Origin of the sequence: Pseudomonas sp. PDM30, from assembly GCF_019218985.1 — a bacterium.
Classification (GTDB): domain Bacteria; phylum Pseudomonadota; class Gammaproteobacteria; order Pseudomonadales; family Pseudomonadaceae; genus Aquipseudomonas; species Aquipseudomonas jessenii.
In genome coordinates this window covers 402,906-458,710 of the sequence record NZ_JAHUWM010000001.1, presented here as the reverse complement: position 1 = coordinate 458,710, position 55,805 = coordinate 402,906, and the positions used below count along the sequence as shown (strand labels likewise).

General features: G+C 58.5%; 55 protein-coding genes and 2 pseudogenes (1 of these 57 only partly in view). 26 read left to right on the top strand and 31 right to left on the bottom strand.

Annotation, left to right across the window (positions count from 1 at the left end; all coding sequences use genetic code 11):
- Positions 1–692: 692 nt before the first annotated feature.
- On the bottom strand, positions 693–2,648 hold the full coding sequence (gene acs, locus KW840_RS02105) for an acetate--CoA ligase (protein WP_090457340.1): 1,956 nt from the start codon (positions 2,646–2,648) through the stop codon (positions 693–695).
- Positions 2,649–3,102: 454 nt separating this feature from the next.
- Here acs and KW840_RS02100 point away from each other — a divergent pair, with 454 nt between their 5' ends.
- The 4 genes from KW840_RS02100 (at position 3,103) to KW840_RS02085 (ending at position 6,321) form a co-directional block, all read left to right on the top strand.
- A complete protein-coding gene (locus KW840_RS02100; RefSeq protein ID WP_218494335.1) occupies positions 3,103–3,366 on the top strand; it encodes a DUF2790 domain-containing protein in 264 nt (87 codons plus the stop codon).
- Positions 3,367–3,557: 191 nt separating this feature from the next.
- Positions 3,558–3,833, top strand: coding sequence for a hypothetical protein (locus KW840_RS02095; protein ID WP_218494334.1), 276 nt, complete (start codon positions 3,558–3,560; stop codon positions 3,831–3,833).
- A gap of 526 nt (positions 3,834–4,359) precedes the next feature.
- Positions 4,360–5,607, top strand: a complete 1,248-nt coding sequence (locus tag KW840_RS02090) for a ribonucleotide-diphosphate reductase subunit beta (RefSeq protein WP_057713602.1) — start codon at positions 4,360–4,362, stop codon at positions 5,605–5,607.
- 489 nt (positions 5,608–6,096) lie between these two features.
- On the top strand, positions 6,097–6,321 hold the full coding sequence (locus tag KW840_RS02085; RefSeq protein WP_218494333.1) for a DUF2188 domain-containing protein: 225 nt from the start codon (positions 6,097–6,099) through the stop codon (positions 6,319–6,321).
- A 94-nt stretch (positions 6,322–6,415) separates the two neighbouring features.
- Here the strand turns inward: KW840_RS02085 and KW840_RS02080 are convergent, their stop codons facing one another.
- The 3 genes from KW840_RS02080 to dcm form a co-directional block, all read right to left on the bottom strand.
- Positions 6,416–6,838: a very short patch repair endonuclease gene (locus tag KW840_RS02080; protein ID WP_218494332.1), complete on the bottom strand. Its 423-nt coding sequence runs from the start codon at positions 6,836–6,838 to the stop codon at positions 6,416–6,418.
- Positions 6,839–7,021: 183 nt separating this feature from the next.
- Positions 7,022–8,233, bottom strand: coding sequence for a type II restriction endonuclease (locus KW840_RS02075; RefSeq protein WP_256353166.1), 1,212 nt, complete (start codon positions 8,231–8,233; stop codon positions 7,022–7,024).
- 167 nt (positions 8,234–8,400) lie between these two features.
- Complete coding sequence (dcm, locus tag KW840_RS02070; protein WP_218494331.1) at positions 8,401–9,837, bottom strand: DNA (cytosine-5-)-methyltransferase; 1,437 nt, start codon at positions 9,835–9,837, stop codon at positions 8,401–8,403.
- 576 nt (positions 9,838–10,413) lie between these two features.
- Between dcm and KW840_RS02065 the strand changes: the two genes are divergently transcribed.
- On the top strand, positions 10,414–10,923 hold the full coding sequence (locus tag KW840_RS02065; RefSeq protein ID WP_218494330.1) for a Bro-N domain-containing protein: 510 nt from the start codon (positions 10,414–10,416) through the stop codon (positions 10,921–10,923).
- A gap of 135 nt (positions 10,924–11,058) precedes the next feature.
- On the opposite strand, the gene KW840_RS02060 is transcribed toward KW840_RS02065, so the two are convergent.
- Positions 11,059–12,849: a SulP family inorganic anion transporter gene (locus KW840_RS02060; protein WP_218494329.1), complete on the bottom strand. Its 1,791-nt coding sequence runs from the start codon at positions 12,847–12,849 to the stop codon at positions 11,059–11,061.
- Between the two features lie 118 nt (positions 12,850–12,967).
- Here KW840_RS02060 and KW840_RS02055 point away from each other — a divergent pair, with 118 nt between their 5' ends.
- Both KW840_RS02055 and KW840_RS02050 read left to right on the top strand, forming a co-directional pair.
- The gene (locus tag KW840_RS02055; protein WP_218494328.1) at positions 12,968–13,933 is read left to right on the top strand and encodes a hypothetical protein; all 966 of its coding nucleotides are present in this window, start codon (positions 12,968–12,970) and stop codon (positions 13,931–13,933) included.
- A gap of 120 nt (positions 13,934–14,053) precedes the next feature.
- Positions 14,054–14,371, top strand: coding sequence for a helix-turn-helix transcriptional regulator (locus KW840_RS02050; RefSeq protein WP_007998876.1), 318 nt, complete (start codon positions 14,054–14,056; stop codon positions 14,369–14,371).
- 144 nt (positions 14,372–14,515) lie between these two features.
- Here KW840_RS02050 and KW840_RS02045 read toward each other — a convergent pair whose 3' ends face one another.
- Positions 14,516–15,574: an MBL fold metallo-hydrolase gene (locus KW840_RS02045; protein WP_218494327.1), complete on the bottom strand. Its 1,059-nt coding sequence runs from the start codon at positions 15,572–15,574 to the stop codon at positions 14,516–14,518.
- 215 nt (positions 15,575–15,789) lie between these two features.
- Here KW840_RS02045 and KW840_RS02040 point away from each other — a divergent pair, with 215 nt between their 5' ends.
- On the top strand, positions 15,790–16,401 hold the full coding sequence (locus tag KW840_RS02040) for a TetR/AcrR family transcriptional regulator (RefSeq protein WP_218494326.1): 612 nt from the start codon (positions 15,790–15,792) through the stop codon (positions 16,399–16,401).
- Positions 16,402–16,520: 119 nt separating this feature from the next.
- On the opposite strand, the gene KW840_RS02035 is transcribed toward KW840_RS02040, so the two are convergent.
- Positions 16,521–17,462 (bottom strand): LysR family transcriptional regulator, encoded by a 942-nt coding sequence (locus KW840_RS02035; protein ID WP_150812103.1) that lies wholly within the window; start codon positions 17,460–17,462, stop codon positions 16,521–16,523.
- A gap of 15 nt (positions 17,463–17,477) precedes the next feature.
- On the opposite strand from KW840_RS02035, the gene KW840_RS02030 reads away from it, so the two are divergent.
- Both KW840_RS02030 and KW840_RS02025 read left to right on the top strand, forming a co-directional pair.
- Positions 17,478–18,185: a CTP synthase gene (locus KW840_RS02030; protein WP_218494325.1), complete on the top strand. Its 708-nt coding sequence runs from the start codon at positions 17,478–17,480 to the stop codon at positions 18,183–18,185.
- Complete coding sequence (locus KW840_RS02025; RefSeq protein WP_218494324.1) at positions 18,182–18,505, top strand: antibiotic biosynthesis monooxygenase; 324 nt, start codon at positions 18,182–18,184, stop codon at positions 18,503–18,505. Before KW840_RS02030 ends, KW840_RS02025 begins: the two co-directional genes overlap by 4 nt.
- A gap of 145 nt (positions 18,506–18,650) precedes the next feature.
- Here the strand turns inward: KW840_RS02025 and KW840_RS02020 are convergent, their stop codons facing one another.
- Entirely contained in the window at positions 18,651–18,977 is a 327-nt protein-coding gene (locus KW840_RS02020; protein WP_102670370.1) for a DUF2025 family protein, read from the bottom strand.
- A 211-nt stretch (positions 18,978–19,188) separates the two neighbouring features.
- Here KW840_RS02020 and KW840_RS02015 point away from each other — a divergent pair, with 211 nt between their 5' ends.
- Both KW840_RS02015 and KW840_RS02010 read left to right on the top strand, forming a co-directional pair.
- Positions 19,189–20,313 carry a glycerophosphodiester phosphodiesterase gene (locus tag KW840_RS02015; protein ID WP_218494323.1) on the top strand — a complete coding sequence of 375 codons (1,125 nt, stop codon included), beginning with the start codon at positions 19,189–19,191 and terminating at the stop codon, positions 20,311–20,313.
- A gap of 253 nt (positions 20,314–20,566) precedes the next feature.
- On the top strand, positions 20,567–20,872 hold the full coding sequence (locus KW840_RS02010; RefSeq protein ID WP_218494322.1) for a PepSY domain-containing protein: 306 nt from the start codon (positions 20,567–20,569) through the stop codon (positions 20,870–20,872).
- Between the two features lie 60 nt (positions 20,873–20,932).
- Here KW840_RS02010 and KW840_RS02005 read toward each other — a convergent pair whose 3' ends face one another.
- A complete protein-coding gene (locus KW840_RS02005) occupies positions 20,933–22,558 on the bottom strand; it encodes a methyl-accepting chemotaxis protein (protein ID WP_218494321.1) in 1,626 nt (541 codons plus the stop codon).
- A gap of 271 nt (positions 22,559–22,829) precedes the next feature.
- Between KW840_RS02005 and KW840_RS02000 the strand changes: the two genes are divergently transcribed.
- The 3 genes from KW840_RS02000 to KW840_RS01990 all read left to right on the top strand — a co-directional run bounded on the left by KW840_RS02000 (position 22,830) and on the right by KW840_RS01990 (position 25,789).
- Positions 22,830–23,852 carry a transporter gene (locus KW840_RS02000; RefSeq protein ID WP_090457368.1) on the top strand — a complete coding sequence of 341 codons (1,023 nt, stop codon included), beginning with the start codon at positions 22,830–22,832 and terminating at the stop codon, positions 23,850–23,852.
- 351 nt (positions 23,853–24,203) lie between these two features.
- The gene (locus KW840_RS01995; RefSeq protein ID WP_090457369.1) at positions 24,204–25,070 is read left to right on the top strand and encodes a hypothetical protein; all 867 of its coding nucleotides are present in this window, start codon (positions 24,204–24,206) and stop codon (positions 25,068–25,070) included.
- The gene (locus KW840_RS01990) at positions 25,067–25,789 is read left to right on the top strand and encodes a TylF/MycF/NovP-related O-methyltransferase (RefSeq protein WP_056725897.1); all 723 of its coding nucleotides are present in this window, start codon (positions 25,067–25,069) and stop codon (positions 25,787–25,789) included. The genes KW840_RS01995 and KW840_RS01990 overlap by 4 nt, the downstream gene beginning before the upstream one ends.
- A gap of 124 nt (positions 25,790–25,913) precedes the next feature.
- Here the strand turns inward: KW840_RS01990 and KW840_RS01985 are convergent, their stop codons facing one another.
- Complete coding sequence (locus KW840_RS01985; protein ID WP_218494320.1) at positions 25,914–26,348, bottom strand: multidrug/biocide efflux PACE transporter; 435 nt, start codon at positions 26,346–26,348, stop codon at positions 25,914–25,916.
- Between the two features lie 90 nt (positions 26,349–26,438).
- On the opposite strand from KW840_RS01985, the gene KW840_RS01980 reads away from it, so the two are divergent.
- Complete coding sequence (locus KW840_RS01980; RefSeq protein ID WP_218494319.1) at positions 26,439–27,293, top strand: LysR family transcriptional regulator; 855 nt, start codon at positions 26,439–26,441, stop codon at positions 27,291–27,293.
- A 204-nt stretch (positions 27,294–27,497) separates the two neighbouring features.
- Here KW840_RS01980 and KW840_RS01975 read toward each other — a convergent pair whose 3' ends face one another.
- From KW840_RS01975 to KW840_RS01965, 3 genes are all read right to left on the bottom strand, one after another.
- Entirely contained in the window at positions 27,498–28,733 is a 1,236-nt protein-coding gene (locus KW840_RS01975) for an RNA polymerase sigma factor (protein ID WP_218494318.1), read from the bottom strand.
- A 1-nt stretch (position 28,734) separates the two neighbouring features.
- Positions 28,735–29,079, bottom strand: coding sequence for a YciI family protein (locus KW840_RS01970; RefSeq protein WP_102670306.1), 345 nt, complete (start codon positions 29,077–29,079; stop codon positions 28,735–28,737).
- 66 nt (positions 29,080–29,145) lie between these two features.
- Entirely contained in the window at positions 29,146–29,571 is a 426-nt protein-coding gene (locus KW840_RS01965) for a nuclear transport factor 2 family protein (RefSeq protein ID WP_218494317.1), read from the bottom strand.
- 141 nt (positions 29,572–29,712) lie between these two features.
- Here KW840_RS01965 and KW840_RS01960 point away from each other — a divergent pair, with 141 nt between their 5' ends.
- Positions 29,713–30,198 carry a GNAT family N-acetyltransferase gene (locus tag KW840_RS01960; protein WP_218494316.1) on the top strand — a complete coding sequence of 162 codons (486 nt, stop codon included), beginning with the start codon at positions 29,713–29,715 and terminating at the stop codon, positions 30,196–30,198.
- 136 nt (positions 30,199–30,334) lie between these two features.
- On the opposite strand, the gene KW840_RS01955 is transcribed toward KW840_RS01960, so the two are convergent.
- The 3 genes from KW840_RS01955 to KW840_RS01945 form a co-directional block, all read right to left on the bottom strand.
- Positions 30,335–30,823, bottom strand: a complete 489-nt coding sequence (locus KW840_RS01955; protein ID WP_218494315.1) for a GNAT family N-acetyltransferase — start codon at positions 30,821–30,823, stop codon at positions 30,335–30,337.
- Positions 30,824–30,920: 97 nt separating this feature from the next.
- A complete protein-coding gene (locus tag KW840_RS01950; protein WP_090457378.1) occupies positions 30,921–31,406 on the bottom strand; it encodes a GyrI-like domain-containing protein in 486 nt (161 codons plus the stop codon).
- Positions 31,407–31,472: 66 nt separating this feature from the next.
- On the bottom strand, positions 31,473–32,135 hold the full coding sequence (locus tag KW840_RS01945; protein WP_057713576.1) for a LysE family translocator: 663 nt from the start codon (positions 32,133–32,135) through the stop codon (positions 31,473–31,475).
- A 139-nt stretch (positions 32,136–32,274) separates the two neighbouring features.
- Between KW840_RS01945 and alaC the strand changes: the two genes are divergently transcribed.
- On the top strand, positions 32,275–33,492 hold the full coding sequence (alaC, locus tag KW840_RS01940) for an alanine transaminase (protein ID WP_218494314.1): 1,218 nt from the start codon (positions 32,275–32,277) through the stop codon (positions 33,490–33,492).
- 179 nt (positions 33,493–33,671) lie between these two features.
- On the opposite strand, the gene KW840_RS01935 is transcribed toward alaC, so the two are convergent.
- The gene (locus KW840_RS01935) at positions 33,672–35,024 is read right to left on the bottom strand and encodes a GntP family permease (RefSeq protein WP_057713574.1); all 1,353 of its coding nucleotides are present in this window, start codon (positions 35,022–35,024) and stop codon (positions 33,672–33,674) included.
- An 81-nt stretch (positions 35,025–35,105) separates the two neighbouring features.
- The gene (locus KW840_RS01930; RefSeq protein WP_057713573.1) at positions 35,106–35,639 is read right to left on the bottom strand and encodes a gluconokinase; all 534 of its coding nucleotides are present in this window, start codon (positions 35,637–35,639) and stop codon (positions 35,106–35,108) included.
- A 215-nt stretch (positions 35,640–35,854) separates the two neighbouring features.
- Here KW840_RS01930 and KW840_RS01925 point away from each other — a divergent pair, with 215 nt between their 5' ends.
- Positions 35,855–36,886 carry a LacI family DNA-binding transcriptional regulator gene (locus KW840_RS01925; RefSeq protein ID WP_057713572.1) on the top strand — a complete coding sequence of 344 codons (1,032 nt, stop codon included), beginning with the start codon at positions 35,855–35,857 and terminating at the stop codon, positions 36,884–36,886.
- Between the two features lie 190 nt (positions 36,887–37,076).
- Here KW840_RS01925 and KW840_RS01920 read toward each other — a convergent pair whose 3' ends face one another.
- Positions 37,077–37,325, bottom strand: a complete 249-nt coding sequence (locus tag KW840_RS01920; protein WP_154909382.1) for a DUF6124 family protein — start codon at positions 37,323–37,325, stop codon at positions 37,077–37,079.
- 444 nt (positions 37,326–37,769) lie between these two features.
- Here KW840_RS01920 and KW840_RS01915 point away from each other — a divergent pair, with 444 nt between their 5' ends.
- Positions 37,770–38,408, top strand: coding sequence for a glutathione S-transferase family protein (locus tag KW840_RS01915; RefSeq protein ID WP_218494313.1), 639 nt, complete (start codon positions 37,770–37,772; stop codon positions 38,406–38,408).
- A 235-nt stretch (positions 38,409–38,643) separates the two neighbouring features.
- Here KW840_RS01915 and KW840_RS28895 read toward each other — a convergent pair.
- The 6 genes and pseudogenes from KW840_RS28895 to KW840_RS01890 all read right to left on the bottom strand — a co-directional run.
- Positions 38,644–39,051: pseudogene (locus KW840_RS28895) on the bottom strand (methyl-accepting chemotaxis protein); the annotation flags it as partial.
- A gap of 138 nt (positions 39,052–39,189) precedes the next feature.
- Positions 39,190–39,963 (bottom strand): annotated as a pseudogene (locus tag KW840_RS28890) (PAS domain-containing protein); the annotation flags it as partial.
- 628 nt (positions 39,964–40,591) lie between these two features.
- Positions 40,592–41,605, bottom strand: a complete 1,014-nt coding sequence (locus KW840_RS01905; RefSeq protein WP_057399024.1) for an ABC transporter substrate-binding protein — start codon at positions 41,603–41,605, stop codon at positions 40,592–40,594.
- Positions 41,602–42,150 (bottom strand): sigma-70 family RNA polymerase sigma factor, encoded by a 549-nt coding sequence (locus KW840_RS01900; protein WP_218494311.1) that lies wholly within the window; start codon positions 42,148–42,150, stop codon positions 41,602–41,604. The genes KW840_RS01905 and KW840_RS01900 overlap by 4 nt, the downstream gene beginning before the upstream one ends.
- 138 nt (positions 42,151–42,288) lie before the next feature.
- Entirely contained in the window at positions 42,289–43,080 is a 792-nt protein-coding gene (locus KW840_RS01895) for a phosphate/phosphite/phosphonate ABC transporter substrate-binding protein (protein WP_218494310.1), read from the bottom strand.
- A 144-nt stretch (positions 43,081–43,224) separates the two neighbouring features.
- A complete protein-coding gene (locus KW840_RS01890) occupies positions 43,225–44,166 on the bottom strand; it encodes a fatty acid desaturase (RefSeq protein WP_218494309.1) in 942 nt (313 codons plus the stop codon).
- Positions 44,167–44,494: 328 nt separating this feature from the next.
- On the opposite strand from KW840_RS01890, the gene KW840_RS01885 reads away from it, so the two are divergent.
- Positions 44,495–44,911, top strand: a complete 417-nt coding sequence (locus KW840_RS01885; RefSeq protein WP_057713565.1) for a GNAT family N-acetyltransferase — start codon at positions 44,495–44,497, stop codon at positions 44,909–44,911.
- 132 nt (positions 44,912–45,043) lie between these two features.
- Here the strand turns inward: KW840_RS01885 and def are convergent, their stop codons facing one another.
- Together def and KW840_RS01875 are read right to left on the bottom strand one after the other, a co-directional pair.
- The gene (gene def, locus KW840_RS01880; protein WP_150813272.1) at positions 45,044–45,583 is read right to left on the bottom strand and encodes a peptide deformylase; all 540 of its coding nucleotides are present in this window, start codon (positions 45,581–45,583) and stop codon (positions 45,044–45,046) included.
- Between the two features lie 2 nt (positions 45,584–45,585).
- Positions 45,586–46,545 carry a YihY/virulence factor BrkB family protein gene (locus KW840_RS01875; RefSeq protein WP_090457393.1) on the bottom strand — a complete coding sequence of 320 codons (960 nt, stop codon included), beginning with the start codon at positions 46,543–46,545 and terminating at the stop codon, positions 45,586–45,588.
- A gap of 354 nt (positions 46,546–46,899) precedes the next feature.
- On the opposite strand from KW840_RS01875, the gene KW840_RS01870 reads away from it, so the two are divergent.
- Complete coding sequence (locus KW840_RS01870; protein WP_057713562.1) at positions 46,900–47,277, top strand: hypothetical protein; 378 nt, start codon at positions 46,900–46,902, stop codon at positions 47,275–47,277.
- A 202-nt stretch (positions 47,278–47,479) separates the two neighbouring features.
- Here the strand turns inward: KW840_RS01870 and fadD1 are convergent, their stop codons facing one another.
- Both fadD1 and fadD2 read right to left on the bottom strand, forming a co-directional pair.
- Positions 47,480–49,180 (bottom strand): long-chain-fatty-acid--CoA ligase FadD1, encoded by a 1,701-nt coding sequence (fadD1, locus tag KW840_RS01865; protein ID WP_090457395.1) that lies wholly within the window; start codon positions 49,178–49,180, stop codon positions 47,480–47,482.
- A gap of 380 nt (positions 49,181–49,560) precedes the next feature.
- Positions 49,561–51,249 (bottom strand): long-chain-fatty-acid--CoA ligase FadD2, encoded by a 1,689-nt coding sequence (gene fadD2, locus KW840_RS01860; RefSeq protein ID WP_057713560.1) that lies wholly within the window; start codon positions 51,247–51,249, stop codon positions 49,561–49,563.
- A 246-nt stretch (positions 51,250–51,495) separates the two neighbouring features.
- On the opposite strand from fadD2, the gene KW840_RS01855 reads away from it, so the two are divergent.
- On the top strand, positions 51,496–52,440 hold the full coding sequence (locus tag KW840_RS01855) for an alpha/beta hydrolase (RefSeq protein ID WP_090457399.1): 945 nt from the start codon (positions 51,496–51,498) through the stop codon (positions 52,438–52,440).
- Positions 52,441–52,484: 44 nt separating this feature from the next.
- Positions 52,485–52,955, top strand: a complete 471-nt coding sequence (locus KW840_RS01850) for a MaoC family dehydratase (RefSeq protein WP_007974451.1) — start codon at positions 52,485–52,487, stop codon at positions 52,953–52,955.
- A 123-nt stretch (positions 52,956–53,078) separates the two neighbouring features.
- Here KW840_RS01850 and KW840_RS01845 read toward each other — a convergent pair whose 3' ends face one another.
- Positions 53,079–53,546: a PA2169 family four-helix-bundle protein gene (locus tag KW840_RS01845; protein ID WP_057713558.1), complete on the bottom strand. Its 468-nt coding sequence runs from the start codon at positions 53,544–53,546 to the stop codon at positions 53,079–53,081.
- Between the two features lie 203 nt (positions 53,547–53,749).
- Between KW840_RS01845 and KW840_RS01840 the strand changes: the two genes are divergently transcribed.
- Positions 53,750–53,986, top strand: a complete 237-nt coding sequence (locus KW840_RS01840; protein WP_003227425.1) for a DUF3820 family protein — start codon at positions 53,750–53,752, stop codon at positions 53,984–53,986.
- Positions 53,987–54,005: 19 nt separating this feature from the next.
- Entirely contained in the window at positions 54,006–55,187 is a 1,182-nt protein-coding gene (locus tag KW840_RS01835; RefSeq protein WP_218494308.1) for an aminotransferase class V-fold PLP-dependent enzyme, read from the top strand.
- Between the two features lie 2 nt (positions 55,188–55,189).
- On the opposite strand, the gene KW840_RS01830 is transcribed toward KW840_RS01835, so the two are convergent.
- Positions 55,190–55,805 carry the 3' portion of an intradiol ring-cleavage dioxygenase gene (locus KW840_RS01830; protein ID WP_218494307.1) on the bottom strand. 110 nt of this gene lie beyond the right edge of the window, so only the last 616 of its 726 coding nucleotides appear in the window; its start codon lies beyond the right edge, outside the window — the gene reads right to left on this strand; the stop codon is at positions 55,190–55,192.

Here is a 55,805-nt window from a genome sequence, read left to right as displayed (position 1 = left end):
ATCGGTAAAGGGCAAAAACGGCAGAGTGAGCGACAGCCCAATATGCGAATGAGTGGAACCAGAAAGCAGTGCTGCGTCCTGGGAAGCGGGTGTTGAAATTCAACACGAGCAACGACGAGCGAGTGATCGGCATTCTAACGACAGGCCCGAGGCCGATATTTCTTCAATGCGACAACTAATTACAGAAGCACCGAGAAAGCCGTTTTAGCACGTTGACAGCCCTGCAAAATCATGCAAGAGCAAAAGATAGTGAACCGATCTACGTTGCAAATTGCGGGCCTATTATTGGCAAACCCTTCTAATCCGGCAAGCGCAGTGTAGCGGCTTATTTTTTTGAGGCGCATTTCAGGCCCGAATTTAAGCACCGGCGTTTCCCAATGCCCCGTATTGGCGCGATGCGGTTACACATTCAGTAACCTGAAAGAACGCAGGTAACAGTAGGAAAATGCCGACAGATTATCCCGATAATTATTGGTAGATGTTGCTGTAGCGCCTGCTAAACCGCTATCGCGAGCAAGCCCGCTCCCACAATGGTTTTGTGTCGAACGCAAATATCGCATTCACCACAGATCCCCTGTGGGAGCGAGCTTGCTCGCGATGAGGCCAGCCCAACCAACACAAAAACCCAGGCACAAAAAAGCCCCGCCAGGCTCAACACCTGACAGGGCGTTTAAGTGACTCAGAACCGCCGCTTACGCGACATTCATGGTCTTGTGGGTATCAATCAAATGCTGCACCACACTCGGATCAGCCAGGGTGGAAATATCACCCAACCCATCATATTCAGCCGTGGCAATCTTGCGCAGAATCCGGCGCATGATCTTGCCCGAACGGGTCTTCGGCAGCCCCGGCGCCCACTGGATCACATCCGGTGAAGCAATCGGGCCGATCTCCTTGCGCACCCAGTTTTTCAGTTCCAGGCGCAACTGCTCGTTCGGCTCTTCACCGTTCTTAAGGGTGACGTAGACATAAATGCCCTGCCCCTTGATGTCATGCGGCACACCGACCACCGCCGCTTCGGCGACTTTCGGGTGCGCAACCATCGCGCTTTCGATCTCGGCGGTGCCCATGCGGTGGCCGGACACGTTGAGCACGTCGTCCACCCGACCGGTGATCCAGTAGTAACCATCGGCATCGCGACGGGCGCCGTCACCGGTGAAGTACATGCCACGGAAGGTCTTGAAGTAAGTGTCGACGAAGCGGTCATGGTCGCCAAACAGCGTACGCGCCTGGCCTGGCCACGAATCGAGAATCACCAGGTTGCCCTCGGCCTCGCCTTCGACGATGTTGCCCAGGTTGTCCACCAGGGCCGGCACCACGCCGAAGAACGGACGCGCCGCAGAGCCTGGCTTGAGCGCATGAGCGCCCGGCAGGGGGCTCATCATGTTGCCGCCGGTTTCGGTCTGCCACCAGGTGTCGACGATCGGGCAACGGGACTTGCCGACGTTCTTGTAGTACCAATCCCAGGCTTCCGGGTTGATCGGCTCGCCCACCGAACCCAACAGGCGCAGGCTGCTGCCATCGGCGCCTTCAACGGCGGCGGTGCCGGAGGCCATCATGGCGCGGATCGCGGTCGGTGCGGTGTAGAGGATATTGACCTTGTGCTTGTCGACGATCTTCGCCACCCGGGTGATGTCCGGGTAGTTCGGCACGCCTTCGAACAGCAGCGTGGTCGCGCCATTGGCCAGCGGGCCGTAGACGATGTAACTGTGGCCGGTGACCCAGCCGACGTCGGCGGTGCACCAGTAGATTTCACCCGGGCGGTAGTCGAACACGCGCTCGTGGGTCATGGCTGCGTACAACAGGTAGCCGCCGGTGGTGTGCTGCACGCCCTTCGGCTTGCCAGTGGAGCCGGAGGTGTAAAGGATGAACAGCGCTTCTTCGGCGCCCATTTCTTTCGGCGCACACACGGTGCCGGCCACTTTCATCAGGTCCTCGAACCAGATGTCGCGATGCTGGTTCCACTTGATGTCGCCACCGGTGCGCTTGCACACGATGACTTTCTGGATGCTGCTGGTTTCCGGGTTGGTCAGCGCGTCGTCGACGTTAGCCTTGAGCGGGATCTTCTTGCCGGCACGAATGCCTTCGTCGGCGGTGATAACCACTTTGGATTTGCAGTCGATGATGCGACCGGCCAGGGCCTCCGGGGAGAAGCCGCCGAACACCACCGAGTGAATCGCGCCGATCCGGGTACAAGCCAGCATGGCGACCACGGCTTCGGGGATCATCGGCATATAGATAGTCACCACGTCGCCGCGGTGCACGTCCTGACCACGCAGGGCGTTGGCGAACTTGCACACTTGCTCGTGCAGTTCGCGATAAGTGATGTTGCGGCTTTCGGCAGGGTCATCGCCCTCCCAGATGATCGCGACCTGATCGCCGCGCTCGGCCAGATGACGGTCCAGGCAGTTGTAGGAAACGTTCAGGGTACCGTCGGCGAACCATTTGATGTCGACATGGTGATCGTCGAAGGAAGTCTGCTTCACCGTGGTGAAAGGCTTGATCCAGTCAAGGCGCTTGGCTTGCTCGCGCCAGAAGCCGTCGGGGTTGACGACCGACTGCTGGTACATCGCCTTGTAGGTCGCCTCGTCGGTCAGCGTGTTAGCCAGAACCTCGGGACGAACGGGATACAGGGAAGCCGCACTCATCTTTCTTACCTCGGTGGAATAGTTGTTTTTGTATGACCCTGTTTTAGCCGGGCCGGGGCTATAGAACCATTCGACGATGGTAGTAACAAGTCCCTACAAAATGTCGTGAAAAACCGTCAACCCCACTACCGCCGCGGTACCTGTGGGAGCGAGCTTGCTCGCGATGGTCGTCAACGATAACGCACCCAATCTGACACCCCGCAGTGCAAATTCGCGCCTACAAAAGAAGAGGTTATTCAGGGATTGTTACAGGATCTGTCAAAAGTGTTTATCAAAACCACGCCTATATGGACGAAGCGTCGACGCCTAAAATCAGCCACGCCAACAAGGCAACCTGATTAACCAAGTTGCAGCCCCCACGAAGGCAGTTAATCAAACCCCTGATACCGAAGCTCCACACGCAATCCCAAAAAGATTGCGTGCCCCCTTTCGACCTCTAAAAGGTAAATTTCAAATGAAAGCTTTATTGGTTCTGGCCCTCAGCAGTCTGTGCGCAACCGCCATGGCAAACGAGGTCCCGACTGATGTCGCACAGCAACAACCAGCAATAGAGGAATACACCTACTCCACCCACCTGGACATCGCCAAAGTGATCTCCATGAGCGAAGCCCCGAACGTGTGTGAAGTTGTGCCGATGAAAATGGAATACGAAGACTCCCGCGGCCAACGACATATCCTGCGCTACAGCATGATGGGCAATGGCTGCTCCAACGGCTGATCCCCTGCTTCACCCCTCCCCCCCTAAAGGTTCGACCCACCCGCCGCGATCAGGCAGATGAAGCGCCAAACCTTAACGATCGATTAATTCGATTATTTTAAGCATTTATTTGCACTTTTTAATCGAAATAGCAGGCGTAGAATCAACTGCAACCCAAGACAAACAACACCCACGAATCTGGAGCAACAACCATGAAAACCCAACTGATCCTCGCCCTGACCCTCTCCGTCCTGGCAGCCAACACCTTCGCCGCCGATGGTTACGACCGCACCGGCTCTGCCGTTTACACCAGTGAAGCGGCTGTCGCTTCCGACGGTTCCGACCACACCGGCGCCGCTCGCCTCGCTGCCGATGGTGCCGATCACGTTGGCGCAGGCAAATTGGCTTCCGACGGCTCTGACCACACCGGCGCCGCCCGCCTCGCCGCCGATGGCGCCGATCACGTCGGTGCCGCTCGCCTGAGCTGATCCGCCTACGTGACTTCACAGCCCGACTTCGGTCGGGCTTAGTTGTGTCTGGAGCCTGAGAAAACCCCACCGAAACACAAGATGTAGTGAAAAAAGCCTTTTTTGGTCATTTCTTGAACAAAAATAATCCGAGGCAAAAAATTAAGAAAAAAAATCTTCCCCCGCCAACATCGTTCAAAGCCCTGTAAACCCTCACTCCGACCGAAAAACGGCCCCCGTCGACCGTTCCGTGAGCCATTTCGCCGCACCACAGCACGCAAAACTTCCCTATAATGCGGCCTTAAACGGGCCTGCAATATTCCCTTACAGGGACGAAAAGCCAGTCTGAAGCCCCGCACAAGCGATCAACGCTTGCTGCGCCCATCAGTGGCTCTCGGAACCCCGTACAAAATTCTGTTTGATGCCTGCGTATAGCTGCCGCAAAAAACGATTCCTTTAGATCCAACGCGGCCAGTAAGGCCGTGTGAAAACCGACCTATCCAATTTCACACGGGCACACTGGCCCTCACGCAGGAGACGACACGTCATGCTGAGCTGGGACGAATTCGACAAAGAAGACACGGAAGTAGCAGTCAAGAGCGCAAACGCTGGCCACGCCACCGAAGCCAACATGGACCGTCTCGACAGCGCCGGCGGTGCCGCCGCCCTGGAAGCCCGTGCCGTGACCGCCACTGACTCCGCCGCCGTTGCCCGCGCCAAAGCGGCCCTGGATTCCCTCGACGTCGCCGAAGGCCTCGCCGAACTCGAAGGCGCCTCCGCCCGTGTCGCCGTTGACGAAAAGCGCATGATCAACTGCCGCGCCGACCTCAACCAACTCGTACCCTTCAAGTACGACTGGGCCTGGCAGAAATACCTGGACGGCTGCGCAAACCACTGGATGCCGCAAGAAGTCAACATGACCGCCGACATCGCCCTCTGGAAAAACCCGGAAGGCCTGACCGACGACGAGCGCCGCATCGTGATGCGCAACCTCGGCTTCTTCTCCACCGCCGACTCCCTGGTTGCCAACAACCTGGTCCTGGCCGTGTACCGTTTGATCACCAACCCGGAATGCCGCCAGTACATCCTGCGCCAGGCTTTCGAAGAAGCGATCCACACCCACGCCTACCAGTACTGCATCGAATCGCTGGCCATGGATGAAGGCGAAATCTTCAACATGTACCACGAGATCCCATCGGTCGCGAAAAAAGCCACCTGGGGCCTGAAATACACCCGCTCGATCTCCGATCCGAAGTTCGAAACCGGCACCGTCGAAACCGACAAAGAACTGCTGCGCAACCTGATCGCCTACTACTGCGTTCTGGAAGGCATCTTCTTCTACTGCGGCTTCACCCAGATTCTCTCCATGGGCCGCCGCAACAAAATGACCGGCGTCGCCGAGCAGTTCCAGTACATCCTGCGCGACGAATCCATGCACCTGAACTTCGGCATCGACGTGATCAACCAGATCAAAATCGAAAACCCACATTTGTGGGATGCTGAAATGAAGGAAGAAGCTTCGCAGATGATTCTGCAAGGTACTCAGCTGGAGATCGAATACGCACGTGACACCATGCCTCGCGGTGTGTTGGGCATGAACGCGGCGATGATGGAGGACTACCTCAAGTTCATCGCTAACCGTCGTTTGAGCCAGATTGGCTTGAAGGAAGAGTACCCAGGGACCACTAACCCGTTCCCTTGGATGAGCGAGATCATGGACTTGAAGAAAGAGAAGAACTTCTTTGAGACTCGGGTTATTGAGTATCAGACTGGTGGGGCTTTGAGCTGGGATTGATTTCTGAGTGCACAGCCTGAAGTATCGAGGCGATTGTTGGCCCATCGTACTTTTCTGAACTTAAAGTAAGTCAGAACGAAGTCGCAGTCATTGAGATTAGCGGCTTCTGTTCGGTGTTTCTGGTGCATAACTGCCAACCACTGAGCATTTCCCACAGAAGTAGCTACGAATAGCCTAGGCGTCTGCTTTCGAGAGATTGCAAAAAGATGAGGAGGCAAAAACAAGAAACCCACAGCAACCGTTGGAGCGGGTGCTGTGGGTCTTGACCGTACTAGTGAACAAAGCCCACTCGTACGGGCCGCAATCGGGAAAACCCACAATCACGAAAGCATTTGGGAAATGCGGGGCGTGATTATGGACCACCTTTGAGCGGTGTCAACGGCTGATCGTCGGAGAATGGGTTTCTTACGAAATTTTGTTTCCATTGTAAATCAGCAAGCTAGGCAAATTTGCCAATGCTCAAACATCCATATTGAGAGGTTCTTGATCATGTCCAAGAAAAATCAGCATGTAGTTCCACATGGAGACGACTGGGCCGTCAAAGGCGCAGGCAACTCAAAGGCAACAAAGGTTGTGACCACGCAAGCAGAAGCTATTCAGCTCGCGCGCGAGATCGCAAAAAACCAAGGAAGCGAAATGTTCATTCACGGACAGAATGGGCAAATTAGAGAGCGCAATACCTACGGAGATGACCCGTTTCCTCCCAAGGGTTAATTGTATCGGCTCAAGGAAGAGCCAACTCCTTGCTACAGAGCAAGCAATGCTTCTAGAGCTTACCCAGCGACCTCTGCCTACGCCATCAGCATGCTCATTGGTCCAAGGCGATAACGCGCAATTCCTCCACCAGTCCCTCCAAAGTATCGGGATCGTTCTTAAGACGGCATTCCCAAACTATCAGAACATGCCAGCCGGCAGATTCAAGAGCGTCGATATTGGCTAAATCTCTGATGACATTCTTCTGAAATTTTTCCTTCCAGAATTCATGGCGTGTTTTTGGAGTAGTTGCGTAGACGCAACCCGGATGGCGATGCCAGAAGCAACCATGGACAAAAATGCAGACTTTCAGACGAGGAAGTACAAGGTCTGGCTTTCCAGGAAGATCTTTCCTATGGATTCGGAACCGATAACCACGAGCATGCAGGAACCTTCTGACCAGCATTTCCGGGGCAGTATTCTTTCCGCGAATGCCGGACATCATTCTGGATCGAGTTGCTGAGTCAACTACGTCCATATCAAATCCACCTAGAAAACCTCATTACCAAGTTACCAAGTTACCAAGTTACCAAGCAAGGTTGAGCTAACCGCCATATCGAACTAACTTGTGAAATAATGACCTCACCTCGGTCATGAATCGAGGTGAGGCTTGGGGCCAATATCCCTTGGCCCTCCCCGAAGACTTCAGAGCCTAGGTGTGTCAGCGTATATCTTTGGTTTCCACAATAAAATCATTCAGCGTCATAAGTTTGTCACGAACCTCATCTGGGTATTTCGTATGCAATGGCTTAGGAACCACTAGCTTGACGTTCGCATCCTTCATCTCTGCAAATTGATGAGGAGAAACACCCTCTTGAAGCGTAAAAAGATGAATTCTGTCCACTCTGTTGGCCTCATTCAAAACCTGCCGCCAGCGGTCCTTGCAGGTTGTCTTGACAGCCAGCATGCGCAAATTCTGCTCAGGGAACGCCGGGTCATGATAGTCAGCACATGAAGGGAAGATAAAGTCGGGCCGTTTGTTACCTTCAGTTCTGCACTGGGTACTAAATTCCCCAAGTCCGAATTGTCGAAAAAGATGCTCAAGATGTATCTCTAGAGATCTACCAGACCTTGATTTACGCCGGTTGCTTACCGAGTTCGCTACCTGCATGAATTCGTCAACGGAACCGAACCCCTTCTGAACTCGATGCAGAATATGAAATTCTTCAATTTGGCGGAACAGTTTGTATTCGTTGTCACGCCGCTCGATGATGAGTTCATCGGGCGTTGTCTTGCCGAAACGAAATACCGATGGGAGATAGGCAATAATTTCTTCGCCACTTGGGAACCTATCCTCCCAGTGTCGAGGAATTGCAACATGGCTAGGTTCTTTATCTGAGCCTGCTGCGAAACCAGCGAACAGTCTGTCCCCTCTCTCAAAAAGCGAGCTGCCGGGAATCACTTCGCCGATCTTGTTCTCGACAAACTCCTCCTCCTCCAAACCCTTGCATATCCAGATATCTAGAAACTCGGAATCTCGCCCCAAATGGGGCACATGAAATGCAAAGATCGCTAATGCTCCCGTGTTCTCGGGATCTTGGGCGGGGCTGTTTCTAAAATCTGTATTCCATCTCGTCAAACGGTGCTCGTTGCGCTTACCTGATCCTTCGAAATGGCGATTGTTGTAGTAAATGCCTCTCAGCGTCTGCACTGGAAAACCATGTGAGGTGATCTGTGCAGCCAGATTGCAGTCAGGATTCAGGCAGCAGGTGCTCGAAATGGACGGTAGCGCTGTTGCTACAACAGGTTTGGGCACATAAATACCTACCCCATTACCCCCCGTAAGTCCTGTGTCGTTGGCAGACAGCCGCTTGATGAATATCCACCACTCATCCTGGTTCTTGTCTTCAATCCATTGGGAAAGGCTTATCATGGGTAAGTTCGCTGAACAATTGAGGAGTCGAAAAGTAAGTATTTTCGACAGGTTCGCAGAATCGCCTTTCTGAGTGAAGCCCAAGCGTAGGAATAATGAGATTACATAAAGGCCTGCCTCTATCGTTCAGGCCTTTACTCATCAGTTTGTTGAACGGTACCGACTGATTACTCAGGAAGAGCGAATTCCAGCTGTGGGCGCTCCTTGTCAGCAGTTTTTTCCTTTGCTGCCAAAATGCGATCCTTCATCAACCGAGCCACCGCCTCGAAAACAGGAACTGCAACTGAGTTACCAAACTGGCGATACGCTTGGGTATCGGACACAGGAATCACAAATTTGCTTTCCCTCGGCTTGTCAAAACCCATCAGGCGTGAGCACTCATGCGGAGTCAATCGACGCGGGCGATTGAGTTGATTCAACTCACTGTTAAAGTCCAAGGTATCCACAAACCCGCGGTCGACCAGGATTTCCGAACCATCCTTGTGATATCTCGCCGAGAGCGTACGAGCAACATCGTTTGGACGAGTTAAGCCAAAGCCAAAACCATTGCCCTTCTCGCGATGCTTTTCGGCATACCGGTAGAGGTAGTCCCAAAGCTTTGGAGTAAGAATGTATTTCTCGTCCACGTCTTTATCGAGCAGATCACCGAAACTAGGTCGCTGCTTCGGTATGAGCTTACTGATGTCGCTCAGTGTGAACCCTTGGTGAACATTCAAGTCACGACGGAACCCGACCAGCACGATTCGCTCGCGATGTTGTGGCACGAAGTGCCTGGCATCGATGACCTTGGGATCTGACCCCTTCGGCGCATTCACATCTGCAACTTCGTAGCCCAGTTCATCCAGCGCTTCACAAATGATCCGGAACGTATTGCCCTTGTCATGGCTTTTCAGGTTTTTCACGTTTTCGAGCAAGAATGCGGCCGGTCGCTTCGCGGCGATAATTCGGGCAACGTCGAAAAACAGAGTGCCTTGGGTCTCACATTCGAAACCGTGTTTGCGCCCCAATGAATTTTTCTTGGAAACACCTGCAAGCGAGAATGGCTGACATGGGAAGCCTGCCAGCAGGACATCGTGATCAGGGATTTCGCAATCAATGTTCTTGTAGGCTTCCTCGTCGCTGATTTCGGGCTTGTCTGAAAGCGTGACCGAACGGATATCCAGATTGAAACGATGACGAGCCGGATCACAGAAGTGGTTTGCTTTGTAGGTTTTGACCGCGTATTTGTTCCATTCGGACGTGAATAGACACTCGCCGCCGATCGCTTCAAACCCTTTTCTGATACCGCCGATACCGGCAAAAAGATCGATAAAGGTAAAGGACGGTTTGTGGTTCAAGCGCTTGGGCAACAGATCCTTAAGACGAGTGAACTCAATGTGGGAGAGCTTCGGTGAGGCCTTTCCCTTGATCCAGCGATTGACGGTTTCACGACACCAGTGGCTCGGGCTTACATCGTTGAGAATTTCGGCCAACTGCCCTTGATCGTAGATCTCGAGCAGCTTATGCAGCAGAGCAAGGTCAGTAACAGGATGAGTATCAGGTTCATGGGAACCCGAGGTCGTTTCGCTCAAGGATTCAAAAGATGGTGTTTCAAAAAGATTCATGAGCTGGAATTCCCTCTGGGTCAAAGCTGTGACGAATGGTCACCATTCTATCCCCGTAAACTTCAAAGTAAATGAAATTTCCTGGATTCCGTGAGATGAGTGGTGGCTACACGGATTGGAGGAGTGGCGAAGATCAACGGCAAACACATACTGGATATAAATACAGCATAATTTACTCTGCGCCATTGTCCAGATTTCGTTTCGCCTCATAAGCTGTAGGAAAAGTCGCTGGTTGACGGCTATCCATGATCCCCCTACCCTCAGCTCCGAGCCTAAGAAACTCTACAACCCAGAGCGGTCCTCCGCACCCGACAGTCATGCGGCTTTTTTTCGTCTGCGGTTTCTCTACGCCTGCGAGAAAATCCCCGTTATGTCGGGAGTGGGCGAATACAAGACCCGAAAGGGGAATATGTCCGGCCCGTCTCTGGTGGGTTTCTTAGCTCCCGACACCCTTAACGAATGCCCTAAGAAAGCAGCCAGAGGTAAAGGAAATGCCTGACTATTCCACCTTCACGATGAAGGTGAATCGCCGTACCCACAGATCCGACCATGCGCTTCCGCTCCAGGAGGCTTGCCATGCCTGAATTACTCAAACCCACCGTTTTCACTCGTCACAACGTCCATCTGCACGCCCTTCTTTTGGAGAATCAGGCATGGTTCTGCGCACATGATCTCGGGCGACTTATGGGTAAACACCTTGACGAGCGCGTGACGCGCAAGCTCGATGCGGACCAGAGGCAAATGATGCTCGTTGACCTCTATGGCGTCGCTAAAGAGCGTTTGATGGTGAGTGAGTCAGGCGTGTATGCGTTGTTGATTTATCACTACTGCCCTGAGAATCGATTGCTGCGAGAGTGGCTGACGCACCAGGTGGTGCCTGCGCTGCGGGATGCGCGGCCGTCGCGAATGGTGGAGCGGCCAACGCTGAGTGTGCTGGACTGGCCTCAAATGTCGCTCGGTATGCTGCATTGGCAGAATGAACCCTGGATTCGGTTGCGGGATATGCCGTGTGTGTTGACGGATGATCCTTTCAATCGGCGTGAGTCCTGGTGGCGGAAGGCGTCACGAGTTATGCGCGGATTCTGATCTCTCGGCCGTCTCAAACAATCCGCTGCTTGAGTTTCAGGTAGCGGATTTTGTTTAAGTGGCGCATTCACTGACGCCATCGCGAGCTCGCTCCCACAGGGGATTGGCGGCGCACACCGCAAGCCATTCCCCCACTCAACGCCCCACCTCCCCTCCTTCATCCCCCTCCAGATAATCCACCCGATAATTCGCCACATAACTATCCACAGCCGTCCCAATCGTAGGAAAAAACGCCGTCTCCCCCAGCCTCGCAAACAACCCAAACCGCTTCAGCTTGTCCTTCACCGGATCCTTCATCTCGGCAATGCACAACTCAATACCCGCCGCATGCAAGGTGTCATCCAGCTCCGCCAACATGTCGGCAGACGTCACATCGACACTGGTGACCGGCTCTGCGGCGACCACCAGCCAGCGCACGGGCGTGGGCGATGCCGCTACGGCGTCCAGCACTCGGTCGCTGAACAGTTCGGCGTTGGCGAAAAACAAGGGGGCATCCCAGCGAAACAGGACCAGGCCGGGGATCAGGCGTGCGTCGGGGTAGCGTTTGATGTCGTGGTAGCCCTTGACCCCATCGGCGCGGCCCAATACCGCGGAGTACGGGCGCCAGCCGTCCCAGAGGAATTCAATGACGGCAATCACGATGGCCAGGCCTATGCCCTCGATCGCCCCGAACACGGCCACGCCGACGGTACAGACGATCGACAGCCAGCATTCCCAGCGCTGGATGCGATAGATCCGGCGCAGGTCGGTGATTTCGATCAGGCCGATGGCCGAGGCGATCACGACTGCCGCCAGTGCGCTGGACGGTAAATGTTGCAGCAGGTCCGGCGCCACCACCAACAGCAAGGCAACCGCCAATGCGCCGACGACGCCGGTCATTTGGGTTTTGGCGCCAGCGGCCTCGGCCACGGGCGTGCGGGACGAGCTGCTGCTGATCGGGAAGCCCTGGAAAAAACCGGCCGCCAGGTTGGCGATGCCGAGGCCCACCATTTCCTGGTTCGGGTTGACGTAGGTTCGGGTCCGCGCCGCATAGACGCGGGAGAGCACGCTGGTGTCGGCGAACGAGACGAGTGCGACGGCGCAACCGCCGATCAACACAGGGACGATGTCGGCGCTGGTGATCCAGGGGATGGCAAATCCGGGCAAGCCTTGGGGGAGCGAACCGAGGACCGACACACCGGCACGTGTCGCAAGGTCGAGTACGCCCACGGCGACTGTCGCGCCAACCACGGCGATCAGGATGCCCGGCAGTCGCGGCCACCTTTTTAGTAGCAGGATCACCGCCAGGGTGAGCCCGCCCACCGTGAAGGTGGTCCAGTTGACCTTTCCCTCCATCACCGCGGAGGCGATGGCCCCTATGTTGTTCAATGGGCCGTCGGATTCAATCGAAAAACCGAACAGCTTGGGCAACTGGCTGATCAATACGGTCAGTGCGATGCCGTTCATGTAGCCGTAGCGGATCGGTTTGGACAGCAGTTCGGTGATGAAACCCAGGCGCGCGATACCGGCCAGGATACACACCGCTCCCGAGACGATCGCCATCATCCCCGCCAGGGCGATGGCACGCTGCGGGTCGCCGCCGGAGAGTGGAATGATGACGGCAAGGATGACGGCCACCAGGGAGGAATCCGGCCCCATCACCAGAATTCGGCTAGGGCCGAACAAGGCATAGAACAGCAGCGGAACGATGGTCGCGTAGAGGCCATATATGCCGGGCACGCCCGAAGCCACCGCATAGGCGATACCGACGGGCACCAGCATCGTGGTCAGCACCAGGCCGGCCACGATGTCGTATCGCAACCATGCCGGCTGGTATTCGCGCAGCATGCTCAGCCCCGGTACCCAACGGCGCCAGCCGGTCTGTTCATCCCGGCGGGCTATCCGGCCTGGCTCCGGGAGAGGGGGCGAAGCATCTGAATGGCTCATGAACCGCCCTCTTTGATGGACTGTGCAGGCTCGGCGATATCGAAGTGATCTGAGTGTAGCTATTGCTTCGAATGCGCCATCACTGGAAGCTGTTCACCTAAAGGATTTGGAACCCGACATGAAATTCGACCTCGCCTATTGCCTCGGCCTCAACGACAAGTTGTCGATCTACGACGTTCGGGATCTGAATTTCGACGAGACGATGGATTTCGACTCCGCCAAGGAACACTTCCAGTGCCCCAACGATGCCTGTCGTTTGGCGTTCGATGCGACCAATGAGCTGGGCACGTTCAACGCCAAGAATGTGAATTACGTGCGCACGCCGCACTTCAAGAACCTGCCGAGTACGCGGCATGTCGAGGGCTGCCCTTATGTCAGCTTGAAGACGCCTGCGTCGGGTGGGGATGAGACGGAAACGGATGACAGCCGCGAGGAAAATTTCCCGTCGGAATTGTTACTGACTCGGCGTGAATATGTGCGTAAGCCGTCCAGCCCGAAGGTCGCGGCGGACGGGGTGCGGGATGAGTCGCTGACGCCTTCGGTGGCAAGCACTGTCGAGCAACCGGGCAGGGAATCGGCCCCGGACAAGACCAGCATCTTCGCCCACCCGGTGGAATGTTTCGTGTCTAACTTCGACGACAAGGATTTGCTCAAGCGCGTGCCGCTGAAGATTGGCGAGCACACCGCGCCCTACGGGTCGTTTTTCAAGAAAATCGAATACCTGCAGGACAACAAGGGGCTGATTTACTGGGGCAAGGTCAAGGAGATCAAGGACTACACCCAGAGCTTTCGCATCGATTTCGAGAAGAAGGTCTGGTTCGAGAAAAAGCCTTACTCGGTCAATGTCTACCTGAGCAAGAAGCTGATCGACAGCTACCGCAAGCGCAAGGCATTCCTGGAGGAGATCAAGCACGCCATCGAGAGCGGGCGGGAGTTGTATTGCTTCTTTTATGGCGTAACGCCCGAACTGAAGCAGGTGCCGAGCAAGAAAAACCCCGAGCAGACGTTCGGGGTGTTCAGCGCCAACATCGAGAATCTGGATCACTTTATCGTGCGGGAAGCGCCGGGGTTGGCGGACAAGTAAGCGCAGCACCGTTCGTCTGTCTGAAAAGACAAATCAAAAAATGCGTTTGATCCGGGCTCAAAACAACTGTACAAAAACACAGTATATTTTGAACCAACACTCTCGAGCCCGGAGAACACCATGGCCTCTCAAGCGATGAAAATCACCCTGGAACGTATCGCCCTCTTCCAATTCACCCCGGCCCACTGCGCCCAGGCCCGAGCGATGCTGGGCTGGAGTGTGGAAGAGCTGTCGCGGGAGTCCCGAGTCTCGGTGGATGCCATTCAACGCTTCGAGGCACGCCAGGAGGTGCTGGATGTCACGCGCCTGGCGCTGGCCTATCGGTTCGAATCGGAGGGGTTGGTGTTCTTCCCGGGGTTTGCGCCGGGTCGAGGGATGAACGTCAAAGGCTCTACGCCAAATCCGGTTGGGCGGGCGGATTTTGCGATGGTGGAGTGAGCCAACTCACTGACTGACGATAAATGGCCCCTTGTAGGAGCGAGCTTGCTCGCGAAAAACATCTGGACAACGCGATCATTCAGACAGCACGCGTTATCGTTAACGTCCATCGCGAGCAAGCTCGCTCCTACAGGGCCCATCACTCTACGCGTTATGAGCCACCACCCGATCACTCTCCCCTTCCACCGCCAACCACCACGCCCTACCGCGCTGCGGATGCATCAGGTTGAACGCCTCGCCCATCTGCGGCGTGGTGATCGATACGTTGCGTTCCCAGGCCAGGGCCAGGATACGGTCGAAGGGTTCGTACCAGGCGTGCATCGACAGGTCGAACGTACCGTTGTGGATTGGCAGTAGCCAGCGGCCCTTGAGGTCGAGGTGGGCTTGCAGGGTTTGTTCCGGTTGCATGTGCACGTGCGGCCAGTCGACGTTGTAGGCACCGGTTTCCATCAGGGTCAGGTCGAATGGGCCGTACTGTTCGCCGATGCGTTTGAAGCCGTCGAAGTAGCCGCTGTCGCCGCTGAAGAAGAGGCGCGTGTCGCCGTCGATCATCACCCACGAGGCCCAGAGGGTGCTGTTGCTGTCGAACAGGCCACGGCCGGAAAAGTGCTGCGACGGGGTAGCGATGAACTGGATGCCATCGACTTCCGTGCCTTGCCACCAATCCAGCTGGCGGACTTTGCTCGCGTCGATGCCCCACTTGATCAGGGTGTCGCCTACGCCCAGCGGGGTAAGGAAGTGTTTGGTCTTGTCCGCGAGCTTGAGCACGGCCTGATGATCCAGGTGATCGTAGTGGTCGTGGGACAGGATCACCGCTTCGATCGGTGGCAATTCTTCCAGGCTGATCGGTGGCTGGTGGAAACGCTTGGGGCCAGCCCATTGTACGGGCGAGGCACGCTCGGCGAAGACCGGGTCGGTGATCCAGAATTTATCGCGCAGCTTGAGCAACACCGTGGAGTGGCCCAGGCGATAGACGCTGTGGTTGGGCGCTGCGATCAGCGCGGCTTGAGTCAGGGCTTGTACCGGGATGGGCGCGCTCGGGCGGGTGTTTTGCGGTTTGTGGAACAGCACGTTCCAAAGGACGCCCATGGTTTTACCAAAGCTTAAACGTTGAACCGGCGTGAAGTTTTGGTACTGCCCTTGAGCCTGTCGGGACGCTTCAGGTGTGGAGGCGTTGTCCGCCGGGGAGTTTGAATTGGCCATGACTGAATGACTCCAGAAAAACCGCGCATCACGCGACTTTCCGTTTTGGGACGATAAATGGCCAAAGCACGCACGCATCAGCCGGACTTTCTATTTTTGCTGGGCAGGATTAACAAAACATTACACTGCACAGTGTAGTTTCTAGGTTGCATCAAAGTCGATGACAAGTAAACTGCTGAGTGTAATTCCTCCCTTCTTCCTGCCGAAGCGTACTTATGACAGCTCCAAAGCGCCTCACCGACCGAAAACGCCAAGCGATCATTCAAGCTGCGATCAACGAATTCCGTGCCAACGGTTTCGAGATCACCAGCATGGACAAGATTGCTGCCACTGCCGGTGTGTCGAAGCGCACGGTGTACAACCACTTTCCCAGCAAGGAAGAGTTGTTCGCCGAGATCCTCAATCAATTATGGACCCGGGTGACGGCCGAACAGGAAACGGCCTACCGTCCCGACCTGCCGCTGCGTGAGCAATTGCGTGGATTGCTGATGGCCAAGCTGCAAATGTTGGGCGATGACAATTTTCTCGACCTGGCACGGGTGGCGATAGCGGCGACGATTCATTCGCCGGAGCGGGCCCAGGATATGGTGGCGCGAATGGGCGAACGCGAAGAAGGGCTGACGGTCTGGATTCGTGCCGCTCAAGCGGATGGCCGATTAAAAGCCACAGCCCCTGATTTTGCCGCACAACAGGTGCAGGGGCTGCTCAAGTCGTTTGCCTTCTGGCCGCAGATTTCCATGGGCAAACCAGGCTTGTCACCCGAAGAACAACACCAGGTGGCAGACTCCGCGCTGGACATGTTTCTGGCCTGCTATCAGTTGCAATAAATGACAAGTTTGACGGCGGTGTCGAAGGATCGATGGCTCTGATTTGAACGGCACGATGTGTTTCAGAATGAAACTGGCGCTGAGGCTTTAGTGAGCCTCAGCCAGGAACCTGAACGGTTTCACGGCAGTTTCAGCGCTCGCCCCAACTCATCGAACAAGGTGACCACTGAGCGCAAGGCACGGCAGTCGGGACGGGTCAGCAGCCACAGCGCGGTGTCGTATCCGTGCAGGGGTTCGCTCAGCGGCTGTAATCCGTCGCCGATCAAAAAATCCGGCAACGCCGCTACACCCAGGCCGGCCCTGACCAGCTCGGTCACCGACAGCATGCTGTTGCAGCGATAGCCCGGCGTTACCCCCGGCAAGGCCTGGCGACGCCAGGTAACGGTCGGGTGATCAGGCAGGAAGTCATCCGGGGCTATCCAGGTCAATGAGGCCAGGTCAGTGGTATTGACCGATTGCAGGTATCGCTCGCTGGCACACACGCGATAGGAAATATCCGCCAGCCGCCGTCCCACCAGATGCTCCGGTGGCGTGCGGGTCAGGCGCAGGGCGATATCGGCATCCCGACGGCTGAGGTTGGCAAAATCATTGGATGTGCTGAGCTCGAGCGTCAGCGCCGGATAGTTCGGCATGAACTGCGCCAGCGCCGGCAACAGCAAACCTTGCAGGACCGAATCGGTACAGGTCAGGCGCACGATGCCGCTGATCACTTCTCCGCCCTGCTCCACACCGATGCGCGCCGCCTCCAGAGCCTGTTCAGCGCGCTCAGCCTGTTCAGCAAGGGACTGCGCCAGAGTGGTGGGCAGGTAACCGGCGCGGCTTTTTTCGAACAGTTGCTGACCCAGTGCACCCTCCAGCCGGCGCACCGCTCGAAACACCGTCGAAACATCCACCTTCAGCAGTTGCGCAGCGCGAGCCAGAGAGCCGCCACGTACCAGCGCGAGGATCAGGGCCAGGTCCGGGTAGTCCAATCGATAGTGCGTCGCTGCATTGATCACTTGGGAAAACGCCAATATTGAGTGCGTGAGCGCCAATCTATAGTGGGCACCAGCAATCAACAAGTGCAGAGGCCCCACATGGAAACCCGCCCGATTCGCATCGCCCTGATCGGCGACTACGACCCGCAAGTCACCGCCCACCAGGCCATTCCCGTCGCCCTCGAAATGGCCGCTGAACACAGTGGCCTGAACGTGCAATGGCAATGGCTGGCCACCGATGACATCCACGCCGAGACACCGCTGCACAGATTCGACGGGGTCTGGTGTGTGCCGGCCAGCCCTTACCGGAGCATGGACGGTGCATTGCTGGCGATTCGCTTTGCCCGCGAACAACGGCGACCATTCCTCGGCACCTGCGGTGGTTTTCAACACGCGGTGCTGGAATATGCGCGCAACGTGCTGGGCTGGTCAGATGCCGAACACGGCGAGACAAATCCCGATGCCGCGCGGGCGCTGCTGACGCCACTGTCGTGTGCGCTGGTGGAAGCGGTCGATACGATTGATTTGCTTGAGGGTTCGTTGCTCGCCAAGGCGTACGAAAACACCGAGATTCGTGAAGGCTATCGCTGTCGTTTTGGTGTGAATCCGCAGTTCGAAGGGGAGTTGCTCAAGCGCGAACTACATGCCGTCGGCCACGATTCGGAACACGGACTGCGGGCGGTCGAACTCAGCGGTCATCCGTTCTTTGTCGCGACCTTGTTCCAACCCGAGCGGGCGGCGCTCAAGGGCGTATTGCCGCCGTTGGTTGGCGCCTTTGTCGAAGCCTGTGCGAGGCGCTCGTCATGATCGCCGATACACCAGCTGCGCCTTATTACGCGGTGATCTTCACTTCACTGCGCACCGAGGGTGACCAGGGTTACGCCGAAGCGGCCGCACGGATGCTGGAACTGGCCCGCGAACAGCCGGGGTTTCTCGGCGTGGAGTCGGCGCGGGGCGAGGATGGGTTGGGAATAACCGTGTCGTACTGGGCCAGTGAAGCGGCCATTCTGGCGTGGAAGCATCATCCGGAGCACAGTGCGATTCGCGAGCGTGGGCGCTCGACCTGGTATGCGCGGTGTCATACGCGGGTGTGCAGGGTTGAGCGGGCTTACGGATTCAATCAGTGACTGATTTAGAGTTCTTCGGGCCGCCATCGCGAGCAAGCTCGCTCCCACATTTTGATCCCGGTCGGTCACAACATTTGTGCGCGACAAAGATCTACTGTGGGAGCGAGCTTGCTCGCGATGGGGTCCGTCAATTCACCGCAAAAACTCACCCCTGAACCAGACTGCGAACCGCCGAAATCTCCGGCACTTCCCGCCGGTTCATGTACACCCGCAACGGCTCGGTGATGTTGATCCGGTCATCGATGTTCTGGTCCAGCAGCAACTGGATCAACTCACGCTTGAGCGTCATGACCTGCCCAGGCCCCGCGACCCAGACGAATTCGCTGACAGGGATGATGCCGTCGTCCGCCACGTCCATGCCAAACGAGTCTTCGCTGAAGCGCACAATGTAGTGCCCGGTCTTGCGGTTGAGGCCGACGAAGCCTTTGAGTTGGTCGGCAGCCTGGCAGATGAGCTGGGAAGTGATGCGCATGGTAAACCCCGCAATGGTGATCGTTGGTTTGCACGCAGGGCCTGCGTTTCCCTCTGCCGGGGAAATTGCAGGGCCTCAGCGTACTGCAAACGGGCGCACAAAAGCGCTGACGAAAATCAGCTTTCGACAGGTTTGTGTCGGTCTGGTGATAGCGTCTGCAACGATGAGTTGTTAAAAGGGACCGCTCACTTATTGCGAAAGGATCTCGACCATGCCCGCAACCTTTACTAAAAGCGCCCTGTTACTGAGCCTGTTGCTCGCCCTCGGCCACGCACAGGCCGCCAGCGAACCCGGTCCCGCGGCACTGGCGACCCGCTTGGACATTCCGCGTCCAGCGGTGATCGCCCACCGTGGCGCATCGTTCGATGCCCCGGAATCCACCGCCGCCGCCTACAAGACTGCCCGCGACCTGGGCGCCGACTACCTGGAACTGGATCTGCAGCGCAGCAAGGATGGCGTGCTGTTTGCCCTGCACGACAACAATCTGCAACGCACCACCGACGTCGCCAGCAAATTCCCCGAGCGCAAGGACAGCCCCGCCAATGCGTTCACCATGGCCGAACTGAAAACCCTGGACGCGGGCAGCTGGTTCAATGCCGCGTACCCGGATCGCGCACGTCCCGCCTTCGCGGGCCTGAAAATTCTGACCCTTGATGAAATCATCGACATCGCCGAGGGCAACAGCCTGCACAAGCCCGGCCTGTACATCGAGACCAAGGAGCCCAAGCAGTTCCCCGGCATCGAACGCGACCTCAAGGAAAAACTTCAGGACCGGGGCTGGCTGAGCCCGACCGCTTCGAAACTGGCAAAAAACGAGCTGGCGGTCGGCCAAGGCAAAGGCAAGGTGGTCCTGCAGACTTTCGAGAAGAGCAGCCTCGAACTGCTGCAAAAAGAGATGCCGACGGTGCCGAAGATCCTGCTGTTGTGGGTCGGTGAAGGCAGTATCGAGCCCAAGTCCAAGGTGACATTTGCCGAGTCCGGCGAAAAGGACAAAGCCGCTTACTACGCCAAACAGCAACCGAAGGACAAAGCCGAATTCCAGCAATGGGTCGACTACGCCAAGGCCCAGGGCGCCATCGGCACCGGCCCGTCCGCCGCACTGACCCAGGGTGGCGACCAGAGCTACTCGGATCTGGTGCAACCCTGGATGAACCAGTACACCCACGATCAGGGCCTGCTGGTGCACGTCTACACCATCGACGATGCGGTGGACTACCGGAAAGTCATGGACGCCGGTGTCGACGGCATTTTCACCAATCGCGCCAGTGAGTTGTTGAAGTTCTATAAACGCCCGCCAGCGAGTGTTGCGCAGGTGCTACAGAACAACGGGTATTGATCCAGAATTGCGCAAAACCTGTGGGAGCGGGCTTGCCCGCGAAGGGGCCATCAGTTTCAACATCCACGTTGACTGACACTCCGCTTTCGCGGGCAAGCCCGCTCCCACAGGTTATGCGTGTGCCAGCAAAATTTGCGGCGAACACACATTCCCACAGGGATTGATGCAGGACATGTTGAGGGATTTAAGGGTGGATTAAGTTACACAGGCTAACCTGATCTCACTTAAACAGATCACCCAAGGAAAGAAGCCCATGAAGACCCTGACTGCTTTGTTTACCGCTGCAGCCCTGACCCTCACCGCCGGCCTGGCCCAGGCCGATGTGCGAGTCGATCAAATCCCGCAACTGGTCAAGGAAGGCAAGATCAAGCCACTGGAAGACTTGAACAAGATCGCGCTGGATCTGCATCCGGGTGCAACGATTACCAAGACCGAGCTGGACAACCACTTCAACGGTTACGAGTACGAAGTTGAACTGCGTGACGCCAAGAACGTCGAGTGGGATGTGGACATCGATGCCTCCAACGGCAAGGTCCTGGAAAACAAACAGGACACGTAATCCCCAAACAAACAAAAGCCGCACGATGGGAACATCGTGCGGCTTTTGCGTTTTCGGGATTCAAGCGCTCAGGCGCGCCGTCACCTCGTTCAACTGTCCCGACAAGCCGTGCAGATTGGTGCTGGCCGCTTCAGTGCGCTGCACGTTGTCCAGGTTGGTGCTGGCGATGCTGGTGATTTCGGTGAGGTTGCGCGAGATGTCTTCGGCCACCGAGGTCTGCTCTTCGGCGGCAGTGGCGATCTGGCGGTTCATGTCGCGGATGGCTTCCACGGCCAGGGTGATGCGTTCGAGCATGGCGCCGGCCTCGGTCACTTGCTGCACGCTCTGTTCGCTGCGCGACTGACCGCTTTCAATCGCCTGGGCCGCTTCGATTGCACCGGTCTGCACGGTCTGGATGATCTGGTTGATCTCGATGATCGACGCCGCCGTGCGCTGGGCCAGGCTTCGCACTTCGTCGGCCACCACAGCGAATCCGCGTCCGGCCTCACCGGCGCGGGCCGCTTCGATGGCCGCGTTGAGTGCCAGCAGGTTGGTCTGTTCGGCGATCCCGCGAATCACCTCCAGAACCTTGCCGATGCGTCCGCTGTCGGTTTCCAGTTGGCGGATGACCGTGGCGGTGTTGGCGATTTCGCCACGCATCTGGGTGATGGTGTGGATGGTGCCCTGCATGACTTTTTCGCCCTGCTGGGCGGACTGGTCGGCATCGTCGGCGGCCCGGGCGGCTTCGGCGGCATGGCGGGCCACTTCTTGTGCAGTGGCGGACATTTCGTTCATCGCCGTGGCCACCTGATCGGTGCGGTTGAACTGCTCGTTGGTGCCGCCGGCCATCACGGTGGCGATCGAGTTCAACTCACCGCTGGCGCTGTCCAGGTCCGACGCGCTGCGCTGCAAACGGCTGAAGGTTTCGGCGAGGAAATCGCGCAGGGTGTTGGCGGCCATCGCCAGTTTGCCCAACTCGTCCTGACGGGTGCTGGCCACGCGCTCGGCAATACGCCCCTGACTGAGTTGCGCCACGTATTCGATCAGTTTGCGGATCGGCTCGACCAGGTTGCGGTTGACCAGCCACAGGCTCAGCAGGCCGATCAGTACCCCCGAAACCAGCATCACGACCAGCCCCAGCAACACCGTGCGCTCGGCACTGGCGCTGATCAGTGTCGATTGCTCGGCGCCCTGCTTGCGCAACTCGCTGACCAGTTCACTCATCTGATCGCTGGTTGCGCGGTCCACACCCTTGACCGCCGCGTCGCCCGCCGCAGGGTCACCACCGGCGGCCACGAACGCGTCCCGGCCCTTCTGATAGGCCGCGCCCAACTGGCGATGTTCGTCACGCAAGCGCTCGATGCGCCTCTTGAGTTGCGGCTCGATGCCCTTCTGCGCGGCCAGTTCGCCAAGGATGTTTTGCACATCGCGCTGACGCTCCTCGAATTGCCCCCAGTACTTGCTCAGGTCCGCCGGTTGCTTGCCGCGCAGCAGAACGTTTTTCCACTCCTGCACCTGCACCTTGAATTGCAGGTTGGCTTCATCGATCAATTGCGAGGTGTGCAACGGGCCTTCGATCAGATTGGCGTAGTTCTGCACGCCGCTGGACAGGAAGTGAAAGCACGCCAGGGCGATCAACAGCATCGCCAGCAGGCTGCCGCTCAGCAGGGCGAGAATTTGTGCTCTCAGGGACTTTTGCAAAAGCATCGCAGAGTACTCATGACAGGAATGGGGCACGCCCGTTAAGGCGTGAAAAGTGTCCGGACATCCCTGTCTGCGGTCCCGGCCGAGGCCTGCGGCGCGCAACTTAACCCAAGCGTGATCGGCTAGCCAGAGCGGTTCTTGAGAAAATCCCGACCGCCGGTAGAACAATTTTTTGCGTTGTTTTCCTGTCACAGAAACGTCATTCCTGCTTGCGATGATGCCGCTCAAGTGAACCTGTAAAACACGTGACAGGCGCCTCCCCTTGCGAGTCCTCATGAACCACAGCATCGATCAAAGCCATCGCGACACGGATCTGTTCGGCCTGCTTTACGGTTTCAGTTTTCGCCCCGGTGAGGCCGGTCGGGAAATCAATTCCGCCGAGGCCTTGCAGTATCTGCAACAGCCGCAAAGCGATGAGCAATTTCTCTGGCTGCACCTGAACCTCGCCCACGCCGCGTGCGAGCGCTGGATGAAAAGCCATTTGGAGTTGCCCGAGGAGTTTTTCGAAGCGCTGCATGAAGGCTCGCGTTCGACGCGCATCGAGCATGTCGACTCCGCACTGCTGGCAGTGGTCAACGATGTGGTGTTCAACCTCAGCAACATGGTCTCGTCGGATGTCTCGACGCTGTGGGTGTGCGCCCGCAGTCAATTGATCATCAGCGCCCGCCTGCAACCGCTGCACTCGGTAGACAAATTGCGCTCGTCGGTGAAGGCCCGGGAGTGCTTTCGCTCCCCGCTGGAGCTGCTGGTGCATTTGCTGCGCGACCAGGGTGAGGTGCTGACCCAGATCGTGCGCAAAACCAGTCAGAGCGTGGACCAGATCGAAGACCAATTGCTGTCCTCGCGGCTGTCGACCAACCGCGCTGAACTGGGCGCCAATCGGCGGGTACTGGTGCGATTGCAACGGCTGCTGGCGCTGGAGCCAGGCTCATTGCTGCGCCTGCTCAACCGGCCGCCGCAATGGCTGCAAAAGGAAGACGTGAAGGAGCTGCGCAAATCCACCGAGGAGTTCGCACTGATCATCAACGACCTCACCGCGCTGGGTGAGCGGATCAAGCTGTTGCAGGAAGAAATCGCCGCCAACATCAACGAACAGACCAACCGCACGCTGTTCACCCTGACGGTAGTGACGGTGCTGGCGCTGCCGATCAACATCATCGCCGGTTTCTTCGGCATGAACGTCGGCGGCATTCCGCTGGCGGATGACCCGCAGGGTTTCTGGATCCTGGTGGCGCTGGTCGCGACCTTTACCGTGATCGCCGGGCGCTGGGCGTTTCGCAAGCAGCAGGATTATTGAGTCCCCGTCATCACCTGACACACTGATCAACTGTGGCGAGGGGGCTTGCCCCCGCTGGGTGGCGCAGCCGCCCCAGCACTCGGTCATTCAAACCGCACTAGCAGGATTGAGGACTGCTATGCAGCCGAACGGGGCGGTGTGGCGTTCCGACAGGCCCGCTCCCACAGGGTACAAGTTCGAAGCACATCATCCCGGCGGGTTTTCCCGTCGGGATTTTTTCGTCCAGCGGCACGGCATTTGCTCGCGAACTCAAGGGCTGCGCTTTATTGACGCACAACTCGTCCGGCAGCCCTTCAGTTTGCCAGCGTGGTGCCGACTCATAAGACACTCGATGTATTCAGGAGAGGAACCGTGAATCTGTACATCAATCAGCTGCAACAGAAAGCTGACTTTAAAGAAGCCATTTACGCGGGCGATATTTTCCTGAACACGCAGTTACGCGCCGCCAAAGAACTCTGTGCCTTTGCCCAGGAAAGCATCACGGCGGCCTTCGATGGCGAGACCAACCACCAGGCGCTGCACACACTGATGCCGGTGGAAGAGTTCGTGGTGCTGGTGACTCGGCTCAAGGGCCAGTTCACCAACAGCCTGCGTGCCAAGGAGCTGATCCGCAGCTTCACCGACGAAATCGGTGCCGCTCCCGAGGAGTTCATTTTCGACGTCCCGCGCATCCGTGTCGTACCCAACTACGACTACCTGCACGCTGGCGTCAGCTACGCCTACAAACCCCATCGCGATACCTGGTACGGCGGTGTCGACTGCCAGATCAATACCTGGATGCCGGTCTACACGATCCAGCCTGACCAGACCATGATGATCAACCCGGCCTACTTCGACGCCCCGGTGAAAAACACCTCGGCGCAGTGGAGCCTGTCCGACTGGATCGGCGTGCAACGCCAGCGCGCCAAGGACAACGTCAAGGAAGAGGCGCGCCAGCACCCGGTGCCCACCGAAGCGATCAACAGCGCCTCTGAGCTGCGCATCGCCGGCAACACCGCCGAGATGCTGGTGTTCTCGGGTTCGCACCTGCACGGCACCGTTCCCAATTACACACAACAAACCCGCTTCAGCGTGGACTTTCGCCTGATGCACCTCGACGACCTCAAGCACCAGCGCGGCGCGATTAACGTCGACAGCGCCTGCCCGGATGTCGGCGCCGGCTTCAAAGACTACTTCCACGTCCACGACTTTTCGAATTTCCGAGGAATCCCGCAATGACCAAGCGTCGCATCACGCCCGCCGAGGCACAGTACAACGAAACCCGTACCAACGTCCTGAAACGGGTCGATGCCGAATACGTGGCCGACGCGCCGTTCGTCTTCGCCAACCGCATTGGCGTGACTGCGGCGTTGTCGCGCATGGAGCTGTTCAAGAAGGTCGCGGAGGTACCGGGCGCCATCATTGAGTGCGGCGTGTACAAGGGCAACTCGTTGATGCTCTACATGCACTTGTCGATGATTCTCGAACCGTATGCGATCAACCGCTCGATCGTGGGTTTCGACACCTTCGAAGGCTTCCAGAGCATCGACAAGAAAGAAGACCCGGCCGACGTCAACGAAACCATGTTCGCCGACACCGACCAGTCGCTGATCCAGGACATGATCGACGCCAACGACCTGTTGCGCCCGGTCAACCGCATTCCGCGCTGCGAACTGGTCAAGGGCGACATCGTCAAGACCGTACCGGAGTGGGTCAAGACCCGTCCCGACCTGGTCGTGGCCATGCTGATCCTCGACACCGACCTGTACGAGTCGACCAAAGTCGCGCTGGAAACCTTCCTGCCGTACATGCCCAAAGGCGCGATCGTGGTGCTCGACGAAGTCGCCTACCGCAACTTCCCGGGCGAAACCAAAGCCCTGCGTGAAGTGCTCGACCTGAACAAGATCGAACTCAAGCGCCTGCCGTTCGATTCGTGCGTGGGTTACTTCCACGTCTGATCTGGTGCAAAACCCGTGGGAGCGAGCTTGCTCGCGATGGCGGTGTGTCAGTCAACTTCATTGCTGAATGTCAGACCGCTTTCGCGAGCAAGCTCGCTCCCACAAAAACCGGTTCAAACACGACTCAGCAAACCTCACGAGTCACCAGCATCCGCTCCCGAACCACGTCATACGCCCAGTGGTAGACGTAGGTGTACGGCAGGAAGAACAGCAACACACCGATATCCAGCAAGAACGCCTGCCACAGACTGACGTTCAGCCACCAGGCGATCAGCGGCACGCCGAGGGCGACCAGGCCGCCTTCGAACAACAGCGCATGCACCACGCGGACCCAGGCGTTGTGTGCGATGGCGAGGCGCTTGAGCAGCCGATCGAACATACCGTTGAAGACCACGTTCCAGGCCAGGGCCAGGCCGGCGATGAGGATGGTGACCATGCCCATTTCCAGCATCGGTTTCTTCATGATCCAGGCCAGCAATGGGGTACAGATCAGGATGGCCAGCAGTTCGAAGCCGATGGCTTGAAAAATACGTTCAGTAATGGATTTGTTGGCGCTCATGGCCGAACTCCCTTGGGTGACTGTGGTTGCCATGATCCATCAGCACACCGATACTTCATAACCAATAACCATCGATCAAGGCGATAGCTCATGGCCTCTCACGAAGTGTTGCTGGCGTTTGTCGAAGCCGCGACCCAAGGCTCGTTTTCCGCCGCGGCGCGCAAATTGGGCCGCAGTCAGTCGACCATCAGTGCGGCGGTGGCCAGCCTGGAAATCGACCTGAACCTGACGCTGTTCGACCGCAGCAGCCGCAAGCCCGGCTTGACCCCGGCCGGACACGTCATGCTGCAACGGGCCGAAGACATCCTGGCCGCCACCAGTCGCCTGGAAATAGCCGCCAGCCAACTGTCCCAAGGGGTGGAAGCGAAGCTGACCGTGGCGCTGTCCGATACCTATCAGTCGGACCGCTTCGAAGCCGCCCTCAGCGCCTTCGAGCAGCGTTACCCGGACCTGGAGCTCGAGTGTCTGATCGCCGAATGCGATGACCTGATGTCCCTGGTGCAAAGCGGCCGGGCGCAGATTGCCTTCGCCGAAATGCAGGACAGCTACCCGCCGGACCTGGTCAGTTCGACGGTGGACGAACGCACGGAAATCGCCTTGTTCGTGTCCTCGACGCATCCTTTGGCGACGTTGGACTACGTCGACCGGGACGTACTGCAACAGCACCGTGAGCTGCGTCTGGCCACCATCATCAATCCCTATGAAAGCCGGGCGAAGGGCCGCGTCTGGTCGGCGCCGAGTTATCTGATGCTGCTGGAAATGGCCCAGGGCGGATTCGGCTGGGCGCCGTTGCCCCGCTGGCTGGTCGAGCGGTTCGGGCCCGGTACGTTGCAGGAACTGGTGGTGCGCGGCTGGCCGAAAACGGTGTCGGTGGATGCGTTGTGGTCGCGACTGAATCCACCGGGGCCGGCGGGGAGCTGGTTGCTGGGCAAGATGCTGGAGTGAAGGTCCTTCGGCCCTTATCGCGAGCAAGCTCGCTCCCACAGTATCGAGTACACCATCAATCCCTGTGGGAGCTGGTTGCTGGGCAAAATGCTGGATTGAAGGTCCTTCGGCCCTTATCGCGAGCAAGCTCGCTCCCACAGTTTCGAGTACACCATCAATCCCTGTGGGAGCGAGCTTGCTCGCGATTAGGCCAGACCGGTCGCATCACTCCAACGCCTTGAGCCGCTCTTCGATAAACCGCCGCTCCGGCTCCTGTCGGGTCAACGCCAGCGCCCGTTCCCACGCCGCCCGCGCCTCCTGCTTGCGACCCAGTTGCCAACAGAATTGCGCCCGCGCCGAATGCGCCAGGTGGTAGTCGAGCAGTTCTCCCCGCTCCAGAATGGCGTCGACCAGCGTCAGCCCCGCCAGTGGACCATCGCGTTGCGAAATCGCCGCCGCGCGATTCAACTCGATCACCGGTGACGGCACCGCCCGCAGCAGGACGTCATACAGACCGACAATCTGCGGCCAATCGGTTTCCCCCGCCGTCGGGGCTTCGGCGTGCACCGCTGCGATCGCCGCTTGCAGGCAATAGGGTCCGAATCGTCCCATGGTCAGCGCCCGCTCGACCAGCGTGCAGCCTTCACTGATCAACCCGGCGTCCCACAGCGAACGGTCCTGTTCGTCCAGCACAATCAGCTCGCCGCTCGCCGAGGTCCTGGCCGGGCGGCGCGACTCGTGCAGCAGCATCAACGCCAGCAAGCCCATCACCTCCGGTTCCGGCAGCAGTTCCACCAGCAACCGCCCGAGTCGGATCGCTTCACGGGTCAAATCCTCGCGGATCAGTTCTGCCCCGATGGACGCCGAGTAGCCCTCGTTGAACACCAGGTAAATCACCCGCAATACACTGTCCAGGCGCTCGGGTAGCTCAGCGAGTGTCGGCACTTGATAAGGGATTTTCGCATCGCGGATCTTCGCCTTGGCGCGCACGATGCGCTGGGCGATGGTGGCCGGGGCCGAGAGAAAGGCCCGGGCGATTTCTTCCGTGGTCAGGTCGCAGACTTCCCGCAGCGTCAGCGGCACTTGTGCGTCGGCCGCCAGGGCCGGGTGGCAGCAAGTGAAGATCAGCCGCAGGCGATCGTCTTCCACGTCTTCATCACTCCAGTCGGCCTGCTCCAGTTCCTCCAGTTGCGCGATCAGCAAGGGCTGCGACGCGGCAAAGCGTGCGCGTCGGCGCAAGGCATCGATGGCCTTGAAGCGCCCGGTGGACACCAGCCAGGCCCGCGGATTGTCCGGCACGCCGTCACGCTGCCAGCGTTCGACCGCGATGAAAAACGCCTCGTGCAAGGCCTCTTCGGCGAGGTCGAAATCACCCAGCAAGCGAATCAGGGTCGCAAGAATCCGCCGCGACTCTTCGCGATAAACCCGCTCGACCTGCGCCTGAACCGGCAGCCCCGGCATCTTAAGGATTCAACTGCCGAACGGGGCGCACTTCGACACTGCCGACCCGGGCCGCCGGAATGTTCCCTGCGACCTGGATGGCTTCGTTGAGGTCCTTGGCATCGATCAGATAAAAACCGGCCAATTGCTCCTTGGTTTCAGCGAATGGCCCGTCGGTGATCGACATCTTGCCGTTGCGCATGCGCACCGTGGTGGCGGTCTGTACCGACTCCAGCGCCTCGGCGGCGACCATCCGGCCACTGCCCTGGATCGACTCGGCATAGGCCATGCACTCTTCGTCCTTCGGGCTTTCCGGTAGCGAATGCAGCAGCTGCTCATCGCTGTAGACCAGGCATAAATACTTCATCACGCTCTCCTTATCGAACGATCAACTATGGCCGCTGATTGGCATTCTGGCTCGGCTTCCCGACGATCAGGGCTTGAGGTCGAACAGCGTCGCGCCGCTGGTCATGTCGAACGGTGCCGACCAATGTTCGTGGACGATCTGCCACAGCCCGGCTTCTTGCCGATAGCAGGCGGTGACGCGCATCCAGCAGGACTGGGTTTCGCCCTTGTCGTTGGTGCCACCACAATTTGCCAGCCAGTGAGCGAACGCAATTTCCTGGGACGGCTCGATGGTGATTTCGTCGAATTCGAAGATGTGCGGGCCGGGGCACATTTCCATGCAGGCCTGCCAATGCGCGCGATACGCCGGCTTGCCTTTGAATTGCAGGGCCTTGACCGCGTCGAAGGAGACGATGTCATCGGCATACAGGGCCATGACTTTTTCAATGTCCTTGGCCATGACCGCCTGACGATAGTTCTCGATGAGATTCTGGATCTGGGTTTGCGAGTTCATGGTGGTTCTCCGTGGTTTTTATAGTGAAGACACCCTTAGTCGTCTGGCGATCCGGTGAATCGACAGGTGAAATAAAAATAATCCGGGAAAGCAAACTCGCTAGAATCCGAGGCTCATTTGTGATGGAAAAAGGACACTCCCGTGACAGCCCGACTCGTGCCTTATGAAAGCCTGAATGCGCTGCAGCGCCAGCAGGTCGAGGCCATTGAAGTGCATTCGGAACAGATCAGATTCTCGGGTGACATCCACGGCGCCTTGCACACGCTGTTGTCCAAGCCCGGCCCTGGCGTCAAGGGCTTCGCCCTGCTGGCCGAGGATGTGCCCGTCGCGTTCCTGCTGCTCAAGCGCCCGCCGGTATTGCCGGCCTGGGCCGATGAGCACAGCGCCACGCTGCATGCGCTGCAAGTCGATCAACGCGCCCAGGGCAAGGGCTACGGCAAGGCCTGCCTGCAAGCGCTGCCCGAGGCGGCGCGCCTGGCCTGGCCGGAAATCAGGGGGCTGGAGCTGTCGGTGGATGCCGACAACGAGGCGGCCATCGCCCTGTACGCCAGGTATGGCTTTGTCGACAGCGGCGAGGCGTACAAGGGCCGGATCGGGTATGAGCGGCGGATGGGGTTGGTGTTTTGAACTCAGCCCCCACCAACACCACAAAACTACTGTGGGAGCGAGCTTGCTCGCGATGGCGGCGTAACATTCAACATCGATGTCGACTGATAGTCCGCTATCGCGAGCAAGCTCGCTCCCACAGGGGATCTACGTCGGATCAGAGTTCCAGCACCATCTCATGCCACGCCATGCCACCATGGTCCGAGGCCGAGGGTTTTACGTAGGCAAAGCCGAATCCGGCATACAACGGAATATGCCGTTCCTTGCACATCAGGTTGATGGTGACCTTGCCCATCGCACGCATGCGCTCGATGAACTCGCCCATCAGGCACTTGGCCAGGCCTTGGCCCTGATAATCCGGGTGCACCACCACCGACATGATCACCACATGCGGCCCGGCCGGGTCGTGGCCGATCAGTTCCTTGAACGCCTCGTCCGACATTTCCACCTGGTACGCCGCACCGGAGTTGATGAAACCGGCGACAACCCCGTCCACTTCAGCGACGATAAAACCCTCGGGCCAGGTGGCGATGCGGGTGGCGATTTTCTCGCGGGTCGCGGCTTCGTCACCTTCATAGGCAAGGGTTTCGATGGCAAAGCAGCGGTCCAGATCGGCGGGGGTGACGTTGCGGATGACGGTGTTCATGGCAGCTCGGGATCAGCATGGGAAAGGCTGGGGATGATAAATCAGCTGCTGTGGGACATCGAGAGACGAATCGGCTGATCCGCCTCTCGTGCAGGTGTCATGCCTTGATCGGCAGCCAGATTTCCAGCTTGCCGGTGTTGAGTTTGGGGTTGAAGTCTTCGCTGTAGCGCTCGAACTCCGGAGCCGCCAATAGCTCGTGGCCGGACTGCGGCAGCCACGTGCCATGGATGTACTGAAAGGTTTGCGGCAGGGTGTCCAGCGGTCCTTTGTGTTCGAACACCACGTACTGCTGCGGCTGAACTTCTACCCAGCGGTAGGTTTCGGGCAAGTCGTCGAGCTTGCTGATCTCGACCCCGGCGATGTAATCGAAGCCGCCCTTGCCGTCGAAATTGCAGCAGACACCGTAGGTGACTTCGCCTTTTTGGCCCGGAATATGGCCCAGATGCGGGATGAGTTTCTCCCAGAGTTCGGGAATGCCTTGAACGGATTGTTGGGTAAATGTTCCGCCAAGCCCTGCAATCAGCAGGAAGTGTCCGTGTTCGAAGCGTGGCTCCGCCAGTTCGACGCGTGTTTGCTCATCCATGGCTCAACTCCTGGAGCAAAAAGTGGGTTCGGCTGGGAGTATAGAAGCCAAACCCGATTCGCCCAATTACAGGGCGTGCAATTGCTCGACGGCGCCTGAACCGACAAACTCGTTATAACCCGATAGAATCACGTAGACTGCGAAATAACAGAAAATCGCTGCCGATGCCATGTAGGAGTAACGCAGTAACTTGTCGCCGAGCAACTTTCCGCCGTGGCTCGCGGCGAAGCACAGCCCGACACACCAGAGAATCCCTGCGCAGAGAAAACCGCCGAGAAACAACGCCGAACTGAGGGCGCCACCGCCGCCGGAACGGGCGATCAGCGTGCCACCCACCGCAGCGAACCAGAGAATCGCGCTGGGCGACGACATGGCCAGGAAGATCCCGCGAAAGAACTCCTTGCGATGGGAGTTGTGCCCCACCTCGGCCGATTGCGCCAGCACCGCTTCGTGGTGAATCGCCGAATAGATCATCTTCGCCGCGAAGTACACCAGCAGCGCCGAACCACCGATCCACAGCACCCAGCGCACGGTTTCGTATTGCAGCAACACGGTCATGCCGGCCAGTGCCAGTACCGCGTAGATCAGGTCGCCGACACAAGTCCCCAGCCCCAGCGCAAACCCCTGGAAATAGCCGCGCTGCATGGCCAGGGTGATCATCGCGATGTTGGCCACGCCGATATCCAGGCACAGCGAGAGGCTCAGCAAGAAGCCGCTGGTAAATTCCATCGAACCCTATCCTTCGGAAAAATTTGTTTACATTGAGGCTGGACAGTCTGCCACAGCTGCCCTTACATTCCGCCACAGGTCACCGTAGTGACCAGCGTCGCTCGGACGGTTCCGGGCGCTTACGTTATCCGAGGCAACAATGGCCGAACAAGGTTCGCCGCGCCGCTTTGCGCGCATAGATCGACTCCCCCCTTACGTTTTCAACATCACTGCCGAGCTGAAGATGGCCGCCCGTCGTCGTGGCGAAGACATCATCGACTTGAGCATGGGCAACCCCGACGGCGCCACGCCGCCGCACATCGTCGAAAAACTCGTCACGGTGGCCCAGCGCGAAGACACCCACGGCTACTCGACGTCCAAGGGCATTCCGCGCCTGCGCCGGGCGATTTCCAACTGGTACAAGGACCGCTATGAGGTCGACATCGACCCGGAAAGCGAGGCCATTGTCACCATCGGTTCCAAGGAAGGCCTGGCGCACCTGATGCTGGCCACCCTGGATCAGGGCGACACCGTGCTCGTGCCCAACCCGAGCTACCCGATTCACATCTATGGTGCCGTGATTGCCGGCGCCCAGGTGCGGTCGGTGCCGCTGGTGCCGGGCGTGGATTTCTTCGCTGAACTGGAGCGGGCCATTCGCGGTTCGATCCCGAAGCCGAAGATGATGATCCTCGGTTTCCCGTCCAACCCGACCGCCCAGTGCGTGGAGCTGGATTTCTTCGAACGGGTGATCGCCCTCGCCAAGCAGTACGACGTGCTTGTGGTACACGACCTGGCCTACGCCGACATCGTCTACGACGGCTGGAAAGCCCCGTCGATCATGCAAGTGCCCGGGGCCAAGGACATTGCGGTGGAGTTTTTCACCCTGTCCAAGAGCTACAACATGGCCGGCTGGCGCATTGGCTTCATGGTCGGCAACCCGGAACTGGTCAATGCCCTGGCGCGGATCAAGAGCTACCACGACTACGGCACCTTCACTCCGCTGCAAGTGGCGGCCATCGCTGCGCTTGAAGGCGATCAGCAATGCGTGCGCGACATCGCCGAGCAGTATCGGCAGCGGCGCAATGTGCTGGTCAAGGGTCTGCATGAACTGGGCTGGATGGTGGAAAACCCGAAAGCGTCGATGTATGTCTGGGCCAAGATTCCCGAGGCCTATGCGCACCTGGGCTCGCTGGAGTTCGCCAAGAAACTGCTGGCCGAAGCCAAGGTGTGTGTCTCGCCGGGCGTCGGGTTTGGCGAGTACGGTGACGATCACGTGCGCTTCGCCCTGATCGAAAACCAGGACCGGATTCGTCAGGCCGTACGCGGGATTCGCGGGATGTTCAGGGCGGATGGGCTGGCACCAAAAACATCCAGTTGACACAAAACCTGTGGGAGCGAGCTTGCTCGCGATAGCGGTGTTTCAGTCGCCATTAAAGTTGACTGATACGACGCCATCGCGAGCAAGCTCGCTCCCACAGTGGATTTATGTACAACCTGTAAATCGATCACCCACAAAAAAACCGCATCGCAGCGGTTTTTTTGTGTCTGTCGAATCGCTTAAACGAACAGCGACAACAACAGGATAAAGCCCAGGCCAACCACGGAGAGGATGGTTTCCATCGCGGTCCAGGTCTTGAAGGTTTCGGCCACGGTCATGTTGAAGTACTGCTTCACCAACCAGAAACCGGCGTCGTTGACGTGGGACAGGATCAGGGAGCCTGCACCGGTGGCCAGCACCAGCAGCTCACGGTTCACACCCGGAATCATCCCCACCACCGGCACCACGATGCCGGCGCCAGTGATGGTCGCCACGGTCGCTGAACCGGTCGCGATACGAATCACCGCCGCCACCAGCCAGGCCAGCAGGATCGGCGAGATCTGTGCGTTCACCGCCATGTGGCCGATCACGTCACCCACGCCGCTGGTCACCAGCATCTGCTTGAAGCCACCACCGGCACCGATGATCAGGATGATCGCGGCGGTCGGCGCGAGGCTGGCATCCAGCCATTTCATCATTTGGCTGGAACCGATGCCCTGCTTGTAGCCGAAGGTATACAGCGACAGCAGCAATGCCAGCAGCAACGCCGAAATCGGGTGACCGATCAGGTCCATGAAGGCGCGGAAGATGTTGCCATCGGGCAGCACCACGTCGGCAAACGTCTTGAGCAGCATCAGGAACACCGGCAGCAGCACGGTCACCAGCGTGATGCCGAAGCTCGGCAGTTCAGCCGAATCCGTTTCGCGCGACAGTTGATCCACCAGCTCCTGGTTCGGATGACCGGGGATGTGCTTGGCAATGAACGTACCGAAGATCGGGCCAGCGATGATGGCGGTTGGCAACGCAACGATCAGGCCGTACAGAATGGTTTTACCGATGTCGGCACCGAACACGCCGATGGCCAGCAGCGGGCCCGGGTGCGGCGGCACCAGGCCGTGTACCGCGGACAGACCGGCCAGCAGCGGGATACCGATCTTGATGATCGACACGCCAGTGCGACGGGCCACGATGAACACCAGCGGAATCAGCAGCACGAAGCCGATTTCGAAGAACAGCGGAATGCCGACCAGGAACGCGGCGAACATCATCGCCCACTGCACCTTGTCCTTGCCGAAGGCGCGGATCAACGTCTGCGCAATCTGATCCGCACCGCCTGATTCGGCCATCATTTTGCCGAGCATGGTGCCCAGCGCCAGGATGATGCCGACGAAACCAAGCACGCCACCGAAGCCGTCCTGGAACGCCTTGATGATGGTGCCGATCGGCATGCCGGAGGTCAGCCCGAGGAAGGCTGCGGCGATGATCAGTGCGAGAAATGGGTGCAACTTGAACTTGGTGATCAGGACGATAAGCCCGATCACCGTGACCACTGCATCGAGCAGCAGGAACGTCTCGTGGGACATGCCAAACATTAGGGGTGTCTCCTGGTTGTTGTTGTTATTTAAGCGGGTTGATCAGAAGTCGTGAGGACAGCGCTGTCTTTGCGAGCACAGTCATACCGCCTGTTTCAGGCCATTCGCCTGCCACCAGGCATGAGCCTGCGCCGCCAGTTGCTCGACACTATGGGTCGAAGCATCCAGCGCCAGGGTCAACGGCTCGCCGACGGGCGATTCGAGGGTGGCGAACTGGCTGTCGATCAGGGTCGACGGCATGAAGTGGCCTGGCCGATGGGAGACACGGTCGGCGGCGACTTCGGGGGTCAACTCAAGGAACACGAAGCCCAGGCCCGGCAAGGCACTGCGCAGACGTTCGCGATAGACGTGCTTGAGAGCCGAACAGGTCAGCACCGGGCGCTGGCCCTTGGCGTCGACACGGCGCAGTTCATCGCACAGGCTGTCGAGCCAGCCGGCACGGTCTTCATCGTTCAGGGGAATCCCCGCGCTCATCTTTTCGATATTGGCGGCAGGGTGAAAAGAGTCGCCTTCAATGGCAGTGGCGCCGCTCAAATGGCATAGGGCCTCGCTGACGCACGTCTTGCCGCAACCGGCAACGCCCATGATGACCAGGGCGGTGATGGGATGATTCATGTAACACCTCAGCGCGCAGACAGCGCTACCTTTGCCAGTTATGACACTAGACCAAAAGCAGAAGTTGCCGACGCCTTTCTTGTCATTTTATGGGTTGCAGCAGGTTAGGTCCCAACACCAAAAAGCAAGGATCAGGCGAACCCTCGCTCACGCATTTGCAGCTGCATCGAGACAGCGCTACCTTAGTGCCTTGAATTTTGTTTGGCAAGCCGTCGATGAACACAACCAAGAACGATAAAAATACTCGCACCACTGGCCGCCCTACCCTGAACGAAGTTGCCCGACTGGCCGGCGTCAGCCCGATCACCGCCTCCCGCGCCTTGCGTGGCGTCAGCACCGTGGCCACTGAACTTGTGGAAAAGGTGCAAAAAGCGGCGCTTGAGCTCAACTATGTGGTCAACCCTGCCGCCCGCGCCTTGGCCTCGGCCCAGAGCCAGTCAGTCGTGGTTTTGGTGCCGTCGCTGTCCAACCTGCTGTTCATTGACACCCTGGAAGCCATTCATCGGGTTTTGCGCCCCAAGGGCTTCGAAGTGCTGATCGGCAACTTCCATTATTCGCGCGATGAAGAAGAAAACCTGCTGCGCAACTACATGGCCTATCAACCGCGCGGCTTATTGCTGACGGGTTTCGACCGCACCGAAAGTTCGCGGCGGATGATCGAAGCCAGCAATATTCCGTGTGTGTACATGATGGAACTGGACAGCGCCGCCGGGCTCAATTGCGTTGGCTTTTCGCAACTGGCGGCCGGCGAAACGGCTGCCGAACACTTGCTGTCCCGCGGCCGCAAGCGTCTGGCCTACATCGGCGCGCAGCTGGACCAGCGCACCTTGTTGCGCGGCGAAGGTTTCCGCAAAGCCCTGCAAAAGGCCGGTCGGTATGACCCGGACCTGGAAGTGCTGACGCCCCGCTCCTCCTCCGTCGGCCTCGGCGGTGAGTTGTTCCTGCAACTGCTGGCCAGTCATCCGGATGTCGATGCGATCTTCTTCGGCAACGACGACCTGGCCCAGGGCGCCCTGCTCGAAGCCATGCGCAACGGGATCAAGATCCCCGAACAGGTGGCGATCCTCGGCTTCAACGACTTGCCCATGTCCGAACACATGGTCCCGCGCCTGAGCAGCATCAATACCCCCCGCGAAGCCATCGGCCGTCGCGCGGCGGAGCAGATGCTGACGCTGATGGCCGGCAACACCGTGGCCAAACCGGTGCAGGACATGGGGTTTGAGTTGAAGGTGCGCGAAAGCACGTAAGCACGCCACACCCGCAGTGAAGTGAGATTTTGTGGCGAGGGGGCTTGCCCCCGTTGGGTTGCGAAGCAGCCCCAAAAACAGACGCCGCAGTCATACAGGTAAAACCCGTGAACTGGATTACGACTGCTCCGCAGCCGAACGGGGGCAAGCCCCCTCGCCACAGGGAAAGCCTCTCGCCCCCGCTCAGTGTTCAATCCTGCGGATCGAGGTTATCCAGCACCCGGTTCACCGCCAGCTCGGCCAGCATGATGATCTGTGCGATCGCCAGCGCCGTGTTGCGATGGCTACCTTCCAGAAACGTAGCAAAGTCATTGGTCATGACACTTGCCGAGGCCAGTGATTCGCAGGCGTGCGCCAACAGCGTTTCGTTATTGATGCCGGGTGAAATGGTGAACATTGGGCTGGGATTGCGTGGGGGGTTGGGCGTGGGTTTGAACATGGCAATGCTCCTAGAGTGATGGAGCTGCCACGATTCGCTGCTAGACGAAATTAAGGTGGCAGCCGTGCGCGGGCTAGCAGACCAGGACTCTAGAACCCGGTAGACCCGAAGGTCTTCCCACACACAGCCGCCATAACGTGAACCGATCACGAACGGTGGACGCCATGCGTCTAAAGTATCCAGGCTGCTAGACCCGATCGCTGAATTTGCAGCGACACGGAACAATACGAGTCCGGATACCAGGCGCACAAGTCGGCGGATTCTGGCGTAGTCGTAGGTAATTCCGCAAGAAATCACTGTCTGCAGAAATCCTCTGATACCCCTTGCCTACGGACCATTCCTACAGGTTTACGTCTGGTCCTGCGGATCCTGCAGACTTGATGTCAGCCGTCGGCAGGCACACTATGAATTCCCGACGCCATGATTCGCTGACGGAGTAGCAAAATGGAACATGCACTGAAGATTCTCGGCAAAGCCTCGTCCATCAACGTCCGAAAAGTCCTGTGGACTTGCGAGGAGCTGGGTATTGCCTACGAACGCGAGGACTGGGGCAGTGGTTTCGCGTCCACCCACAGCCCCGAGTTCCTGCGCTTCAATCCCAACGCACAGGTGCCGGTGATCATCGATGAAGCCGGCGTGTTGTGGGAGTCCAATACCATCTGCCGCTATCTGGCTGGCAAACACCACCACCATCACAGCGAGTTGCTGCCCATCGAACCGGCCGCCCGCGCTCGGGTGGAGCAGTGGATGGACTGGCAAGCCACCGAGCTCAATCCGTCCTGGAGATACCCGTTCATGGCACTGGTGCGCAAGGACCCGGAATTCCAGGACCCGCATAGCCTTGAAGTCGGCATTCGTAGCTGGAACCAGAAAATGGGCATCCTCGAACATCAACTCGCGACCACCAAGGCGTATGTCGCCGGACCACACTTTACCCTGGCCGACGTTGTCATCGGTTTGTCGGTCAATCGCTGGCTGATGACGCCGATCGACCGGCCTGACTACCCCTCCGTCGATGAATATTTCCAGCGCCTGGCGCAGCGTCCGGGTTTCCTCAAGCACGGCTGCAACGGCTTGCCTTGAGGAGCCGCAAAATGCCGCGCTGTTGTTTGTAGGAGCGAGCTTGCTCGCGAAGGACCTGAGAACACCGCGTTCAACCAGCTTTCACGCGTTATCGTTGACGTCCATCGCGAGCAAGCTCGCTCCTACAGTGGGTCGGCGTTTTTTGTAGGAGCGAGCTCGCTCGCGATGGATGCAAGAGCGCCGCGTTCAGCCAGGAAACACGCGTCATCGTTATCGACCATCGCAGTTACCGCGACTAGTTCAATTGCAATGTCGAGTTGAACTGACTGATCGCATCCACCACATGCCGCGAGCCCTGCTGGATTTCCAGAATCACCTCCCCTGCCTCGTTCGCTAGTTCCACGCCGAGGCCGGTTCGACTCAGGCTCGATTGCATGCTCGACACCGCGCTGAGCGACAAATCGTGGTTCTTGCGCACCACCTCGACAATCTCCAGCGTCGCCTGACTGGTGCGCGCCGCAAGGCTGCGCACTTCATCGGCTACCACCGCAAACCCGCGCCCGTGCTCTCCGGCACGGGCCGCTTCGATCGCCGCGTTGAGCGCCAGCAGGTTGGTCTGATCGGCAATGCCGCGGATGGTCTGCACGATGGTGCCGATGATGTCGGACTGTTTGCTCACGGCGTCGATGCTCAGTGCCGCCTCGTTCAAGTCCCGGGAAATATCCTGGATGATCTGCACTGTCTGCTGCACCACCTCGGACCCCTTGCGCGCGCAGACGTCGTTTTGTACCGAAGTGCTGTGGGCCGATTCTGCGGCGGTTTGCAGGGTGGTCATCTGGTGGGTGATATCGCTGGCGAACTTGACCACCTTGTACAACCGCCCCTTGGCGTCGAACAACGGGTTGTAGGAGGCTTCCAGGAATACCGTCTGACCTTGCTTGTTCCTGCGCTCGAAACGATGGGAGTGATATTCGCCGCGGTTGAGCGAAGCCCAGAAATTCCGGTAACCCTGGGACTCGGCTTCGGCACGGTGGCAGAACAGGCTGTGATGCTGCCCCACCACTTCGTTGAGCGAGTACTGCATGGTTTTCAGGAAGTTCTCGTTGGCGCTGATGACCTTGCCTTCGGGCGTGAATTCGATCACGGCCATCGAGCGGCCGATCGCGGCGAGCCTGCTTTCGTTTTCGTGTTCCTTGTTGATCCGTGCGGTGATGTCGGTGGCTACCTTGATCACACTTTTCACCTGCCGGTCGGGGCCCAGCACCGGCATGTAACTGGCTTCGAGCCAGATCTCCCGGCCACACTTGTGCAAGCGCAAAAAGGTCCCGCCCAGCGGCTCGCCCCGCGCCAGGTCACGCCATAACTTGGTGTACTCATCGCTGCGGTAATACTGCTCTTCACAAAAGACCCGGTGATGTTTGCCGCGCACCTCGTCAGCGCTGTAGCCCATGGCATTGCAAAAATTTTCGTTGGCATCGATGACGATGCCGTCCGGAGTGAATTCAATCATCGCCATCGAATGACTGATCGCCGCCAACTTGGCATTAGCCTCAGTCAGCGCGCAACTGAACCGTTCAATTTCCAGCAGGTCGGCCTTGTGATGTAGGTTGAACATTGTCGTATCACCTTCCGCGCGGTTTTTTGATTGATGAACGTTGCAGGTCTTTCAAATCCACCACTACGCTCCGTGGAACAGGCACACGCATCCCTCCAAAAAGAAGGACTAGTCAGGTGATAAATGATGTTCAATCGGAGGGTCCTTACAGCGACACGCTCATCAAGACATCCTTCTCTTGATAGCCCGCATGCGGGCCAGCCCTAACAGATTCACAACAAATTCCATTTAGCGGACAGCTCCTTGCCATCAAGTGTTGGTGCCTTCGATTGCGCACTCTGCGACCAGAGATCGACCACCTCATGAGGGTCGATACAGTTAGTTACACCTGATCATAGACAGCAACCTCGGGCTTGCAAGGCCACTAGTCTGCCACTACTGAGGACAAAATCGGTTCAGCAGCTTGTCGAGGGGGGAAATACTCGGAGAACTAGACAGATCAGCGGTCGGTAGTGAGAGCGGCGCTGGCTGCCGAACTGGCTTAAGGCTGTAGACCATTCGCGAGCAAGCCCGCTCCCACAGGGGATCGGCGGTGACCACAGGTTTTGTGGAAATCACAGATTCAATGTGGGAGCGGGCTTGCTCGCGAATGGTTGCAGCTCAAACACTGCAGAACTTTCAGAACAAACTACAAGCTGGCACTTACCTTGGTGGCCACCTCTCCCGGCACCCAGCCCTTCCATACCTGCGGCTGCTCACGCAAAAACGCTTCGGCGACTTCTCGGGGTTTCTGCCGTTTTTCACTCATCTGACCCAAGGTCTGGTTCAACAGATCAATCGGCAAATCGACCTTTTCAAAGAACGTCACCAGGTCCGGGTATTGCGCCTTGAACGGTGCCGATACGCCGATGGCCAGGCTGGCCGGCATCGAGCGCGTGCCTTTGGGGTTCGGGTTGTTGGCGTCGGCCAGGGTTTTCCAGGCTTCGGCATCGAATGGCGGCTCGTCGAGTTTCACCAGTTTGAACCGCCCCAGCAGTGGTGTCGGCGACCAGTAGTAGAACAGCACCGGTTTGCCACGGCGGATCGACGAGGCCACCTCGGCATCCAGCGCGGCACCGGACCCCGTGCGGAAGTTGACGTAGCTGGCGGTCAGATCATAGGCCTTGAGTTTCTGGCTGTTGACGATTTCCGAGGTCCAGCCGGTCGGGCTGTTGAGGAAGCGTCCGCGACTCGGGTCTTCGGGGTCACGGAACACGTCCTTGTACTTCGCCAGGTCGGCAACGGATTTCAACTCCGGGGCCAAGGGCTTGATGCCGCGCTCCGGATCGCCCTTGATCACGTACTCCGGCACCCACCAGCCTTCGGTGGCGCCTTTGACCGTATCGCCAAGGCCGAACACCTTGCCCTCCGCCGCCGCCTTGACCCAGGCAGGGCTGCGTCCGGCCCACTCTTCACCGATGACCTGGATGTCGTTTTTGGCCAGCGCCGCTTCAAGGCTGACGGTACTGCCTGGCAACGTGTCGGTCGGGTAGCCGTAACCTTTTTCAACGATCAGGCGCAGGATTTCGGTGATAAGGCTGCCACTTTCCCAAGTGATGTCACCAAAGTGAATAGGTGCCGCTTTTTCCGTGGCCGATGCCGGGTGGGACAACAGGCTCAGGGCCAGCAACGAACTGCCGAGCAGGGTTTTGATCGATCTCATGCGGACCTCTTGTTCTGGAGGGGACGGTTCAGGGATTGGTTGGCGCTGTGCCGGTCGCACAGGGCTTGGGAGCGGGTCATGTAGTCGCTGACAGAACGCAGGGAGATGCCCAGCGCAGCGGCAATTTGCGGATAGGTCAGGCCGTCGATCCGTGACAGCAGGAAGGTAGAGCGGACTTTGCCAGGCAGCCGCTGAAGACTGCGATCCACCCGGGTCAGGGTCTGGGACACCTGAGCCAGCTCCTCCGGCGATTCGGCGTGGATCGGCTCGGCCTGTTGCAGTTGTTGAAGGTACTGGCGCTCCAGGTCACCTCGACGCCAACGCTGATAGAGCAGGCGCTGGGCGATGGTGGTGAGCAACGCACGGGGTTCACGGATTGCCGTCAGGCCAGGGGCCTGCAGCAGTTGCACGAAGGTTTCGCAGGCAATGTCTTCGACAGCGGCGGCATCGTTCAGAGACTGACGCAGGCGCGTGCAGAGCCAGAGGTAGTGGGCGCGGAACAATCCGTCCACCTGTTTGCGATGAAGAATATCGGCGCCGGACATAGGGGCTCCTGGGTTAGGGGTCGCTGAATGTCCGGTGGTCCGGTGAGGCGAATCCTAGCAAGGAGACTTATTCATTAATAATATTTAAAACTTATTTTTATATTCATTTATGGACTTAAAAAAATACCTGACAGGCCGCTATCGCAAATCCCCATACCCCAGCGCTTCGGCCTCACGCTGATAGTCGAGCACAATCTGATAGTCGCTTTCGTTGGTGGGCAGTACCTCTGGCAAACCGAGGGTTTCGGCAACCTCCGGCAGCTCGCGCAACGCCAGGTTCATCACCCGCAGGAGCTCTTCAGCCTGCTCATCGCTGACCGTCGCGGCAGTAATGAACGGTAAGGCAGGACTGAGCGCACTGCGGGCAATCACCCGCAAACCGGCCACTTCCTCTGCGGCGTGGCGTGCCAGATAGGCGAAGGTCACGCTGTCGATGGCCGCCAGATCGGCTAGGTTTTCGCGTAACCAGCGTAGGCTTTCGCGATGGCTGCCGCTGATTCCGACCTGGGCAAAAAACCGCCCGTCACGTTGCAAGGATGCCAAACGGTGGCGCAGCAAATTCATGCCGCTGTTGGAGTCCTGGCTATTGATCCCCCCTCGGCTGTGGCGAAAATCCGCCAAGGTCTGTCGCCGGTCATCGACACGGCACAACAGCAGGCTGCAATGATTGCCGCCACTGCTGTCCGGCAGCTCATAACGAGGCCGCCCCAGCACCCGGACCTTGCCGCGCAATGCCGTCATCAGCGGATAGCCGCAGGTTTGGGTGAGCAACAAGTGCGGCGACAACCACAAGTCCAGCAGTGACAGGCCTTCGGCATCCCGGCGGGTGTCGCCCAGGTGCTCGAGGATTCGCGTCAGCCAGCGTTCGTTGGCCTGGTGGATGGGGTCGGGGGCGGTGTACATCAGCAGTTCGGCGAAGTGTTGGGTCATCGAAGTTTTCCATGTAACAAAGCCCCCTCTGTGGGAGCGAGCTTGCTCGCGATAGCGGTGTGACATATTGCCTGGATGTTGACTGACACGACGCCATCGCGAGCAAGCTCGCTCCCACAAGGGAACTCAGTTGGTAGCAACAAATCAGTAAAACGGATGCCTCGGGCTGTCGATGGCTTTGACTCCATGTTCACGCCACAACTGCCCATAACCCCGCACCAGAAACCCGCCGCTACGCGCCAGCCATTGGTCGCGGCGGGCCCTGTAGGCGCGGGGCAAGTCGTACCAGGGCAACCCCGGCAACTCGTGGTGCACCAGATGAAAATTGAGGTTCAGGAACAGCCAGCGCCACGGCCACGCCGCTTCATTGAGCACCGTGCGTTGCTCCGGCGCGGCATGAGGTCGATGTTCATAGTAGGAGCGAATCATGGCGATCGACAGCGCCGGCACACTGATCAAAAACAGGTAATGCCAAACCGGCAACAGGCTGAAGTTCGCGATGAACAGCAGCATCAACCCGGTCATCAAGCCGTGACTCAACCACATCAGCCAAGCCTGGCGCTCGCCTGCCCTGAGGCGTTGCAGCTCTTCACGGGCCAATGCCAGCAAGGCCAGCGGTGCCCCCAGGGAAAAACGACCGAGCACGGTTTTGTTCAGCCAGTGCAGGCTGCGCACCAGCGGTGAACTGCCCTGCCACTGCCCGGCGCTCAAGTAACGGCTTTCCGGATCGCGACCGGGGATCGTCAGGTCCTCGTCGCGGTGATGCTGCAAATGGCTGTCGCGATACAGGGTGTACGGATACCAGACGGCAAACGGCGCGTAGCCAAGGATTTTGTTCAGGGTTGGCCAGCGCGTGGGATGACCGTGCAGCAGTTCGTGTTGCACGGATAACCACAGCACCAGCAATGGAGTCAGCAACAGCGTGCTCCACCATAAACCCAATCGATGGCTGTTCAACACGATGCCAAACCAGCCGCCATACACACCGATCAACAGCAACCAGGTCGGCCAATCGGTGCGCGCGGTGAAGCGTCGGCGCAGTGTTTCGATTTCTTCTTGGTGGGCGCTATCAAAGTAATGGGGCATGGCGTTGCTCAGATCGGGGACCAGTCCCCTTCTGTGCAATGGCCTTGGGAAATCTTGCAGATTATTTTCAGGAGGATCGCTCCCATGTTGCATGGGAGCGATCAATCAACGCGGATCAGTGACCGAATACGCCAACTTTTTTGGCCTTCTTGTCCGCGCGCTTTTCAATGGCGGTTTTCACCGGTTTCTTTTTCGCCGATTTCTTTGAATCCATACCTTTGGACATGATGCGTACTCCACTCATGGGGATGTGAGATCAGGTATACACCTATCCCGGCGCGCGCGTTCTTTTATAATCGCCCGCTTTGCATACCGACAGTCCAAAACCATGCCCGAGACCCGATACACCCTGCTCGACGAGCCTTTATGGCCATTGATGAACAAGTTCTACCGCGCTCACCAATCGTCGATGAAAGCCGTGCGCGACGCGCAGTTGTGGGTGGCCCGACGTGACCAGATAGTTGCCGCGCTGTGTTTGCGTCCGGTGTCCGGCGGGCATTGGCTGACCGGGTTGTTTGTCGATCCGGCCTGTCGCGAACAAGGGCTTGCCGCCGGGTTGATTGCGGCAGCGGTGAAGGATTGCGAACAGCCGGTGTGGTTGTTCTGTCATCCGGATTTGCGGGGGTTTTATGAGCGGCGCGGGTTTACTTTCGATCCGCCGATGCCTTACGCGATGGTTGAACGGTTGAGCCGATACGCGCGCAGCAAGCCGATGATTGCTATGGGGTTGGCGCCAGGCGTTTAACTGACTCAAGCCAGTTGGAGATCCAATGTGGGAGCGAGCTTGCTCGCGATGAGGTCCGGTCAGTCAGCATTGTAGGCAACTGATACACCGCCATCGCGAGCAAGCTCGCTCCCACAGGGGTTTGCAGTGAGTCTAGTCGTCCGCGTTGGGATCCAGGTCCGGGAACATCACCTCGGTGAAGCCAAACTTGCTGAAGTCGGTAATGCGCGACGGGTACAGGCGGCCGATCAGGTGGTCACACTCATGTTGCACCACCCGCGCATGAAACCCCGAGGCAAAACGCACGATGGGCTCGCCCTTGGGGTCGACGCCTTCGTAGCGAATCTGTTGATAACGCTGCACCGCGCCACGCAGGCCAGGCACGGACAAACAGCCTTCAAAGCCCTCTTCCAGGATCGGGCTCAGCGGTGTGATCAACGGGTTGATCAGGATCGTCTGCGGCACGGCCTCGGCATCCGGATAACGCTCGCTGTGCTCGAAACCGAAGATCACCAGTTGCAGGTCGACGCCGATCTGCGGAGCAGCCAGGCCAACGCCCCCCACGCTTTCCATGGTCTGGAACATGTCATCGATCAGCTGCCACAGCTCGGGGCTGTCAAACATTTCGGCCGGCACTGGCGGGGCAATGCGCAGTAGGCGCTCATCGCCCATTTTCAGAATTTCACGAATCATGATCAGGTTTCGTCAATGGTCGGTTTCGGTTGTGAGTGATCGCGGCCCAGCCCCGACACGTGGTGCTTTTCCTCATGGACGGGACCATGCTCGCCAGCCACTTTTTCGCCAGGGTCCTTGCCCTCTCGTGACATGTGCTCGATCACGGCGTTCATCTCCGCGCCCAGCAGCAGCACCGCGGCGGAAATGTAGAAGTACAGCAACAGCACGATAATCGCACCGATACTGCCATACATGGCGTTGTAGTTGGCGAACTCCTTGACGTACAAACCGAAGCCCAGGGACGCGATGATCCATACCACCACCGCCAGCACCGAGCCTGGGGTGATGAAGCGGAATTCCTGTTTGACATCGGGCATGACGTAGTAGATCAACGCCACCGCGACCATCAGCAGAATCACGATCACCGGCCAGCGCGCGATGGTCCAGAGGGTGACGATGAAGTACTCAAGCCCGACTTGCGCAGCGATCCAGCCCATCACCTGAGGCCCGAGCACCATCAGCGCTGCGGCGATCAGCAGCATGCCGGCAATGCCGACAGTGTAGATGATCGACAACGGAAAGCGTTTCCACAGCGGGCGCCCTTCAACCACGTCGTAGGCTGCGTTCATCGCGCTCATCATCAGCCGCACACCGGCAGAGGCGGTATACAGCGCAATCACGATACCCACTGACAGCAGCCCCCCCTTGGACTGCTGAAGCTGGTCGATCACCGGGTTGACCTGCTCCAGCGCCTGGGGCGGCAATACAAGTTCCGATTGCAGGCGCAGCCAGGAGAAGAAGTCGGGCAGATGCAGGAAGCCGATCAGGGCGATCAGAAACAGAATGAACGGAAACAGCGAAAAGAGCATTTGATAGGCCAGCGCCGAGGCATAGGTCGACATCTCGTCGGCGACGAACTCGGTGACCGTGCGCATCATCACACGGTGCAGGGGCAAGCCTCTCATGTCCGGGAAAATCATTAGCGTCTCCATTCGCCGCATACGGATTGGGGGTGAAGTCGTGGCGACTCAGGGGCTGTTTTCTTTCATCAAGGTAGCCCAGTTGGCGACTTTGAAACAAATTCGGCGTGCAAGTTCAGGCTGACACAAAAACGGCCATCTGAAGATGGTCGCGTCTTCTTTTCATTAAAGACATTTCAATGCAGGAAAGTCGTTACACAAGGTTGACCGGGGGCTTTTGCAGGGAGTTTCATTTATTTCACCACGACATTTCATCGTTCAGTGCAGGTTGCGCTTTATGTTTGCGGGCCAACCCTTGAGAATGCGCAACACATTCAGGCCTTGGCGCTGAAGATCCAATCCCGTAGGAACGTTATGAAACTCGATAAGAAGCAGGCCATTGCCCGCAGAAACCAGGAACTCGGCGGTGCTGTGCTTGGCGTCAACAACTGCCACTTCACCGAATTGAACCGCAACCGCAATATCTGGTGGTTCGACATCCCGGTATCGCGCCTGGCCGTGGGTCAGTACGAGTGGATTCACCTGCTGATGCACACGCCGGACACCGACGAACTGCTGCACCTGAAAGTGCCGACCGTGTTCCTGCGTGAGAAGCTCGAAGGCCTGGTGGTGCGCAATGAAGGCAAGCGCAAGGCGGCATTGAGCCTGGAACTGAGCGCCGACAAGGACTCCTTCCTGCAGGACATGCGCCCGGCGGGCACCAACGTCAACTTCGCACCGTTTCGCTTGTAACATCGATCCCTGTGGCGAGGGGGCTTGCCCCCGTTGGGCTGCGAAGCGGCCCTGAAATCTGCAACTGCAGTCCATCAGACTCACCGAGCCCACAGGATCTGCGACTGCTGCGCAGTCGAACGGGGGCAAGCCCCCTCGCCACAAAGGCACTTCTGATTTCGCTAAAAACAAAAAGCCCCGCATTTGCGGGGCTTTTTGTTGGTTACGCGGTGGCTTTCTTCGCGTTGATCTTCTTCAGCTCTTCATCGCGCAATTCACGACGCAGGATCTTGCCGACGTTGGTGGTCGGCAGTGCATCGCGAAACTCCACGGAGCGCGGGACCTTGTAGCCGGTGACGTTGGCGCGCATGTGCTCCATCACCTGTTCCTTGGTCAGGGTCACGCCCGGCTTGGCAACGATGAAAATCTTGATCGCCTCGCCCGACTTTTCGTCCGGCACACCGATTGCCGCGCATTGCAGCACGCCCGGCAGAGTGGCCAGCACGTCTTCGAGCTCGTTCGGGTACACGTTGAAACCGGACACCAGGATCATGTCTTTCTTGCGATCGACAATGCGCATGAAGCCATCGGGCTGGATCAGCGCGATGTCGCCGGTCTTCAACCAGCCTTCGCTGTCGAGGATTTCATCCGTGGCTTCCTGGCGCTGCCAGTAGCCCTTCATGACCTGCGGCCCCTTCACGCACAGCTCGCCGATTTCGCCCAGCGGCTGCTCGACACCGGCATCATTGATGATTTTGCACAGGGTCGACGGCACCGGAATGCCAATGGTGCCGACCTGGATGTGCTGGATCGGGTTCACCGTCGCCACCGGGCTGGTTTCGGTCATGCCGTAGCCTTCGCAGATGGCGCAACCGGTCACCGCTTTCCAGCGTTCGGCCGCGGCCAGTTGCAGGGCCATGCCCCCCGACAAGGTGACTTTCAGCGCGGAGAAGTCCAGCTTGCGGAAGCCTTCGTTGTTGCACAGGGCCACGAACAGCGTGTTCAGGCCAACGAAGCCGCTGAACTTCCACTTCGACAGTTCCTTGACCATCGCCGGCAGATCGCGCGGGTTGCTGATCAGGATGTTGTGGTTACCCGCCAACATCATCGCCATGCAGTGAAAGGTGAACGCATAGATGTGGTACAGCGGCAGCGGCGTGATCAGGATCTCGCAACCTTCATTGAGGTTGGAGCCCATCAGCGCCTTGCACTGCAGCATGTTCGCCACCAGGTTGCGGTGGGTCAGCATCGCGCCCTTGGCCACACCGGTGGTGCCGCCGGTGTATTGCAGTACAGCGACATCACCACTGGCCGGGTTGGCTTCCGCCACTGGCTGGCCCAGGCCTTTGCTCAGCACGTCGTTGAACTTGACGGCCTTGGGCAAGTGATAGGCCGGCACCATCTTCTTCACGTACTTGATGACGCTGTTGATCAGCAGACGCTTGAGTGGCGGCAGCAGGTCGGCGACTTCGGTGACGATCACGTGCTTGACGCCGGTTTTCGGCACCACGGTTTCCGCCAGGTGCGCCATGTTGGCCAGGCAGACCAGGGCCTTGGCACCGGAGTCGTTGAATTGGTGTTCCATTTCCCGCGCAGTGTAGAGCGGGTTGGTGTTGACCACGATCAGCCCGGCGCGGATTGCACCGAAGACGGCTACCGGGTACTGCAACACGTTGGGCAGTTGCACGGCGATTCGATCGCCGGGTTGCAAATCGGTATGCTGTTGCAGGTAAGCGGCAAACGCACCGGACAATTCGTACAGTTCACCGTAGGTGAGTGTCTTGCCCAGGTTGCTGAATGCCGGCTTGTTGGCGAAGCGTTGGCAGGATTGCTTCAACACTGCCTGAATATTCGGATACTCGTCGGGATTGATGTCGGCAGCAATCCCAGCTGGGTACTTATCCTTCCAAAAGTCTTCGATCATGGAAGCCCACTCCTCAGCAACGCGAATTCAGCACCGCATTTGATGCGATTATTATTGGTGTTTGGTCATTGGTGAATCTGGCTGATAGTAGGCCGAGAAGTCACAAAGCGCGCCGAGAGTAGCAGCTTTGCCAAGGGTCGACTAGAGCCAAAAGCGGCCTCTACGGTCACATTTGTGACTCAAGACTAGCGATTGGTCATTTTAGAGCAAAAATTCTATAATCCCCTGAAAGCCCCGAAATCCGGGGCTTTCGCTTAAACCTGCAGGAGCGAGCTTGCTCGCGAAAAACGTCCGGGCAACGCGATCATTCAGACAGGGCGCGTTATCGTTGACGTCCATCGCGAGCGCGCTCGCTCCTACAGGGATCGGCCATTCACCGATCAGGCGATATCACGCAACTCCCGCCGCAGGATCTTGCCCACCGGCGTCATCGGCAGGGACTCCCGCAGCACGATGTGCTTGGGTACCTTGTACGCCGTGAAGTTCTCCTTGCAGTAAGCCTTCAACTCTTCAAGGCTGACGCCCGCTTCACGGGCCACCACGAACAGCTTCACCGCCTCCCCCGACCGCTCGTCGGGCACACCGATGACCGCACAGTTGGCGACGTTCGGGTGAGCCATCACGACGTCTTCGATTTCGTTCGGGTACACGTTGAAGCCCGAGACAATGATCATGTCCTTCTTGCGGTCAACGATGCGCACGAAGCCATCCGGGTCGATCACCGCAATGTCACCGGACTTGAACCAGCCCTCGGCATCCAGCACCTCGGCCGTGGCATCAGGTTTCTGCCAGTAGCCCTTCATGATCTGCGGGCCCTTGATGCACAGCTCGCCGCGTTCGCCCAAAGGTTGTTCGACACCGTCATCATTGATGACTTTCAGCGTGGTGCCTGGCACCGGCAGGCCGACCGTGCCGATCCGCGACTGGTCGCCATAGGGGTTGGTGCAAGCCACCGGCGAAGTTTCGGTCAGGCCGTAACCTTCGGTGATGCGGCAACCGGTCAGTTGTTCCCAACGCTCGGCAGTGGCCTTGACCAGCGCAGTGCCGCCGGAGTTGGTGAGCTTGAGGCTGGAGAAGTCCAGGGTCTTGAAGTCCGGATGATCCATCAGCGCAACGAACAATGTGTTCAGCCCCAGCAACGCCGAGAACCGCCAGTTCTTCAGTTCCTTGATGAAGCCGGCGATGTCCCTCGGATTGGTGATCAGCACGTTGTGGTTGCCCGTCACCATCATGCACATGCAGTTCGCTGTGAAGGCATAGATGTGGTACAGCGGCAGCGGCGCGATCATCACCTCCTGCCCTTCGCGCAACAACGGTTGCCCGTCGCTGCCGAACTGTCCCAGGCAGGCCCGTGCCTGTTGCATGTTCGCCACCAGGTTGCCATGGGTCAGCATCGCGCCCTTGGCCAGGCCCGTGGTGCCGCCGGTGTACTGCAGCACGGCGATGTCGTCGAGGCCGACCTTCAGTGGCTTGATACCCAGGCCACGGCCCATGCGCAATGCGCTCTTGAAAGAAACGGCCTGGGGCAAGGAATAGTCCGGGACCATCTTCTTGACCTTGCTCACCACCGTGTTGACCAGCCACCCCTTGGCGGCGGGCATCAGGTCGCCCATCTTCGCTTCGATCAGGTACTGGATATCGGTGTCGGGGAGTACTTCCTGGACTTTCTGGCCGAACATGTTCAGGTACACCAGCGCCCGGGCACCGGAGTCCTTGAACTGATGGCGCATTTCCCGCGCGGTATACAGCGGATTGGTGTTGACCACGATCAACCCGGCGCGCAAGGCCCCGAACACGGCAATCGGGTAATGCAGGACGTTGGGCATCTGCACCGCGATGCGGTCCCCCGCCACCAGGTCGGTGTGGGCTTGCAGGTAGCCGGCGAAGGCAGCGCTCTGGCGCTCCAGCTCGGCGTAGGTCAGGGTCACGCCCATGTTGCTGAACGCCGGGCGGTCAGCAAACTTCTTGCAGGAACGCTCGAACACCTCGATCACCGACTTGTAGGCTCCCAGATCGATATCCAGGGGTACACCGGCCGGGCGTTTGTCATTCCAGAAATCAGGTTGCATTGTTCTTGTCCTCTTTGACCTGAATCTATCCGGGGCCACTTTTCTGTCATTTTTCAAAAAAAATGCAAAAAGCGGAGCTTCACGGACACTAGCAGTTATGACGTAGCAGGCAAATATGCCCACGGCCGTCATTGACCGTATGAATCTTCTTGCCGTGGCGTAGGCTGATCAGACGCCCGGCCAAGGATGCGCTATAAACTGCAACGAGCTGTTTGCGACCAGGCAGCCTCATGCAAAGGAACCGCCATGATCCATGACACTTTCTGGCTGACCACGAGCGACCACAGCCGCCTCTTCGTCAACCAGTGGCTTCCCGACGGCAGCCTCAAGGCAATGATTCTGCTGGCCCACGGCATGGCCGAACACAGCGGTCGCTATGGCCCCCTTGCGCAAAAGCTCTGTGACCAGGGCTATGGCGTGTGCGCGCCGGACCTGCGTGGACATGGCAAAACTGCCGAAAACGGGACACTCGGGCATTTCGCCGATGACGATGGCTGGTGCAAGGTCGTGAGCGACCTGGCCAGCCTCAACCAGCACATCGGCCAGCAGCACCCTGGCGTCCCGATCGTGCTGCTCGGTCACAGCATGGGCAGTTACATCGCCCAGGCCTATCTGCTGCACCACAGTGCCAGCCTGCACGGGGCAATCCTCAGCGGCTCGAACTTCCAGCCTGTGGCGCTTTATCGCGCGGCACGGCAAATCGCCCGTCTCGAACGCCTGCGCCAGGGCCGCACAGGACGCAGCGCATTGATCGAATGGCTGTCGTTCGGCTCGTTCAACAACAAATTCAAACCGGCACGCACACCGTTCGACTGGCTCAGCCGCGATCCGGCGCAAGTCGATCTGTACGTCAACGACCCGCTCTGCGGTTTCCGTTGCACCAATCAACTGTGGATCGACTTGCTCGGCGGCTTGCAGCAAATCAGCAAAGCGTCCAATCTCGCGCAGATCGACCCGGGCCTGCCGCTGCTGGTGATTGGCGGCGAATGTGATCCGGTGAGCGAAGGCAAACGTCTCAAGGATCTGGCCGACGCGCTGCGAGCGGCCGGCAGCCAGCACCTGCAACTGACCGTTTACCCACAGGCGCGGCACGAACTGTTCAACGAGAGCAACCGCGATGAAATCATCGCCGATGTGCTGAACTGGATCGCACAGGCCTTGAGCGCTCCTCGGCCGCACCGGTCCGAATAGATTTTTTTTGTGAATTTTTTAATTCGTCACAGGAATTGAGACAGATGACCCAGGTTACCAACACCCCTTACGAAGCCCTCGAAGTCGGGCAGACCGCCAGTTTCAGCAAGACGGTCGAAGAGCGCGACATCCAGCTGTTCGCTGCGATGTCCGGCGACCACAACCCGGTACACCTGGATGCCGAATACGCCGCCAGCACCATGTTCAAGGAGCGCATCGCCCACGGCATGTTCAGCGGCGCGTTGATCAGCGCGGCGGTCGCCTGCGAGTTGCCTGGCCCGGGAACCATCTACATCGGCCAGCAAATGAGCTTTCAGAAGCCGGTGAAGATCGGCGACACCCTGACCGTGCGCCTGGAAATCCTGGAAAAACTGCCGAAGTTTCGCGTGCGCATCGCCACTCGCGTGTTCAACCAGCGCGATGAACTGGTGGTGGATGGCGAGGCGGAAATCCTCGCGCCACGCAAGCAACAGAGTGTGACGTTGACGGAGCTGCCGGCGATCAGCATTGGCTGATTGACGGGGCAAAAACTGTGGGAGCGAGCTTGCTCGCGATGAGGGCCTGACATTCAACATTGATGTTGACTGATCTGGCGCTATCGCGAGCAAGCTCGCTCCCACAGTTGTTTCAACCAGTTGTTACGAACGTGCACGCGCCTGGTTACGCAGGGCCTTGACCTGATCGTGGTTACGCTGCACGCCGTGGTACTGACGCTCAACCAGGTCGCGAATGCCCACCAGGTTGTGCTTGTTGATTTTCTCCATGGCGTCGCGGTAAGCCTTCAACGCATGGTCTTCTCCGCGCTCGGCTTCATTGAGCACGGCCTCCTCGCCCTTGCCGGTGAACATCGACTTCACGTCGACCCAGCGACGGTGCAAGTCGCCGCTGACACTGGTGGAAGTTTCCGGATCGCCACCCAGTGAACGCACGGCAGACTGCAACTCCGCAGCGGCCGTACCACAATCGCTCGCCCGATTGATGAACAGGGTTTTGAGTTCAGGGTGCTTGATGTCTTCAGCGCATGTCTTGAACCCGGCCTGACCGTCCTTGCTGGTTTCAATCAGGTCGTTGAGTACAGAAATCGCTTCTTTTTTGATGTCGGTCATTTTTCAACTCCTTACGACGGATGAACGGTGTAAGGAACGCTGCACTCTGCGTGCCAGCTCGGAATCGTCTAACTATTCTTTACTTTTCAAATAGTTATCCATTATCAAAAAATCTGTATCCGTTTTATTTGCATGATCTGTCATTTGGCCTGCATGCAGAATGCCTGTATTTTCCAGACTGACTGAATCAAGACGACTGATCGATGAACCCTGAAAAGCTCGAACTGCTGATCACCCGTGAAATGCCCTTCGGCAAATACAAGGGTCGAATCATTGCCGACCTGCCCGGCCCTTACCTGAACTGGTTCGCCCGGGAGGGTTTCCCCCATGGCGAGTTGGGCGGCCTGCTGGCCCTGATGCAGGAGATCGATCACAACGGTTTGTCGGACTTGCTCGAACCGCTGCGCGCCAAACACGGCAAGCCGGCCCCGCGCCACTGAATCACCTACCGAGTACTCCATGCCCGACAACACCCGCCGCGCCCATGATGAAGCCTTTTGGCGAACCTTTGCCGACCGCTACGATGTCGAACCCGGCCCGCTCAACCTGGAGAACGGTTACTTCGCACGCATGTCGCGCACGGTGGTCGAGGAATACCAGCGCAACATCGAACTGATCAACCGCAGCAATTCGGTGTACGTGCGCCAGCGTTTCGAACAGGGCGACAGCCTGAAGATCCGCGCGCAACTGGCCAGGTTGATTGGCGTACCCGCCGACAGCATCGCCCTGACCCGTAACGCCTCGGAAGGTTTGCAATCGCTGATCCGCAACTACAACCGGCTGCAGCCAGGCGACCAGGTACTGGTTTGCGATCTGGAATACGACACGGTCAAAGGCGCCATGCGTTGGCTGGCGCGTAATCGCGGTGTCGAAGTGATCGAGATCGAACACGCACACCCGGCAACCTTCGACAGCTTGCTCAATACCTATCGGGAAGCCTTCGCGCGCTATCCGCGGCTGAAGCTGATGGCCCTGACCCACGTCACCCATCGCACGGGCCTGGTGATGCCGGTGCAGGCGATTGCAGCGGCTGCAAAGGAACAGGGCATCGACGTCATCCTCGACGGCGCCCATGCCCTCGGCCAGTTTGAATTCGACCTGACCGAGCTCGGTATCGCCTTCGCCGGCTTCAATCTGCACAAGTGGATCGGCGCACCGTTGACGCTCGGCTTTATCTACATCGCACCCGAACGCCTGGCCGACATCGACCCGGACATGGGCGAGATGCATTTTCCGCCCACTGACATTCGCGCCCGTACCTCGTACAGCACCCCCAACATCCCGGCGCTGATGACCCTGCCGCTGGTGCTCGAAGAACATTGGGCGATGGGCGGTGCCGCGGCCAAGGGCGCGCGGCTCAATTATCTGCGCAACCGCTGGGTCGCTGCGGCGCGGCAGTTGCCGGGCGTCGAAGTCCTGACCCCGGATGACCCACGCCTGTATTGCGGCATCACCTCGATGCGCTTTACCCGGCATGCCGACCAGCAAACCATGGTCGAGCGCCTGCTCAATGAATACAACCTGTTCACCGTGACCCGCAGTGGCGCGGCATGCGGTCCGTGCATCCGCATTACACCGGGGCTTACCACCACCGCGGCCGACATGGATGTGCTGGTCAGGGCGCTGACCGAGCTGGGCTGACCTCAGACGGTGTACTTGTCAAAGTCCTCGGGCTTGATCTGTGTCGACACGGCGAACGTGTCGATGCCGATGGTCATCTGCCCGAAGTAGCCGTCTTCAGCCGAATCCCGCCCCAGGGTGTGCACACTCAAGGTCGATTTTTCACCGCCCATGGTTGAGTAAAAATAGTCCTGAGCGTTGGTCAGTGCCGGTACGGATCGGCCGCTGTACGGTCGGCTACCGAGTACCGAACGAGAGGCCACTTCAGGCAGGTAAAGCTGCCCGACCCAGGCAACATGCCGTTCTTGCAGATAGTTGTTACCGGCCGTGATGCGCACGGCGACGTGAATGTGCAATGCGCGACCGGCGTAAAAACCGGGATAGATCGTGGTGAAGCGCACGATGCCCGACTTGTCGGTGAACTGCCCGCCGCGCAGATAGGTATCGTCATCGGTGCGCGGGACGGCGCCGATGTCACCGGTATCGACCTCGACGTCCGGGTTGATCTTGCTCCAGCCCGAATAGGCACCGCGGGCATTGCAGTGCCAGATATCCACCAGCGCATCGGGGACCGGCTCGCCGGTCATGGCATCGACAATGGTCAGCCGCAGCACCAACGGAACGCCTTCGGCGCCTTCG

Bases quoted from the DNA above. Each gene is read 5' to 3' on its own strand.
- acs (WP_090457340.1), bottom strand. From the start codon at position 2,648: ATGAGTGCGGCTTCCCTGTATCCCGTTCGTCCCGAGGTTCTGGCTAAC.
- KW840_RS02100 (WP_218494335.1), top strand. From the start codon at position 3,103: ATGAAAGCTTTATTGGTTCTGGCCCTCAGCAGTCTGTGCGCAACCGCC.
- KW840_RS02095 (WP_218494334.1), top strand. From the start codon at position 3,558: ATGAAAACCCAACTGATCCTCGCCCTGACCCTCTCCGTCCTGGCAGCC.
- KW840_RS02090 (WP_057713602.1), top strand. From the start codon at position 4,360: ATGCTGAGCTGGGACGAATTCGACAAAGAAGACACGGAAGTAGCAGTC.
- KW840_RS02085 (WP_218494333.1), top strand. From the start codon at position 6,097: ATGTCCAAGAAAAATCAGCATGTAGTTCCACATGGAGACGACTGGGCC.
- KW840_RS02080 (WP_218494332.1), bottom strand. From the start codon at position 6,838: ATGGACGTAGTTGACTCAGCAACTCGATCCAGAATGATGTCCGGCATT.
- KW840_RS02075 (WP_256353166.1), bottom strand. From the start codon at position 8,233: ATGATAAGCCTTTCCCAATGGATTGAAGACAAGAACCAGGATGAGTGG.
- dcm (WP_218494331.1), bottom strand. From the start codon at position 9,837: ATGAATCTTTTTGAAACACCATCTTTTGAATCCTTGAGCGAAACGACC.
- KW840_RS02065 (WP_218494330.1), top strand. From the start codon at position 10,414: ATGCCTGAATTACTCAAACCCACCGTTTTCACTCGTCACAACGTCCAT.
- KW840_RS02060 (WP_218494329.1), bottom strand. From the start codon at position 12,849: ATGAGCCATTCAGATGCTTCGCCCCCTCTCCCGGAGCCAGGCCGGATA.
- KW840_RS02055 (WP_218494328.1), top strand. From the start codon at position 12,968: ATGAAATTCGACCTCGCCTATTGCCTCGGCCTCAACGACAAGTTGTCG.
- KW840_RS02050 (WP_007998876.1), top strand. From the start codon at position 14,054: ATGGCCTCTCAAGCGATGAAAATCACCCTGGAACGTATCGCCCTCTTC.
- KW840_RS02045 (WP_218494327.1), bottom strand. From the start codon at position 15,574: ATGGCCAATTCAAACTCCCCGGCGGACAACGCCTCCACACCTGAAGCG.
- KW840_RS02040 (WP_218494326.1), top strand. From the start codon at position 15,790: ATGACAGCTCCAAAGCGCCTCACCGACCGAAAACGCCAAGCGATCATT.
- KW840_RS02030 (WP_218494325.1), top strand. From the start codon at position 17,478: ATGGAAACCCGCCCGATTCGCATCGCCCTGATCGGCGACTACGACCCG.
- KW840_RS02025 (WP_218494324.1), top strand. From the start codon at position 18,182: ATGATCGCCGATACACCAGCTGCGCCTTATTACGCGGTGATCTTCACT.
- KW840_RS02020 (WP_102670370.1), bottom strand. From the start codon at position 18,977: ATGCGCATCACTTCCCAGCTCATCTGCCAGGCTGCCGACCAACTCAAA.
- KW840_RS02015 (WP_218494323.1), top strand. From the start codon at position 19,189: ATGCCCGCAACCTTTACTAAAAGCGCCCTGTTACTGAGCCTGTTGCTC.
- KW840_RS02010 (WP_218494322.1), top strand. From the start codon at position 20,567: ATGAAGACCCTGACTGCTTTGTTTACCGCTGCAGCCCTGACCCTCACC.
- KW840_RS02005 (WP_218494321.1), bottom strand. From the start codon at position 22,558: ATGCTTTTGCAAAAGTCCCTGAGAGCACAAATTCTCGCCCTGCTGAGC.
- KW840_RS02000 (WP_090457368.1), top strand. From the start codon at position 22,830: ATGAACCACAGCATCGATCAAAGCCATCGCGACACGGATCTGTTCGGC.
- KW840_RS01990 (WP_056725897.1), top strand. From the start codon at position 25,067: ATGACCAAGCGTCGCATCACGCCCGCCGAGGCACAGTACAACGAAACC.
- KW840_RS01985 (WP_218494320.1), bottom strand. From the start codon at position 26,348: ATGAGCGCCAACAAATCCATTACTGAACGTATTTTTCAAGCCATCGGC.
- KW840_RS01980 (WP_218494319.1), top strand. From the start codon at position 26,439: ATGGCCTCTCACGAAGTGTTGCTGGCGTTTGTCGAAGCCGCGACCCAA.
- KW840_RS01975 (WP_218494318.1), bottom strand. From the start codon at position 28,733: ATGCCGGGGCTGCCGGTTCAGGCGCAGGTCGAGCGGGTTTATCGCGAA.
- KW840_RS01970 (WP_102670306.1), bottom strand. From the start codon at position 29,079: ATGAAGTATTTATGCCTGGTCTACAGCGATGAGCAGCTGCTGCATTCG.
- KW840_RS01965 (WP_218494317.1), bottom strand. From the start codon at position 29,571: ATGAACTCGCAAACCCAGATCCAGAATCTCATCGAGAACTATCGTCAG.
- KW840_RS01955 (WP_218494315.1), bottom strand. From the start codon at position 30,823: ATGAACACCGTCATCCGCAACGTCACCCCCGCCGATCTGGACCGCTGC.
- KW840_RS01950 (WP_090457378.1), bottom strand. From the start codon at position 31,406: ATGGATGAGCAAACACGCGTCGAACTGGCGGAGCCACGCTTCGAACAC.
- KW840_RS01945 (WP_057713576.1), bottom strand. From the start codon at position 32,135: ATGGAATTTACCAGCGGCTTCTTGCTGAGCCTCTCGCTGTGCCTGGAT.
- alaC (WP_218494314.1), top strand. From the start codon at position 32,275: ATGGCCGAACAAGGTTCGCCGCGCCGCTTTGCGCGCATAGATCGACTC.
- KW840_RS01935 (WP_057713574.1), bottom strand. From the start codon at position 35,024: ATGTTTGGCATGTCCCACGAGACGTTCCTGCTGCTCGATGCAGTGGTC.
- KW840_RS01930 (WP_057713573.1), bottom strand. From the start codon at position 35,639: ATGAATCATCCCATCACCGCCCTGGTCATCATGGGCGTTGCCGGTTGC.
- KW840_RS01925 (WP_057713572.1), top strand. From the start codon at position 35,855: ATGAACACAACCAAGAACGATAAAAATACTCGCACCACTGGCCGCCCT.
- KW840_RS01920 (WP_154909382.1), bottom strand. From the start codon at position 37,325: ATGTTCAAACCCACGCCCAACCCCCCACGCAATCCCAGCCCAATGTTC.
- KW840_RS01915 (WP_218494313.1), top strand. From the start codon at position 37,770: ATGGAACATGCACTGAAGATTCTCGGCAAAGCCTCGTCCATCAACGTC.
- KW840_RS01905 (WP_057399024.1), bottom strand. From the start codon at position 41,605: ATGAGATCGATCAAAACCCTGCTCGGCAGTTCGTTGCTGGCCCTGAGC.
- KW840_RS01900 (WP_218494311.1), bottom strand. From the start codon at position 42,150: ATGTCCGGCGCCGATATTCTTCATCGCAAACAGGTGGACGGATTGTTC.
- KW840_RS01895 (WP_218494310.1), bottom strand. From the start codon at position 43,080: ATGACCCAACACTTCGCCGAACTGCTGATGTACACCGCCCCCGACCCC.
- KW840_RS01890 (WP_218494309.1), bottom strand. From the start codon at position 44,166: ATGCCCCATTACTTTGATAGCGCCCACCAAGAAGAAATCGAAACACTG.
- KW840_RS01885 (WP_057713565.1), top strand. From the start codon at position 44,495: ATGCCCGAGACCCGATACACCCTGCTCGACGAGCCTTTATGGCCATTG.
- def (WP_150813272.1), bottom strand. From the start codon at position 45,583: ATGATTCGTGAAATTCTGAAAATGGGCGATGAGCGCCTACTGCGCATT.
- KW840_RS01875 (WP_090457393.1), bottom strand. From the start codon at position 46,545: ATGATTTTCCCGGACATGAGAGGCTTGCCCCTGCACCGTGTGATGATG.
- KW840_RS01870 (WP_057713562.1), top strand. From the start codon at position 46,900: ATGAAACTCGATAAGAAGCAGGCCATTGCCCGCAGAAACCAGGAACTC.
- fadD1 (WP_090457395.1), bottom strand. From the start codon at position 49,180: ATGATCGAAGACTTTTGGAAGGATAAGTACCCAGCTGGGATTGCTGCC.
- fadD2 (WP_057713560.1), bottom strand. From the start codon at position 51,249: ATGCAACCTGATTTCTGGAATGACAAACGCCCGGCCGGTGTACCCCTG.
- KW840_RS01855 (WP_090457399.1), top strand. From the start codon at position 51,496: ATGATCCATGACACTTTCTGGCTGACCACGAGCGACCACAGCCGCCTC.
- KW840_RS01850 (WP_007974451.1), top strand. From the start codon at position 52,485: ATGACCCAGGTTACCAACACCCCTTACGAAGCCCTCGAAGTCGGGCAG.
- KW840_RS01845 (WP_057713558.1), bottom strand. From the start codon at position 53,546: ATGACCGACATCAAAAAAGAAGCGATTTCTGTACTCAACGACCTGATT.
- KW840_RS01840 (WP_003227425.1), top strand. From the start codon at position 53,750: ATGAACCCTGAAAAGCTCGAACTGCTGATCACCCGTGAAATGCCCTTC.
- KW840_RS01835 (WP_218494308.1), top strand. From the start codon at position 54,006: ATGCCCGACAACACCCGCCGCGCCCATGATGAAGCCTTTTGGCGAACC.